The 55,048-nt window shown below is 54.7% G+C and carries 44 protein-coding genes and 2 pseudogenes (1 of these 46 running past the window's edge); 7 read left to right on the forward strand and 39 right to left on the reverse strand.

Annotation, left to right across the window (positions count from 1 at the left end):
• Window positions 1-316 carry the start of an HPP family protein gene (locus R2940_07150; protein ID MEZ4599550.1) on the reverse strand. The gene continues 650 nt to the left of window position 1, outside the view, so only the first 316 of its 966 coding nucleotides appear in the window; its start codon is at window positions 314-316; its stop codon lies off the left edge, out of view.
• A gap of 441 nt (window positions 317-757) precedes the next feature.
• Between R2940_07150 and R2940_07155 the strand changes: the two genes are divergently transcribed.
• Entirely contained in the window at window positions 758-1,030 is a 273-nt protein-coding gene (locus tag R2940_07155; GenBank protein ID MEZ4599551.1) for a hypothetical protein, read from the forward strand.
• A 10-nt stretch (window positions 1,031-1,040) separates the two neighbouring features.
• On the opposite strand, the gene R2940_07160 is transcribed toward R2940_07155, so the two are convergent.
• The 26 genes and pseudogenes from R2940_07160 to R2940_07285 all read right to left on the reverse strand — a co-directional run bounded on the left by R2940_07160 (window position 1,041) and on the right by R2940_07285 (window position 35,564).
• Window positions 1,041-1,511: a hypothetical protein gene (locus R2940_07160; protein ID MEZ4599552.1), complete on the reverse strand. Its 471-nt coding sequence runs from the start codon at window positions 1,509-1,511 to the stop codon at window positions 1,041-1,043.
• Window positions 1,512-1,589: 78 nt separating this feature from the next.
• Complete coding sequence (locus R2940_07165) at window positions 1,590-1,922, reverse strand: putative quinol monooxygenase (protein MEZ4599553.1); 333 nt, start codon at window positions 1,920-1,922, stop codon at window positions 1,590-1,592.
• Between the two features lie 171 nt (window positions 1,923-2,093).
• Complete coding sequence (locus tag R2940_07170) at window positions 2,094-2,723, reverse strand: hypothetical protein (GenBank protein ID MEZ4599554.1); 630 nt, start codon at window positions 2,721-2,723, stop codon at window positions 2,094-2,096.
• Between the two features lie 193 nt (window positions 2,724-2,916).
• Window positions 2,917-3,966 (reverse strand): DUF4203 domain-containing protein, encoded by a 1,050-nt coding sequence (locus tag R2940_07175; protein MEZ4599555.1) that lies wholly within the window; start codon window positions 3,964-3,966, stop codon window positions 2,917-2,919.
• Between the two features lie 388 nt (window positions 3,967-4,354).
• Window positions 4,355-4,813, reverse strand: coding sequence for a transposase (locus R2940_07180; protein MEZ4599556.1), 459 nt, complete (start codon window positions 4,811-4,813; stop codon window positions 4,355-4,357).
• 424 nt (window positions 4,814-5,237) lie between these two features.
• The gene (locus R2940_07185; GenBank protein ID MEZ4599557.1) at window positions 5,238-6,242 is read right to left on the reverse strand and encodes a reverse transcriptase/maturase family protein; all 1,005 of its coding nucleotides are present in this window, start codon (window positions 6,240-6,242) and stop codon (window positions 5,238-5,240) included.
• Complete coding sequence (locus tag R2940_07190; GenBank protein MEZ4599558.1) at window positions 6,205-6,696, reverse strand: HRDC domain-containing protein; 492 nt, start codon at window positions 6,694-6,696, stop codon at window positions 6,205-6,207. The genes R2940_07185 and R2940_07190 overlap by 38 nt, the downstream gene beginning before the upstream one ends.
• Before the next feature lie 117 nt (window positions 6,697-6,813).
• Window positions 6,814-8,919: an SUMF1/EgtB/PvdO family nonheme iron enzyme gene (locus tag R2940_07195; protein MEZ4599559.1), complete on the reverse strand. Its 2,106-nt coding sequence runs from the start codon at window positions 8,917-8,919 to the stop codon at window positions 6,814-6,816.
• Between the two features lie 297 nt (window positions 8,920-9,216).
• Window positions 9,217-9,480, reverse strand: coding sequence for a hypothetical protein (locus R2940_07200; protein MEZ4599560.1), 264 nt, complete (start codon window positions 9,478-9,480; stop codon window positions 9,217-9,219).
• A gap of 355 nt (window positions 9,481-9,835) precedes the next feature.
• The gene (locus R2940_07205) at window positions 9,836-11,539 is read right to left on the reverse strand and encodes a formylglycine-generating enzyme family protein (GenBank protein MEZ4599561.1); all 1,704 of its coding nucleotides are present in this window, start codon (window positions 11,537-11,539) and stop codon (window positions 9,836-9,838) included.
• 598 nt (window positions 11,540-12,137) lie between these two features.
• Window positions 12,138-12,797 (reverse strand): annotated as a pseudogene (locus R2940_07210) (SUMF1/EgtB/PvdO family nonheme iron enzyme).
• Between the two features lie 42 nt (window positions 12,798-12,839).
• Complete coding sequence (locus R2940_07215) at window positions 12,840-14,528, reverse strand: serine/threonine-protein kinase (GenBank protein MEZ4599562.1); 1,689 nt, start codon at window positions 14,526-14,528, stop codon at window positions 12,840-12,842.
• Between the two features lie 801 nt (window positions 14,529-15,329).
• Window positions 15,330-16,517, reverse strand: a complete 1,188-nt coding sequence (locus tag R2940_07220) for a glycoside hydrolase family 3 N-terminal domain-containing protein (GenBank protein MEZ4599563.1) — start codon at window positions 16,515-16,517, stop codon at window positions 15,330-15,332.
• Between the two features lie 55 nt (window positions 16,518-16,572).
• On the reverse strand, window positions 16,573-18,549 hold the full coding sequence (locus R2940_07225) for an SUMF1/EgtB/PvdO family nonheme iron enzyme (GenBank protein MEZ4599564.1): 1,977 nt from the start codon (window positions 18,547-18,549) through the stop codon (window positions 16,573-16,575).
• A 161-nt stretch (window positions 18,550-18,710) separates the two neighbouring features.
• The gene (locus R2940_07230; GenBank protein ID MEZ4599565.1) at window positions 18,711-19,532 is read right to left on the reverse strand and encodes a serine protease; all 822 of its coding nucleotides are present in this window, start codon (window positions 19,530-19,532) and stop codon (window positions 18,711-18,713) included.
• Window positions 19,533-19,635: 103 nt separating this feature from the next.
• Window positions 19,636-20,301: a YMGG-like glycine zipper-containing protein gene (locus R2940_07235; protein ID MEZ4599566.1), complete on the reverse strand. Its 666-nt coding sequence runs from the start codon at window positions 20,299-20,301 to the stop codon at window positions 19,636-19,638.
• 87 nt (window positions 20,302-20,388) lie between these two features.
• Complete coding sequence (locus R2940_07240; protein ID MEZ4599567.1) at window positions 20,389-22,383, reverse strand: serine/threonine-protein kinase; 1,995 nt, start codon at window positions 22,381-22,383, stop codon at window positions 20,389-20,391.
• 35 nt (window positions 22,384-22,418) lie between these two features.
• Complete coding sequence (locus R2940_07245; protein ID MEZ4599568.1) at window positions 22,419-23,180, reverse strand: hypothetical protein; 762 nt, start codon at window positions 23,178-23,180, stop codon at window positions 22,419-22,421.
• Between the two features lie 34 nt (window positions 23,181-23,214).
• Window positions 23,215-24,273 carry a hypothetical protein gene (locus tag R2940_07250; GenBank protein ID MEZ4599569.1) on the reverse strand — a complete coding sequence of 353 codons (1,059 nt, stop codon included), beginning with the start codon at window positions 24,271-24,273 and terminating at the stop codon, window positions 23,215-23,217.
• A gap of 239 nt (window positions 24,274-24,512) precedes the next feature.
• On the reverse strand, window positions 24,513-27,278 hold the full coding sequence (locus tag R2940_07255) for an SUMF1/EgtB/PvdO family nonheme iron enzyme (protein ID MEZ4599570.1): 2,766 nt from the start codon (window positions 27,276-27,278) through the stop codon (window positions 24,513-24,515).
• Window positions 27,279-27,313: 35 nt separating this feature from the next.
• The gene (locus R2940_07260) at window positions 27,314-29,164 is read right to left on the reverse strand and encodes a PEGA domain-containing protein (GenBank protein ID MEZ4599571.1); all 1,851 of its coding nucleotides are present in this window, start codon (window positions 29,162-29,164) and stop codon (window positions 27,314-27,316) included.
• A 19-nt stretch (window positions 29,165-29,183) separates the two neighbouring features.
• Entirely contained in the window at window positions 29,184-31,634 is a 2,451-nt protein-coding gene (locus R2940_07265; GenBank protein MEZ4599572.1) for an FHA domain-containing protein, read from the reverse strand.
• Window positions 31,635-31,760: 126 nt separating this feature from the next.
• The gene (locus tag R2940_07270) at window positions 31,761-32,396 is read right to left on the reverse strand and encodes a superinfection immunity protein (GenBank protein ID MEZ4599573.1); all 636 of its coding nucleotides are present in this window, start codon (window positions 32,394-32,396) and stop codon (window positions 31,761-31,763) included.
• Between the two features lie 55 nt (window positions 32,397-32,451).
• Entirely contained in the window at window positions 32,452-33,552 is a 1,101-nt protein-coding gene (locus R2940_07275; protein MEZ4599574.1) for a Stp1/IreP family PP2C-type Ser/Thr phosphatase, read from the reverse strand.
• A 58-nt stretch (window positions 33,553-33,610) separates the two neighbouring features.
• A complete protein-coding gene (locus R2940_07280; protein ID MEZ4599575.1) occupies window positions 33,611-34,996 on the reverse strand; it encodes an FHA domain-containing protein in 1,386 nt (461 codons plus the stop codon).
• A 52-nt stretch (window positions 34,997-35,048) separates the two neighbouring features.
• Window positions 35,049-35,564 carry an FHA domain-containing protein gene (locus R2940_07285; protein ID MEZ4599576.1) on the reverse strand — a complete coding sequence of 172 codons (516 nt, stop codon included), beginning with the start codon at window positions 35,562-35,564 and terminating at the stop codon, window positions 35,049-35,051.
• 466 nt (window positions 35,565-36,030) lie between these two features.
• On the opposite strand from R2940_07285, the gene R2940_07290 reads away from it, so the two are divergent.
• Entirely contained in the window at window positions 36,031-37,155 is a 1,125-nt protein-coding gene (locus tag R2940_07290; GenBank protein MEZ4599577.1) for a Vps62-related protein, read from the forward strand.
• 101 nt (window positions 37,156-37,256) lie between these two features.
• Here R2940_07290 and R2940_07295 read toward each other — a convergent pair whose 3' ends face one another.
• A complete protein-coding gene (locus R2940_07295) occupies window positions 37,257-37,619 on the reverse strand; it encodes a hypothetical protein (protein ID MEZ4599578.1) in 363 nt (120 codons plus the stop codon).
• A 39-nt stretch (window positions 37,620-37,658) separates the two neighbouring features.
• Window positions 37,659-38,915 (reverse strand): RICIN domain-containing protein, encoded by a 1,257-nt coding sequence (locus R2940_07300; protein MEZ4599579.1) that lies wholly within the window; start codon window positions 38,913-38,915, stop codon window positions 37,659-37,661.
• A gap of 674 nt (window positions 38,916-39,589) precedes the next feature.
• Here R2940_07300 and R2940_07305 point away from each other — a divergent pair.
• Window positions 39,590-40,057, forward strand: coding sequence for a hypothetical protein (locus tag R2940_07305; protein ID MEZ4599580.1), 468 nt, complete (start codon window positions 39,590-39,592; stop codon window positions 40,055-40,057).
• A gap of 98 nt (window positions 40,058-40,155) precedes the next feature.
• Window positions 40,156-40,791, forward strand: a complete 636-nt coding sequence (locus R2940_07310) for a flavodoxin family protein (GenBank protein MEZ4599581.1) — start codon at window positions 40,156-40,158, stop codon at window positions 40,789-40,791.
• 112 nt (window positions 40,792-40,903) lie between these two features.
• Here the strand turns inward: R2940_07310 and R2940_07315 are convergent.
• A pseudogene (locus R2940_07315) lies at window positions 40,904-41,134 on the reverse strand (type II toxin-antitoxin system RelE/ParE family toxin).
• Window positions 41,135-41,538: 404 nt separating this feature from the next.
• Here R2940_07315 and R2940_07320 point away from each other — a divergent pair.
• Window positions 41,539-43,905 carry an arylsulfatase gene (locus R2940_07320; protein MEZ4599582.1) on the forward strand — a complete coding sequence of 789 codons (2,367 nt, stop codon included), beginning with the start codon at window positions 41,539-41,541 and terminating at the stop codon, window positions 43,903-43,905.
• A 176-nt stretch (window positions 43,906-44,081) separates the two neighbouring features.
• Here R2940_07320 and R2940_07325 read toward each other — a convergent pair whose 3' ends face one another.
• The 3 genes from R2940_07325 to R2940_07335 all read right to left on the reverse strand — a co-directional run bounded on the left by R2940_07325 (window position 44,082) and on the right by R2940_07335 (window position 47,842).
• Complete coding sequence (locus tag R2940_07325) at window positions 44,082-44,630, reverse strand: DUF3617 domain-containing protein (protein MEZ4599583.1); 549 nt, start codon at window positions 44,628-44,630, stop codon at window positions 44,082-44,084.
• A 168-nt stretch (window positions 44,631-44,798) separates the two neighbouring features.
• Window positions 44,799-46,202: a group II intron reverse transcriptase/maturase gene (gene ltrA / locus R2940_07330; GenBank protein ID MEZ4599584.1), complete on the reverse strand. Its 1,404-nt coding sequence runs from the start codon at window positions 46,200-46,202 to the stop codon at window positions 44,799-44,801.
• Between the two features lie 509 nt (window positions 46,203-46,711).
• Window positions 46,712-47,842 (reverse strand): hypothetical protein, encoded by a 1,131-nt coding sequence (locus R2940_07335; GenBank protein ID MEZ4599585.1) that lies wholly within the window; start codon window positions 47,840-47,842, stop codon window positions 46,712-46,714.
• Window positions 47,843-47,905: 63 nt separating this feature from the next.
• On the opposite strand from R2940_07335, the gene R2940_07340 reads away from it, so the two are divergent.
• A complete protein-coding gene (locus R2940_07340; protein MEZ4599586.1) occupies window positions 47,906-48,208 on the forward strand; it encodes a hypothetical protein in 303 nt (100 codons plus the stop codon).
• 926 nt (window positions 48,209-49,134) lie between these two features.
• Here the strand turns inward: R2940_07340 and R2940_07345 are convergent.
• The 3 genes from R2940_07345 to R2940_07355 form a co-directional block, all read right to left on the reverse strand.
• Entirely contained in the window at window positions 49,135-49,695 is a 561-nt protein-coding gene (locus tag R2940_07345; protein ID MEZ4599587.1) for a hypothetical protein, read from the reverse strand.
• A 15-nt stretch (window positions 49,696-49,710) separates the two neighbouring features.
• Window positions 49,711-50,562: a hypothetical protein gene (locus R2940_07350; protein ID MEZ4599588.1), complete on the reverse strand. Its 852-nt coding sequence runs from the start codon at window positions 50,560-50,562 to the stop codon at window positions 49,711-49,713.
• 762 nt (window positions 50,563-51,324) lie between these two features.
• The gene (locus R2940_07355) at window positions 51,325-51,780 is read right to left on the reverse strand and encodes a hypothetical protein (GenBank protein MEZ4599589.1); all 456 of its coding nucleotides are present in this window, start codon (window positions 51,778-51,780) and stop codon (window positions 51,325-51,327) included.
• Between the two features lie 218 nt (window positions 51,781-51,998).
• Here R2940_07355 and R2940_07360 point away from each other — a divergent pair, with 218 nt between their 5' ends.
• Window positions 51,999-52,745 carry a hypothetical protein gene (locus R2940_07360; GenBank protein ID MEZ4599590.1) on the forward strand — a complete coding sequence of 249 codons (747 nt, stop codon included), beginning with the start codon at window positions 51,999-52,001 and terminating at the stop codon, window positions 52,743-52,745.
• Window positions 52,746-52,789: 44 nt separating this feature from the next.
• Here the strand turns inward: R2940_07360 and R2940_07365 are convergent, their stop codons facing one another.
• From R2940_07365 to R2940_07375, 3 genes are all read right to left on the reverse strand, one after another.
• Window positions 52,790-53,443, reverse strand: a complete 654-nt coding sequence (locus R2940_07365) for an HNH endonuclease (protein MEZ4599591.1) — start codon at window positions 53,441-53,443, stop codon at window positions 52,790-52,792.
• A gap of 177 nt (window positions 53,444-53,620) precedes the next feature.
• Window positions 53,621-54,421 carry a DUF2726 domain-containing protein gene (locus R2940_07370; GenBank protein ID MEZ4599592.1) on the reverse strand — a complete coding sequence of 267 codons (801 nt, stop codon included), beginning with the start codon at window positions 54,419-54,421 and terminating at the stop codon, window positions 53,621-53,623.
• Window positions 54,422-54,818: 397 nt separating this feature from the next.
• Window positions 54,819-55,048: HEPN domain-containing protein (locus R2940_07375; GenBank protein ID MEZ4599593.1), on the reverse strand; the 230-nt coding region annotated here is incomplete at its 5' end.

The raw sequence follows: 55,048 nt of genomic DNA on the forward strand, positions 1-55,048 counted from the left end.
ATATGGACGGAAATACCTCGGAACGCAACACCTTCAGCTGCAGAACCACAAGGATAAAGGCGATCGCAACAAGGGAAAAGGTCGGAACAAAAACATATCGCAGCAGTAAAACTCCGGTCAAAGCGGCCAATGTCGGCGAGGCCCAGACAGCCAGCCATCCGGCTTGCCATGGCGGTTTCTCAAAGATCCAGAACCCCAGGGCAAGGGCTGCAATTTCCGGAAAAAGTATTTCCTTTTCCCCAAAAATATCCACCATGGCAAAGAGAAACATGATCAGCATCATGGTGGCAATCTGCATCAAAACCTTCAGCCTCATTCCCGATGTCCCTTCTTTCTGATTCGGCCCGGGTCGGCCGCAAATCCGGTTTTTGCTACCACCTCACAGACAATTTCTCATAGCCTTGCGAGATCTTCCATTCCAGGTACGGCTGAACCCATTCCTGCCTGGCTTTGGTCACCGTCAAAATCTGCCTCGAGCTGAACAGACCATAACACAGTCGGGCTGCAACTTTCATTATCTTCATTGCAGTCCTGTCATGGAATGGTACGCCAGTGCTTTTTTGGCCTTCTCTCAGTTTTTGCTGACTCTGCTCTTTTTGGTTTTTCCCAATAACGGTCCCAATGATATGCAATCCCGTTCGAGTCCCGCAACTTTTTGCAGTCACTGTTGCTTTTTTGAGTGCAGCCGGTTTAGAGTGAAATCATGACCTACGCGGTAATAAAAGAGGAGCCGTTTTCATACTTTTCGGAGGCTGTTATGAACGGAAGTGAAATGCTTCACAGGATCGAGATGCTGATCGACCAAGGCAACCTGGTTTGGGAGAGCCCCGGGAGCAATGCGGCCAAGGACATTGAACGGTTTTGCGATGCGGTCACGGAACTGGTTCAGGTCATCTACGGTCCCGGCCATCCGTATGTCGAAAAACATTCGGCCGCGAACAAGGACTCACAGCGCGATTTTGCCGAAGGGATGTCATTGCTGCAATCGATCCATAAAGAGGTGGAGTACTCTTCGCGTTTGGGACATTGAGCCAGAAGAGTTACAGGGAGACAAATTCCGAACCGTAATTCCTGAAGCGCGCTTCATCCCGGGCATCTACCGAAGGCCCTTTCCACAGACTGAGAGGTGCTCCCGCCTTGGCCACCGGACCGGGGCGGAAGTCCTCGCAACCCTGCTTGAAAAGAAGTTTTTGCAGGTGCCTGATGGTAGTCTCTCCCCCTGTGTTGGAGTGAACCGAAATTCCACCGCAACGCTTGCCCCGCAGGGAATCGGCCTGCAGCCCCTTCAAAGCGCGCAGAAGCGGCAACGCCACGCCCCACGGACTGACGCTGCCCGACCAGCAAGGGCTCGCAAGGATAAATCCTTCGTAAGAGGCAACCGCAGCGGGATCGAAATCGTTCACTTCGACAATGTCCGCCTCCGAACCTGCAGCCCTGATCCCTTCGGCCGTTGCTTGAACGGCCTCCAGCGTATGGCCTGTTTTTGAAAAATAGAGAATAAGTATTTTCATTTAAATATCCATCACACCTGGTGCACCAGTAAAAAGACTCTCCGGAGGGTATCCGGAGAGTCTTGATTTTCATCTCGCTTACATCTCGGGAGCGGGACGTTTCGCCCAGCTGTTCGGCGGAGGGTAGATCATGTTGCAGGGCATGATTTCGAGGGGTGCGGCAAGCCAGTCCTTGGTTGTTTCCAGCCACTTCAGGAAATGCGGGGTGTTCTTATGAACCTCTACCGCGTCGGCATCTTTGTATACTTCGAACAGGTAGAGGGTGTTGGGATCAGCGGCGTCGTTGACGATGTTGAACATCAGACAACCCGGCTCAACCTTTTCCGAACCGATGGCATCGGCCAACATCTCTTTGATGAACTGATCGCGTAATTCGGCTTTCATCTGAATCTTCACCACAAGCGCAACCATAAGGTCCCTCCTTTAGAGTATGGGTGTTTTTCCCGGCCACCTAAGCTAACATCTCTCCGTCTTTTATAACACCGAGACAAGCAAAAGAAAATCCCGCATTTCATCCTAATGGAATCTTTTGTTCAGGCAACCAGGCAGCGACCCGGCGTTACCCCTGCGCAATAGCAAACCCTAAATTTCAACTTTCCCAACATATTCCACCGGTACTTGAGAATCGTATATCTCCATAGCGCCATTCAATTCTATTTTCAGTCTTCCGCCGTTGTTCAGGCGCGGCAGGGGCAGCTCCACTTCACTATCCTTTACCTGAAAAGAAACAGCCCTCTCCTCGAAAACCATCCCGGTTTCGATATCGGAAATTTTCAGCCTTCCCTCAACCCTGGTGCCGTCCTCGATGGGGATCGGGCAATCGGTCTTCACCACATCGTCGATTGTTTCTTCGCGTTTCTCTTTTTTCGGTCCGAAAATGTCGACAACTACACCGATAGGCACCAGGGTTAGAGCCAGGACACCGGAAACGAGGTTATTTTGAGAAAAAGCGGTTTCAAATCCATCGGCCATATGCCCCAGGTAGACCTTGTCTTCGTACACATGCACTCGTTCATAAGGCAGATCGCCCCGCAGAGACAACTTCAGGCACAGGTTCTCTCCCGACAACTCTGCTCGTGAAATTCGATTCGCGGCTAAAGCCGCTCCCACAAGGCAAGACAACCCGTGAAAAGTTTTTGTGGGAGCGGCGTTAGCCGCGAATGGGGGTTTGCATGGTCGAACCAAAACCTTCGCGGCTGAAGCCGCTCCCACAAAATCCCCCCACAACCGCAATCTTGCTTCGCCCTGCCTGGCCCTGCCCCTGTGGGAGCGGCTTTAGCCGCGAATCGGTGTTTGCAAAGCCGGACCCAAACCCTTCGCGGCTGAAGCCGCTCCTACTGAAACCGGGTTTTTGCCTTTTATCCTGCCTCGATCCCAGTAAATTCAGGGTCTGGTTTTGCCCTCTCTACCCTCGCTGAAACACCACCTGCGCCCTGCCCATCTGGTACCAGGTGCCGCATTCGGGTGTGTCCTCCGTAATGAGCTGCTGCCCCAGCTTCCAGGTACCGTTGGCGGAGCCGAGGTCCTGCAGCTGGACCTCCCCTTGTTCCGAAACGGTAATCTCCAGATGCCGCCGGGAAACCGCATCATCCTCGACCCGGAAATGCGCCTCATCATCACGCCCCAGACAGTAGATTCCCGTATCCAGTTGGTAGGTCGCAATGTGGCTGCCGTCCTGAAAAACCGCAAGGTTCCAGGCTGGAACGGGCAACCGGGCCGGATCCGCTTTCTGAAGGGGTGGTGGCGTCACTTCTTTTTTCGCTACGACAGACGTGCCCTCGTCCTCGGACCCGATCTTTAATCGGAACACACGCGCCACCCCGAACTGGATGCCGATGCCCAGCAGGGTCAGGGCGATCCAGATGATGGGGTTGACCAGTTGGCCGGCACCGTAGGCGATCAGGAGCGCACCGATGAAGGAGGATTTGACGATAATAAAAGCCTTGGCGAGGTATAAAAGCAGACCCCCGCCGAGCAACGCGCCGATAAGGATAATCAGTTCGTCAGGCGTGGTGTTCCAAACCGTTTCGGAGACGGCAATAACAATGATTCCCCCGCCGACGGCGCCCAGAATAAAGATAGCCAACTGATGCAGGCCCCAGGCGAGCCCTGCGCCGAAACACGCGCCCACCAAGGCCACCAGCACACCAGCGATTTCGCCCCATTGCATTGCGCCCAATACGAAGCCGGCAAGGCCGCCGAGCAAAAAGCCCGGAAGCATGACGACAAACTGGTAGATCCGAAAACCGTAGACCAGGCAGAGCCCGCCGGCGATATAAGCCCCGATGGTAACGGGCATCGGTGGCCGCCGAAGGATATGGATCGCCTCGCCCCAGAGCCGGGCCAGGTCATGGCCGCCAAACCGGCCGAGAGCGCAGGCCTGCTCGGGAACAAGTTGCAGCAGCAGCATGGCTCCGCAAAAAAAGCCGAAGAAACGCAGTGCCTGAAGTTTCATGATCGTCCTCCCTGGAACGATGAAATTACAAAAACCCCGATCCCGATCAGCTATCTCTCTGTGGGAGCGGGCTCCCGAACCACCGACCAATGTGGGAGCGGCTTCAGCCGCGAATCAGTTTAGCAAGGGTCGACCGAAACCCTTCGCGGCTAAAGCCGCTCCCACAAAAATCCCCCACAACCGCAACCTTGCTCTGCCCCGCCCGGCCCTGCCCTGCCCCTGTGGGAGCGGCTTTAGCCGCGAATGGGGTTCCAATAGGCCGAGCTAAATCCTTCGCGGCTAAAGCCGCTCCCACAAATCCCCCCCACAACCGCAACCTTGCTCTGCCCCGCCTGGCCCTGCCCTGCCTCTGTGGGAGCGGCTTTAGCCGCGAAGCCTTTAAAGCCTTTCACTCCACCCAAACCGCATCCCAATGGGGATAGGCCCAGACCGACTCTACCAGCCCGGCCCTGACCGGATTGGCCACGACATACCGGGCTATCTCCCTGAGATCCTCATCCGACCGCAGGGCGTGGTCGTGATAGCCCGATTGCCAGAGCGGCCCCGTGCTTCCGGTTTGCCGGTTGATGGTCCTGGCGACATACCCCTTCACCAAGCGCATCACATCCGCCAGGTTTCCGCTGCGCAATTCAACCAGCCAGTGCAGATGATCCGGCATCACCACAAAAGCCAGGGAATTCACACGGCCGGCTTCCTGCTGGTGGCGCAAAGCCCGGATGCAACAGCGGGCGGCCTGAAGGTCGCGGAATACCGGGCGCCGGTTATGGGTCTTGGCCGTTAGGAGATAATGGTTGCCCGGTTGGGATATCCGGCCCTTGCGCAGGTTTCTGCTTTGGAAGTTGCGCATGGTTGCTCCTCTCCCTTCGTGGCAGATATTAAAATCCCCACCATTACCCTGTCCTGCCCTGCCCTGCCCCTGTGGGAGCGGCTTCAGCCGCGAATGGGGTTCCAACCTTCACACCAAAAACCTTCGCGGCTGAAGCCGCTCCCACAAGAATTTCATCAAACCCTGCGCCGCCACCTTCGCTCCGCCCTCCGGGCGGGCTACCAGCCCCGGCACAGTCCTGCTGTTTTTGCCCCGCAGTGCGGGGACGGGATGCCGTTCGGGTCAGCGGGCCGGCCTCCACCAAGGCCCGATGAGCTGAGCGCAAAACCAGGCGGAAGCCGAGGTTGTTGTTGCGATTGCCCGGCTCGTTCCTGTTGCGATTGGCCGAACGGCAGTTCCTGGCGTTGTTGTTCCAGCTGCCGCCGCGGTTGACGCGGTTGGAGCCTTAGAACGGCACCCCATATTGTTCCAGAACGTGTCTTCTGAATCCTGTTGCCCTGCCGGCCCGGGTAAATTCCACCAACGGCGTCATATGGCGCGCCAGGGTGGATTCATCCCAGACACCTTCATTCCACAAGCCTTCGTAATGGCAAAATTTTTCCACAAACCGCCTGCGGCTGCGCGGCGCCAGCCGAATACTCCCCGGCAAAACCCGAAACCCCAGAAATGGCAACCCCCGGCGGCAGCGGTTAAGTTGCACATTGTCCTTCAGCGCGAGTTGCAGCCGTTCCTCCAAAAAGCGCCGGATCTGGGCCAATTCCTGGAGCAGGCGTTGTTTTTCATCGGCGAACAGCACAAAATCGTCCATGTAACGCACATAGCCGGGCACTCGGCGCTCTTCTTTAAGCCAATGGTCGAGATATCCCAAATAGAAGTTGGCCATGTGTTGTGAAACCAGGTTGCCGATGGGCAGCCCCTTGCCGGGGCATGTTTCGTAACTATCGAAAATTCGCTCTAACAGCGCCAACAACCTCCTGTCCTTGAAACGGCGTCTGAGCAGACCGAGCAGCACCGCATGATCGATGCTGTCGAAATAGCGGCGGATGTCGAGTTTCAAGTACCAGCCGTAACGCCCGGTGAAATACCGTGCCCGCTCCAAGGCTCGTTGGCTGCCCTTGCCCTTGCGACAGGCGTAGGAATCATCCAGCGCATAGGCGTCGAGCACCGGTTCGCAAACGTTCATGACGGCATGGTGCAGAACCCGTTCCGGGAAGGCCGCCGCACAGATCAAACGCTGCTTCGGGTCGTGCACGGTAAAGAAGCGGTAGTCGCCAACGGCAACTCGCTCCTCGATCAGCTGCCGATGTAATTCAGCCAGGTTTTCATCCAGCCTGCGCTGAAAACGGATCACCTCGTTCCGGCTTCGTTTGCCGCGCACGGCCTTGTTAAAGGCCAGTCGCAGGTTGTCCGGCTCAGCGATCTTCGGATAGAGGTTGCCTGTCCTCTTCATCCAATCCCTCTTGCATCAAAGACAAAATGCCCTTGCCGTATTTCTCCAGCCGCCCCGGACCGATCCCGGCAATGGCCGCCAGTTGCTTCAGGGTCCGGCAAGCGTTGCGGGCAATCTCGGCCAGCTGTTCGTTGGTCAGGATGGTATAAACCGGTACGGCCTCCTCCTGCGCTACAGTTTTACGCCACTCGCGCAACTTAGCAAAACGTACAAACTCTTGCTGAGACAACAATTCCCGGTAATCGACCCGCTGTTTCCGTTTGGTTTCGCGTGTACCGGCGGAGCCCTTTTCGCCGGGCAGATATTCAACAGCCAAGGCCCAATAGGAGCTTTCACCCTGCGCGACAAACTCCCGGTGCACGGCCAACACCCGTTGACCGCGTAAAAACCGATTGAATTCTTCCTCGGCCGAGTCGCAGTTATTTACCGGGATCCTGTAGAATTTCCATTGCATTCTTTACCACCCTGCCTTATGAAAGCGCCGCTAACGGCGCTGTGACGGCCGTGTCCTTCCGGTAGCCTCCTCCGCGGGCTCCGCACCGCTCCTCCGGCACCTCCAGGAGCACGCCCGTCACTGACCTGAGCGCAAAACCAGGCGGAAGCCGAGGCCGCCGTAGCGAAGGCCCGGCTCGTACCTGCCGCGAAAGGCCGAACGGCAGTACCAGGCGATGCTGCGCCAGCCGCCGCCGCGGTAGACGCGGTCGGAGCCCGACGTAGGCCCCTGAGGATTGTTGCGCGGACTATTGCGGTAATAACTGCTGTCGAACCAGTCGTGACACCATTCCCACACATTGCCGCTCATGTCGTACAGACCCAGGCCATTGGACCGCTTCTGTGCCACCGGGTGGGTCTTGCCGCCGCTGTTGTCGTCGTACCACGCCACCGCATCGAGGTTGCTTCCACCGGCATACTTCTCGGCTTTTCCACCACTGCGCGCCGCATATTCCCACTCTGCCTCGGTCGGCAGGCGGAAAGTCTTGCCGCTGCGCGACCCGAGTTTACGAATATAATCCCGGGCGTCGTTCCAACTGACCTGTTCAACGGGATAGTTATCACCGTTTTTGAAACGGGACGGATTGCTGCCCATGATCTTCCCCCACTGCCCCTGGGTCACCTCGGTCTTGCCCATCCAGAAGCCATCCAAGCACACCTCGTGCACCGGTTTTTCGTCCGAGTCACCATCGGTCGAACCCATTTGAAAACACCCCCCAGGCACCCAGACGAACTCCATGCCGGTCACCGGTTCGGTCCAGGTCTGGCCCTTGCGGGGCGTCTGCCGGGCCCGGGCCAGCGCCGCCTGGCGCTGCTGCTCGGCCTGCCTCTCGGCCGCAGCCAACCGCTGCCGGGCTGCGCTCAAACCACCGGCCCCCGGCAGAATCGAATCAGCCTTGTCCAAATAAGTCCCTGCCCTGCCGAATTTCCCCTGCCCGATCGCCTCCTCGCACAACTCCAGATACTTCTCGACAATCCGCTCCAATCCTTGCCTGGCCTGCCGGTTCCCGCCATCGAGCGCGAGCACCCTGCGATAGCGCTCCAGGGCGTTGTTGCCTTCCGGACTGCTCAACCGCAGGGCCTCCAGATCCTGCCGCGCTTCGGCCAGCAAACGGTCGATCTCCCTTTGCCGTTGCTGGTCAGCGGTGTCCTGCCGGGACGCGGAAACCGTCGATGACGGAGCCGTCGCTCCGGAAGGCCGCTGGGCCAACCAGATGCCGCCAAGCAAAAGTAACGCCGCCAGCGCTCCGCCGATGCCCCAGGCGAGACCGCTGTTCGATCCGCCCCGTTGAGGGCTGCCTTCGCCGGTATTCCGTGCGGGCGGATCGTTGCTGACACTGGCTATGATCTCGGTTCGAGGCGCGGAACGTTCCAAAACCTCCCCGCCCAACACCCGATCGATGGCCGCCATCAACTCCGCGGCATCGGCGAAACGCCCCTCCGGACTCTTGGCCAGCAAACGGTCAATAAGGCCCTGATAGTTCAGCAGATGGCCAGGCAGCTCCGGCACCGGATCACTGATATGCATCAGCCCCACGGCATAGGTATCCTCGGCGTCATAGGGCACCTTGCCGGTGAGCATCTCGAACAGCACCACGCCCAGACTGTAGAGGTCGCTGCGGCCGTCCACCTCCTTACCCCGGGCCTGCTCGGGGCTCATGTAGTGGGGCGTGCCGATGCTCATGCCGGTTTTGGTCATGCGGGTGCCGCTGCCGAGCGCCCGGGCGATGCCGAGATCGGTGAGCACCGGCCGGTCCTGAGCATCGAAGAGGATGTTTTCGGGCTTGATGTCGCGGTGGACGAAACCCTGCTGGTGGGCGTAGCCGAGGGCATCGGCCAGGGAAAGGAGAATCGTCAGGGCCTGTTTGGGATCGAGGCCCTGACGGATGCGCTGCTTGAGATCGCCGCCGGGCAGCAGGGCCATGGTGTAATAGGGACTGCTGCCTTCATGGCCCACGTCGAACAGGGTGACGATGTTGGGATGATGCAGGGCGGCGCTGGCGCGCACCTCTTTTTCGAAACGGGCGATACGCTCGGGATCGCGGGCCAGTTCGGGCGGCAGCACCTTGAGCGCCACCTGGCGGCCGAGGGTGGTGTCCTCGGCCAGAAAGACGTCGGCCATCCCCCCGGCGCCGAGTTTTTGCATTATGCGGTATCGACCGAGTTGGAAGCCCGGTTGCAGCATTTTTCCCTCCTGGTTAACAAATCAGCAAATAAATCTTCGAATTCACAACCTTCGCGGCTGAAGCCGCTCCCACAAAAATCACAACCTTGCTCTGCCCTGCATGACCCTGCCCTGCCTCTGTGGGAGCGGCTTTAGCCGCGAATCGGGGTTTGCAGGGTTGAACCAAAACCCTTCGCGGCTGAAGCCGCTCCCACAGAGAGTCTCAACCGAAGTCACAAACAAAACTTCAATCCTGTTCCCCTCTGCCCTTGTGGGAGCGGTCTTTCGACCGAAGGGATATTGATGGTTTTTTCCCTGTCAAAAACCACTCAACTCGGATTGCAGATGAACAAAAAGCCCGATATACAAAATGGTAAACAGAACACTCAGTACTGCCCCGCCTATCGCCAGGATCTTCCATGTCTTCGGGACAAAGGGTTTGATCTCCTTGCCGCAATATCCCGGAGAGGCCAGTTCGGCAAGTGTCTCATCGAGCCGGTTCCTTGCCTTCATGCCAAAAAAGATGGACGAAAGACCCAGTAAGGGGATGTTGAAAAGAATGACCGAAGCGATGCTGAACATGACGCCGGTTTTGAATGATTTGGGGACCTCTGCCGTACACGTGTCTGGACTGCTTCCATTTTTTCCTCCTGTTGTTGGTTGTTTTTCACCTGCCGATCCGAAATAAGATTTGAATCATTTTTGTTTTCAGGGGCTTCGCGGCTAAAGCCGCTCCTACAAAAGCCGCAACATTGCTCTGCCATGCATGACCCTGCCCTGCCCCTGTGGGAGCGGCTTTAGCCGCGAATGGGGGTTGCAGGGTCGAACCAAAAACCTTCGCGGCTAAAGCCGCTCCCACAAAAACCATCCCCCCGGTCCAAATTCGTCGACGCTTCCGGCCGGGCGGCCCCTGCGGGCGCTTCCGCTCTCTGCTGGCTCACTGACCTGCGGACAGGACCAGCCGGAAACCCAGATCGTATCCGTGAATGCGGGGCCTGATCCCGTTGCGACTGGCAGAGCGGCAGATCTTGGCGTTGATGTCCCAACTGCCGCCGCGTATGACACGGCTGGAGCCTGATGCGGGTCCTTGCGGATTGCTGCGCGGACTGTTGCGGTAGTAGTCTTCGCCGTATCGATCCTGGCACCATTCCCAAACGTTGCCGTGCATATCGTGCAAACCAAAGACGTTGGCCTTAAAAGATCCGACCGGCGTGGTCTTTTTCCGGTAAAGCCCCTTGGGCGCATTGCCATAAGGATACTTGCCGTCGTAGTTGACTTGATCCGGGGTGATAGTGCGGCCAAATGCAAAGGGCGTCGTGGTACCGGCCCGAGCTGCATACTCCCACTCGGCCTCGGTCGGCAGGCGGAAAGACTTGCCACTGCGCAAGCCGAGTTTGCGGATGTAATCCTGCGCATCATCCCAACTGACCCGCTCCACGGGATAGTTATCGCCGTTTTTGAAACACGAAGGGTTGCTGCCCATGATCTCCCACCACTGACCCTGGGTGACCTCGTATTTCCCTATCAAGAAACCGTCCACACACACCTCGTGCTGCGCCTCTTCGATATAACGGCTTTCTTCACTAGCCGGACTCCCCATCTGAAAACACCCCCCCGGCACCCAAACGAACTCCATGCCCGTGACCGGCTCGGTCCAACTCCTGGCCGGAGTTGGGGTCTGCCTGGACTGGGGCTGCTCTGCCTGGCGTGGTTCCTCCTTGAGCCCGCTGCATGCGATCACCTGCTCCCGATAAATCGCGATATCGGTTTCAAAGGGATTGCCGAATCCGGTATTGATGGCGCGGTCGAAAGCCTTGAGAGCCTGAACCGAAAGGATGGCGCCTTCCCCCACGGATCCCATCGAGTCCATGGTGCTGAGCACATCGCCATAACCGCCCGGAGTCGCCGCGTAATAGGTATTTCGAAGAAAGCTGGAAAAGGTGTCCCAACCGTCGCGGTAGGTGACCTTTGTCATCAATGCCCCGGCGGGGGCGGACAGGCGCAAAGCTTTATGGGCATGCCCGGCGGCCTCCTTGAGTTCCGAGAGGGGGATGGATTTCGTCTGGCTCCACCCCACGGGCGACTGAATAAAGTACCGGTTCTGAAAGTCGGCCGCTTTTTTGGCGGAGATCTCGGCCACCTTTCCGAAATACAGCCCTACGCCCAAGGCCTCCGCTCGTCCCATCTCGCTGCCTGCCGCGGCAGTGGTGGCGATGGCCCCGGTGACGATATTGACGGAAGCGGTGGGGTCCCCGGCCGCGGTTCGCAGAGCGGTGCCGATGTAACTGCCGGCCACATTGGTCAGCGCCTGATCGAACTGGTTCAGCCCCTGTTTGTACTGGGAAGCGGTCATCAATTTACTCAAGGACCGGGAAAGATCCTGATGAGGATAAAGGTCCGGCGCCAGGGTCTGTTTGTAGCCATCCCGCGCCTGCGACAGCAGCGCCAGGATGCCGATGTCCTGAACCGGGCACCAGGCCGAGCCGCAATGCCGCTTGAAATCCCATCCTTCAAGGGGTATTTCGTAAACCTGCCCCTGGTCGCTGACCCGGATGGTTTTCAGCTCGGCTGCCATGCCGGTACCCGACAGGAGCAGGAGTTGGCTGACAACTGTCAGCAAAACAATATTGAAAGATTTCATTTCTTGCCTCCCGAAAAAACCATACTTGTTTGCTGCTTTCAGATTCCGACTCGAAATGACCCCCATGCTTGCAGAGGCTTCGCGGCTGAAGCCGCTCCTACAAAAATCACAACCTTGCTCTGCCATGCATGACCCTGCCCTGCCTCTGTGGGAGTGGCTTCAGCCACGAATGGGGCTTGCATTAGCCGACCAAAACCTTCGCGGCTAAAGCCGCTCCCACAAATCCCTCACAACCGCAACCTTGCTCTGCCATGCATGACCCTGCCCTGCCTCTGTGGGAGTGGCTTCAGCCACGAATCGGGGTTTGCATTAGCCGACCAAAACCTTCGCGGCTGAAGCCGCTCCCACAAATCCCTCACAACCGCAATCTTGCTCTGCCATGCCTGGCCCTGCCCTGCCTCACCCCTGTGGGAGCGGCTTCAGCCGCGAATCGGGATTTGCAGGGTCGAACCAAAACCTTCGCGGCTGAAGCCGCTCCCACACAAGTCAACTCCCCGGTCAAAACCGCCGCCGCTCCAGCGCGCCTTCGGGGTCGCGCAGGGCCGGGCTTCGCTTCCGGCCAAGCGGACCCCTCCGGGCGCTTCCGCTCCTGCCTGGCTCATCGAACTGGGGGCAAGACAAGCCGGAACCCCAGGTCGTCGCTGTAGTCGCCTTGGAGCCTGAGGCGAGAGGCCGAACGGCAATCCCAGTCGGTGTAGAAGCTGCCGCCGCGTAAGACACGGTACGAGCCCCCGGATGGGCCCTTGGGGTTGTCCTTCGGGCTCTTGTCGTAGTAACTGCCGTCGTACCAGTCCTACACCCACTCCCAGACGTTGCCGCTCATGTCGTAGAGCCCCAGGCCGTTGGGTTGTTTCCTCCTAACCGGTTGCGTTTGCCTGCCGCTGTTGCCACTATGCCAGGCGACGGCGTCGAGGTTGTCGCCGCCGCAGTAGCGCTCCCGATTGCCGCCGCTGCGGCAGGCGTACTCCCACTCGGCCTCGGTGGGCAGGCGGTAGGCTTTGCCGCTCTGGCCGTTGAGGAAGCGAAGGTAGTCCTGGGTGTCATCCCAGCTCACACTCTCCACCGGCCGGTCGGCCCCCTTGAAGTGGCTGGGATTGCTGTTCATGATCTTCTGCCATTGCGCCTGTGTGACCACGTATTTGCCCATGTAGAAGTCATCGACACAGACCTCGTGCACGGGACGCTCGTTCAATCTTCCATCACCGAAGACGTCGCCCATCTGGAACCCCCCCCCCCCCTTGACCAGCACGAATTCCATGCCGGTGACCGGCTCGGTCCAAATCTTGCCCTTGCGGGGAGCCTACTGAGCACTCTCCTTAATTGTTGCCAAACCTTCACGATCTCGTCGCAAATCGACACTTATCTTGCTGCGCATTTCTTTGAGCGTTTCGGTCCCGATAGCTTTTTGAATATTTGGTAAATCCATTAGTTTTGTAAAGAAAGCCTCTTTATCATTAATTTCGCGCCGTGCCCGGTCGAACTGTCCAACCTTTGCAAACGCTCCCCAACCGTCAGTGAAACATCCTTCACTCATTGAGTGTCGGACTTTAAACCAAGCATTAAAACTACGGGCATCAGAAAAACTAGAGTATTTCATTCGCATCAAAACTACTTCACGGAAAGATCCACAAAACTCTACAGCTCCTACCTGGTTATGTCGGTCCAATTCCCGTTGGCCCAAGGTTTCATATGCATCTGCAATACGATCCAAGCCTCCAATCGCTTGCTGATTGCCGGGATCCAGGCGCAAAATTTCTTCATACTTTTCAAAAGCGCAATTCCCAACAGGCTTAGTCAACCGTTGCTTTTGCAAATCGATTTGAGCCTTTTCCAACAATATTCCGACACGCCTTCGTTTTTGCTCAGCATGGGACTCTTGATCTGTCAAAAGGGGAGTCTTATCTTCTAAAGGGGAAGTTTGAGGATTTATTTCAGTGTCAGAATTCGCAGATACTCGTGAAGTAACACCAACCGAACCATCCACCCCTAGGGAAGGGGACGTCCGCTGAGCCAGCCAGATGCCCCCGACCAGCAGCAAAGCCAGCAAGGCCCCGGCAATGCCCCATTGAAGACCCCTGTTTTTACCCGCGCCTCTGTCCGAGGGTGCAACGGAAGATTCCCCAACTTCCTCGATGACCACCTGCGGCAGGATCTCGGTCTTAGGCGAAGGTCGTTCCGGCATCTGGCCTGTCTGCACTTGCCCGACAGCAACCATCAACGCCCCGGCATCACCAAAACGCTGCTCGGGACTTTTCGCCAGCAGCCCATCGATCAGCCCTTGATAAGCCTCCAGATGCTGCGGCAGCCGAGGCACCGGCTCATTGATATGGGCATAGGCCACGGCAAAGCTGTCCTGGGCGTCGAAGGGCACCCGACCGGTGAGCATCTCGTAGAGCACCACCCCAAGGCTGTAGAGATCCGAGCGCCCATCCACCGCCTGACCCCTTGCCTGCTCGGGGCTCATGTAGTGGGGCGTGCCGATGCTCATGCCGGTCTTGGTCATCTGGGTGCCGCTGCCGAGGGCCTTGGCGATGCCGAGGTCGGTGAGGATCGGCCGATCCCGTTCGTCGAAGAGGATGTTTTCGGGCTTGATGTCGCGGTGGACGAAGCCCTTGACATGGGCGTAGTCGAGGGCGTCGGCGAGTTGGCGGAGGATTTCGAGGGCCTGTTCGGGGTGCAAGCCGGCGCGGATCTTCTGCTTGAGATCGCCGCCGGACAGCAGGGCCATGGCGTAATAGGGGCTGCTGCCTGTATGGCCGACCTCGAACAGGGTCACGATGTTGGGATGATGCAGAGCGGCGCTGGCGCGCACCTCTTTTTCGAAGCGCGCGATCCGCTCGGGATCGCGGGCCAGCTCCGGCGGCAGCACCTTGAGGGCCACCTGGCGGCCGAGGGTGGTATCCTCGGCCAAAAATACGTCGGCCATCCCGCCGGCGCCAAGTTTTTGCAGTATGCGGTAACGCCCGAGTTGAGGCCCCGGTTGCAGCATTTTTTTCCCTCCTGGTTGCTTCAGGAAAAAGGGCTCAGTTCAAACCCCGATTCGCGGCTAAAGCCGCTCCCACAACAATCGAAACCTTGCTCTGCCCCGCCTGGCCCTGCCCTGCCCCTGCGGGAGCGGCTTCAGCCGCGAATCGGGGTTTGCAGGGTCGAACCAAAACCCTTCGCGGCTGAAGCCGCTCCCACAGAAAAGCCAAACGATCCTCGACTGCTGCGATTGTGCCGCCCTACCCCTTTGGAAGTGGTCTCCAGGACTTGAATTGGTGTTGACTGAACCGGGCCGGCAATCTTCGCGGCTGAAGCCGCTCCCACAGGAGAACTTCACACCCACAAGAATTCGAATATTCTTGGTTGCTCTTGTGGGAGCGGGGCTTTAAACCCCAAAAGGATATTGATGGTTTTTTCCCTGTCACCAACAACTCTTGCAAGGCCGCCCAAAACCCTTCGCGGCTGAAGCCGCTCCTACAAAAACCGCAACCTTGCTCTGCCATGTCTGGCCCTGCCCTGCCTCACCCCTGTGGGAGCGGCTTTAGCCGCGAATCGGGGTTTGCAGGGTCGAACCAAAACCGTTCGCGGCTGAAGCCGCTCCTACAAAAACCTTCAACCCTGGCATGCCCCACCGACATGTGGGAGCGGCTTCAGCCGCGAATTGTATGTTTGCATGGCCGATCAAGATCCTTCGCGGCTGACGCCGCTCCTGTTCAAATCCACAACCTGGGCCGCCCTGTCCTGTGAAAGCGGCCTCCCGACCGCGAACCTGAGCAAAGGTACATTCCCCAGGGAAAAAAGCCGTTCATAGATAGCAGTCCGGTTCCCTCCCAGCCTTGGCGTCCACTTTCCGCAACGCCTCAACCCTCATCTCCCCAAGCCTCTGCTTCAAAGCCCTTATCCGCGCACTGGATTCTTCAATGCGCGAAACCTCTATGCGCCCCTCGACCACCATGCGCTGAATCGTTTCCACCGTATGCGGCACAAGATTTTTCGGACCGCCGGACACCAGCAGGATATCGACACCCGCATTGATGGCCTTTGCCAGGGAATCTTCGTAGGAATAGTTTTTCCCGATAGCCCCCATCATCAGGTCATCGGAAATAATGACCCCCTGAAAATTGAGTTGGCGCCGCAACAATCCGGTCAGGGTATCGCGGGACAAGGTGGCGGGATTGTTTTTATCCAGACGGGCATTGAATATATGCGCGGTCATGATGATGTCGGCTTGTCTTGCTTCAATCAGGCGGGTGAATGGGACGAGTTCCTGTCGTTGCCAAATTTGTGTGACATCGACGAATCCCAGATGGCTGTCGGCGCCGGCACTGCCGTGACCGGGGAAATGTTTCAGGCTGCACAGAACCCCGTACTCACGGTGCACTTCGATTATTTTTCCAGCATGCCTGACAACCTTTTCCGGATCAGGGGAATAACTGCGATCCAAACGACCGATTACAGGATTGGAGGGGTTCAGATTCAGATCAACCACAGGGGCGAAGTTGAGATTGATTCCGGCTGCCGCCAGCATGGCGGCACAGATTTGCGCCTGCCGGGCGGTCAACTCCACATCGTCCTTTTTGCCCAAGTCAGCTGCAGACAACAGGGAGGGAAAACCATTGGCCGGCTTGAGGCGGCTGATGCGCCCCCCTTCCTGGTCGACGGCGACGAACAGCGGCTCGACTGCCAGGTTTTGCAGGGAATCGATCAGGCTTTTAAGTTGCTGTGGAGATTGAATATTGCTGCTGCCATCGGCTCCACCGTAATTCAGCAGCAACACGCCACCCAGATTCCAGTCACGAACTGCACGGACAATAGCCGTATCGGCCCCGATATTTCCACCCTGGAAACCGACCATCAACATCTGGCCGATCTTCGTTTTGAGATCAGGAGGAAGAGAATTATCTTTTTTAGCAAATGTCGGGTTTAATCCTCCCAGGCCCAAAACCAGAAGTCCCCCCAAGCCAAGCAAAATCAACCAGGCGCGCCGCATCATTCCTCCCTATCAGAATTACAAAACCGAGAAGCCGGTTCCTATTCCAGCAACTGACTTAAAGTTCACGAACCAGACGGAACCCGACACCGTTGGCCGGTTTTTCGGATTCGCAGCGCCCCCGGATGGAAGAGCGGACATTGCGAGCCACATCGTTCCAGGCACCGCCTCGTAAAATGCGCCGCGGCTCTCCGCCTTCCTCCCAGACCGCACCGTCATCAGGTGCTCCAACATAACCGGCATGCCCGGGATCCTGGCACCACTCCCAGACATTACCCACGGTATCGAACAAACCGAAGGCATTGGCGGTAAAGGAACCCACCGGGGCAGGATTCAGATTGTCCCACTGGCTGCCGCATTCCGCACAATTGGCACGACCTTGGCCAATGGCATCGCCCCACCAGTAGGAGCCCGCATTGCCTGCCCGGGCACCATATTCCCATTCCGCTTCCGTAGGCAGACGATAGTGATGCCCGGTTTGTTCGCTGAGCCAAGCCGCATAGGCTACGGCGTCGTGCCAGGAGACATTGATCACCGGCTGCCGCCCCCGGCCCCAACCCTCATCGCTGACCAAAGGGCGTCCGACAGCGTGACAGAAATGATCGTAATCATCGAAAGTGATCTCGAATCGGCCCATTCCGACAGGTTTTTCAATAGTCACCCGATGCACCGGCCGCTCATTGCGGTACCCGGCACCCGATACATCTCCCATGAGAAACGATCCGGCTGGAATTACAACCATCTCCGGCCCGTTGGAACCGTCCTGCAATCGATCGCGGATGACTTCCCCTGCCTTGTTCAGCTGCTGAGCCATTTCCAACCCCTGGCGGGCTCGAGCATCGTCGGGGGAAAGGGCCAGGGCCTCCCCAAAACGGGCAACGGCTCTATCCTTGTCCTCTTCCCGCAAGGCCTCTTCACCAGCAGACAGCAAACGAATCATGCGGTTGCGAATCTGCTCCTTTTCTTCATCAGGAGAAGAGGTTCGCCCCTGCTCCGGCTGGATGTTTTCAACAGAGGAAGGACTTTCCCAGGAGCGACTATCCTGGTGCCTTCCAGACTGCATAAACAGAAACAGCGCCAAGACTGCAGCCACACCGGCCCCGCCGATAAAAGCCCAGAGGCCGAAGGTCTTTCCGCCGGATTGTCGACCATGCAGGCGACCTGCGTCCCCAGCAGTTCCTTGCGCATCAGGCATTGCAGAAAGGATCTGGGTTGGTGCGGTGCATGCAGCCCCTGCAGGCCCTGCCCAATTCCCCTTTTCCAAAACTGATATCAAATCCTGCGCATCGGCAAAGCGCTGATCAGGACGTTTGGCCATCAACATGTCCAGCAAGGGCTGATACCCGGCAAGGTGCGCAGGGAGTTGGGGCAAGGGACTCTGCAGGTGCTGCAGAGCGATATTGACGGTGTTGTCCCCATCGAAAGGAACCTGCCCGACAAGCATCTCGTACAACACCACCCCGAGGCTGTAAAGATCGGCCCGGCCGTCGACGCTGGTCCCGCCGGCCTGTTCCGGACTCATGTAGTGGGCTGTGCCGATAGTCATTCCGGTGCCGGTCATCTTGCTCCCGCTGCCCACCGCCTTGGCGATGCCGAAATCCGAGAGCACCGCCGTGCCGTCCTCGCGAAACAGTATGTTTTCCGGTTTGACGTCGCGATGGACGAAGCCCTTTCGGTGGGCGTACCCCAGAGCCGATGCGATTTGCTTTAGGATCGCCAACGCCTTTTCCGGCACCAGAGCCCCCCGACGGATAACCTGCTTCAAATCTCCACAAGGCACATATTCCATGGCAAGGTAGTAGCTATGGCCTGTGGAACCGATGTCATACACCGCCAGGATGTTGGGGTGGGTCAGTTGGGCTACGGTGCGCGCCTCGCGCAGAAACCGCTCGCCGAAGCTGCGATCGGCGGCCAGCGCCGGCGCCATGACCTTGAGGGCCACCTTGCGGTGCAGGGATTGCTGTTCGGCGAGATAGACGGTGGACATGCCGCCGTGGCCGAGTTCACGCTCGATGGTGTAACCGGGGATGTTCATGCTGTTTCCTCATGATGAAATCAGAACCATTCACGGCTTGGTAGCCGCTCCCACAAAAAGCCCCTCATCCGATTCCGTTTACCTCTGCAGGAGCGGTCTCCAAACCGCGAACCGGCGTCTCGGTTCGAACATTCGCGTAATATTCGCTCCCACGGATACCGCTAGCGGGGAAACTCGTCGGCGGCGATGGCGAAGTTGAGGGACTGTGCCCCCTGGAGCAGAAAAGTGGTAATGCCCACCAGTCGTCCCTGCTGATCGAAAAGGCCTCCTCCCGAAGACCCAGGTGATATCGGAGCGCTGGTCTGGACGATATTGACCCCTTCCAGAGCCCGCTTGCCGGAAATCAATCCTTCTCCCAACGTATGTTCAAGCCCATAGGGAGCACCGACCGTAAAGACTTTTTCCCCAACCTTCAGTGACGTATAGGTCCGGATGCCGGCGACCGGCCGCAGGCGCAGGTCCTTCACCTCCAGGATGCAGCGGTCGGTTTCCGGATCACTCCAGACCATTCGGGCGGGATACCATTTATCCCCCTGGAAAATGACCAGCAGCATTTGTCCGTCGACAACGTGGTAGTTGGTCAGCAGACGGGAAACCGAGATCGCAACGGCAGATCCTTGAGAAACCTTTTTCAGTTCAAGATCACGATGATTTCTGGCACCCAACACGACAAAAACGGATGGCTTTACCTGCTCGAACAATTCGGCGGCCGAAAGGACTCGGCTCCCCAAACCGTTAAAGACAGGATTCAACAATCCGGATTGATCTGAATTTTCTGCAGGGGTGGCCCCCTTCCCGGGTTGCTGACCCACCGGTTCCGGTTGGTGTGCCGGGAACGGCACATCCCCTTCCTGGTCCTCCAGACAGTCTCTATAGGCGGCTTCCCCTCCCAAGACACGCTGCAACTCACAGAGGTCGACCGCGTGCGCCGAAGCACCGCTTAAAAGAATCAGAAGCGGGAATATGAAGATTTTGATTGCCAAGGCTTTAAACACCTTTTCTCCGCAGCCAGGGATCAGGTGCTTCCCAGATTACCTTCTCAATAAGATGCGGACTTCGGACTCGTCACTGTTCAAGATCTCGCCATCAGTAAGGCGTCACCTGGGCAAGATGAATTTGTCCCCGGTCATTCCGGGCATAGATCACCCGGAAAGATCTGGCCACCGAATCGGATTGGTTGATGTCGTCGGAAGACACCCTGGCGGTAACCCGATACTCACCTTCGTCGGCACCTTTTGGGATTTCCAGTGGGAAGGTCGCTTTATAACCGCCGGTCGCGACCGATTGCTTGTTTTCGTTGGAGGCAAGAAGTTTGTCTCCCTGATAGATTTCAATCGCTTGATTGACAGTGTTTTTCTTGTCCAGATCATCAGGATTGATAACAACGTATTTCATTTCCAGTTGCCCGGTTTCTCCATTCTGAAAAATATTTTTGGATAAATTTATGTCTTCTACCGCAACCTTGTTTACACGACCATACTGTTGTACGACTTCAGGCGCTTTTTTGTATTGGACATGGTCAATGATCCCGCCGATTATTCCTCCGGCAACAGCTCCTACAGCCGCACCGATTAGAGCACCTTCAATTCCATTATCGAGAAAACCGATGGCCGCACCGCCAATGGCACCTACTATACCCCCCTTCTTGGCGTTGCCCCACCGATCATTCGTGGTCGCACACCCGCTCAGTGCCGAGGCAACCAGAAGGAACACCAGCAACAGGGCGATTGGTTTCAATTTTCGAGATTTCATTAGGGACCCTCCTATAGGAATAATGTTTCCAGCTGTCACCAAATGACTGAGCAAGAACAGCAAAATTTCCCCCATTTCATCAGAAACTTACTTAAATTTTTCAACCATGATTTCTTTCTGGTTTTGAACCTGCCACTGGTTTGCCAAGGCCTTTTTCTCACGCCGTGCGGCATCGCAGACATAGTTCTCGGAAATCTCCCCATATATCTCCCTGTCCACTTCTTCGCAATAACCGATGGCCTGTGAATAGCGACCCTTTTCGTAAGCTGCTCTGGCTTTGGCGATCATTTCTTCAGCTTGACGGCGCCGGTCTTTGATGGCGAAATCAAGAGCCTTTTGTAAACCGGAAAGATCACCGGAGTCCGCTCCCAGAACTTTTGCCTCATGAACCAATTCCCGGGCCTGCCAAGGACTGGCCCTGTCGAGCAACTCCCAGGCCTGGTCGATTTTGGCTTTGGCGAGCAGTCTTTTCCGGTCAACCTGTTTCTGCTGTTCTGTCAGCCGTTTTTCAAATTCGGCTATTCTGGTTTCAAGAGCGGGAATGTCGGCCTCGGCGAGAAACATCGAAGATTGTCGGGCATTCATGCCTGCCAGTTCTTTTGCCGCATTGACATAACCCCTGGCTTTTTCCGCGATCCCATTCTGCAGTTCCGATTCGGCAAGAGCCTTGTAACGGGCGACCCCCCGCCGCAACACGTTGTCGACCCGATTGGCATCTTTTGCATAGGTTTGCCAGTAGTGCAGAAGACTTGCTGCACAACCATCCTTCGGGGACAGAATCTGATCACTTTCTACAAACCTGAGGGCTGCGGATCCGAACAGGTCATCGGCCTGCCTTCGAACTTCATCAAAACGCATTTCGGCTACAGGATTGCCGGATACAGAATTTCGCATTCTGCCGAATTCCCGGGCTGCCGCGACCGGATCGCGAACCGCCAGGACTTTCAGCTCCTGCCACTTGAGCTCCAATTCATCCCGCTGAATATCATGCGAATCTGCGCCGTCCGCCTGCCCGGTGCTGGTGGGGATGGAAGCCGGTCTTTCCACAGAGGCATCTCTGATGATTCCTCCCCCGCCGCCTGCAAGAACTGGTCGGCGCAGGCTATGGCTGAACACCCTGTAGGCAGCGAAAGAACCGATGCCCGCAAGCAATACTCCCAGCGTCAGCCAGACCAGCTTGGTCCGGTTTCTTTTGGATTCAGCACCAGCACTGGGCGCAGCCATGATCTGCGTTTGGCCGGCAAAACCGGGAGGCGGCTCTTCCTTTGGAAATGACGGTGTTTCGCCTGCAAGAACCTTTTCGAAATCGGCTTGCAACTGGTTGACTCTGGAATAACGTCGGGCAGGATCCTTGGCGAGAGCTCTGTCGATAACCGGCTGCAGAGCATACACATCCAGGGGAAGAGGCGCGGCCGCCTCCTGGATATGCTTGATGGCGATGGCAAAGGAATCCTTGCCGTCAAAGGGCACCCGCCCTGCCAGGGCTTCGTACAGCAGGATTCCCAGGGCATAGATATCGGTGCGCTGATCGGTCGGCTCGCCGCGGGCTTGTTCCGGGCTCATATAGTGAGGTGTGCCGATCGCCATGCCAGCTTCGGTGAAACGGGTATTCCGATCCGCCTCCTTGGTGATGCCGAAATCCATCAGCACTGCACCCCTGTCACGGCATAGAAAAATGTTTTCCGGTTTGACATCCCGATGGATGAAACGTTTTTCGTGTACGTAGGCAAGGGCTGAAAATATCGGCAAAAGCAGATGGTAGGCCTCCTGGGGATCCAATTTTCCCCTTGTGGCCAGGAAATCCTTGAAAGTTTCCCCCTCAAGATATTCCATTGTGAAGAATGGCCGTCCATCCTCCAGTTGTCCGACTTCATAAATGCGGATGATTTGAGGATGTTTAAAACCTGCATGGGTACGCCCTTCACGCATAAACCGCTCGACCAGAGAACGGTCACCGATCAGGTTTGCGTGCATAACCTTCACCGCCACCAGCTGCTGCGACTGGTCATGGCGGGCAAGATATACTGCCGCCATACCGCCCTGCCCTATCTCTCTCACTATCTGGTATTCAGGGATTTTCATGGTCTTCCTTGGCGGGTGCCCGTTTTTCGTTGATCCTAGAACATTCCGACAACGCCGACCGAATAGGCGCGGTTCTGCCCGACTCCGTTCAGAGATTCCGGATTGATACGGTCACCCAAAACCAGTTTCCTGGAAGAGAAAAGGGTCTTTCCCGTTCCCCGGTCGTAAGGAACCCCGACCGGCCCCTCAAACGCGTACCCGACCAGGTCCCCCTTCTCGACAGCGACATCGGAGTCGAAGTCGAAGGCTTTTGCTCCAGGATCAGCAATCTGGAATATAGGAGATTCCCAAACGACAAAGGATGAATCGTTAAGGGGGCGCAGGATGACCAGCTTGACCTTGCAGGGAGAAGTAAACAGTCCTCGCAGGCCTACGAGAGAACCTGGTCCCGGCATGGGGTTTTTCAGATCGACCAGGGTCAGGCCTTCATCGGAAATTTCGGGGCGTTGCAACAGTTCTCCACCAATGTAATCAAGCAATTCCTCCCTCTTTGTGAAGTCGCGCAAGGCGAGGATCTGTTTTTTCATGAAATCCCTGATTTCCTGGCGAATGTCCCCCGCTTCCTTGGTACGGACATCCTTCTCTTTTTCCAAAGCCCGGGAGACTCTTCGGCATTCATCCAGTTCCTCGGAAAGCCTGTTCTTATCCATATTCAACCGGGCGATATTATCCTTGGCCGTGGACAGGTCCTGGGACAGGAGCGTGTTGCTGTGCTCCAGCGCCTTGATCCGTTCGGAAGTGGTAACACAGCCGGAAAGCATTAAAACAGACAACACAACTCCACAGGTTTTCTTCATGACAGATCCTCCTTGATTCACTTTGAGTCAATAGTTAATTGCTGATGCTGAATTCAATCGTTTTCAGAACGGTTCCTTCCCAACTGATGGTCACCTGATACCTGCCGACCGCCCATCCGTCATTGGGTTGACGAATCGTGAAACGGCTCCTTCCCGCCGTCGTCGGGATCAGCATCGGAACCTCTCCAAATTGAATATTGCGGCCGGCATCCAGCCAGGAAGCCTTTAAAATCGCCGGCGGCTGCAGATTGGCGAACTCGTACAGGACAAATATTTCACCGGTATCAAGGGGAAAGGTTTCCAGAGTGATCAGTTCTCCAGTGTTTTCAACAGTCTCCTTTTCTTTAAGAAGATAGATTCTTTCCACCCGGGGCAGGGTTTTTGCGGGAACAGCCGGACCTGGCAGAAGTTTCAGTCCGATGGTGGCGGAATGTTCTCCATCTCGGGTAACAAATTGAATCTCCCGATCCTGAGGAAAACGATCGACTCCAAAACCAGTGATGGAGGCAGGGAAAAACCGGAGTTCGGCTTGTCCCGCGTCGTCGGTACTGATTGTGGTGCGAGTTTGGCCGGCCTGCCCGAGAAAATCCGGTTCTCCACCCCGTTCCACCAATGAAACCACATACTCCGCATTGGGAACTGCATATCCGTTCGGAGTGGAAACTTTCATTTTTAAATCCACCTGCTGCCCCGGATTAACGGTAATGGAGCTTTCACCGACCATTTCCAGTCGAAAGGCTCCCGGAGGGGTTTGGTAAAAAAGCTTTTCCTCGACCCCCTGGATAGCACCATCGGGCATCAGGACAAAATGAACCAGCAACTGGTCTCCCTCGGCAAGCACAGAGGGGAAAAGGACATCCTGCACCCCCTCTCCGTAACCCACCGGGTAGACATGGCTGAAAATGTTTTGGTTCCCGGCCACCGCTCGAACCTGAATATTTCCTGTAGGAGTCGAGGTCAGTTCGTAGGCAACCCGAGCCTTTATCTGCAGCGACTCACCGGCCTTGACCAGGCTCCCACTGTCAGGCTGAGCGGATTCAATCCAGAGGCGATCCGTTTCCATGCCGCCGGCGGCGAAGCATGAGCCTGACATTAAAAACGCTCCTATCAGGAGCCCAAGTATTCGATTAGCCATTTTTGAGCACCGTTGCATGATTATCCCCAAACAAATCAAGTGTCCCGTGCGGTTAATCCTGCCTTCAAATTCCGGCCCTTTTGGCCGCTGTCTGCGTTGCGCCTTCTCGGCTTAACTCAGGCTAGGCCTGCGGCGGCGCGCCTTGACAGCAACCAAAATGCCTCATAATTTTTTGACACGACCAACCGCAAGGGACACTAGTCCAGCTCCCTGACCAACCTGAAACCGACATTTTCCCGGGAAAGAGTGCTTTTGAGGGCCAATCGCTCGGCCGATCTGCTGGTCTTGGGATCGCTGGACCAGGATCCTCCCCGGACCACTTTGAAAGGGCTGTCAGGAGCAGTCCAGGCACGCCCGTCACCAGGAGCCTGATGGTAGTCAGCGTGCCAGCTGTCCCGGCACCACTCGCCGACATTACCCAGCATGTCGTATAAGCCGAACCCGTTGGCTTTGAAGGAGCCCACAGGGGCAGCATAGATCTGGTTATCCCGGCAAGATGCAGAATCAAGCCTGCCCAGGACATCTTTGGCCGCCTGGTCCAGAATATTTTCATGACTGCAGCTCCGGTCCCCGTTTTCCCCCCACCAGAAGAGGGTTCCGGTTCCGGCTCGCGCCACATATTCCCATTCAGCCTCCGTGGGAAGGCGGTAGCGATGTCCGGTCATTTTTGTCAACCAGGCGGTATAGGCCATGGCATCTTCCCAGGAAACATTGGCCACCGGATGCCGGTCTCTGCCCCTGCCCCGGTCATCGGGCAGTGTGCGGCCGGTTGCGCGGCAGAAACGATCGTACTCGGCAAAACTCACTTCGTATTGGCCCACCGCGAAGGATCGGGAAAACTTCACCTGGTGAACCGGCTTTTCATCCCCTGTCCCCCTGCCGCCAAGATCGCCCATTCGAAACGATCCGGCAGCGACCACCACCAGCGCCGGCCCCATGCTGCCGTCTTCGAATTTGTCACGAAAGGTTTCCCCCGGTGCCATTATCTGCGATGCCTGCCGTTTCAGCTTGGTCGCCTGGATATGCCCGGGATAGAGCCCCAGGGCCTTATTGATCGAAGCCAGTGCCGATGACTTGGCTCCCGCCGCCATGGCATCTTTCGCCTCGGCAAGTATCTTCAAAACCTTTTGTTCCCGCTCCTGCTGCTCCGAGAGCAGATCCTGCCTGACCTGGCTCAGCTGCGGCAACCCGGCATCGATGGTCTCGACCTTTTCCAGATATTCCCGGGATTCATCAAATTTTCCGGCCGATCCGGCTGTTTGTGCCATTTGCAGGTATTTTTCGGCAATCCGCCTCATCTCGGCTTTGGCCGGAACATTCCGGGGATCGAGAGCGATAATTTTTCCCAGTTTTTCGTAGGCGTTATCTTCGGGTGGCACCATATACTTCTGCACTTCGATATTCTTCCGTGCTTTATCCAGCAGAGTTCCAACTTTTTTTACTTTTGCTGCTTCAAGGGTCTGCCATAAACTGGCGACCACCGGATTTTTTTCTGCCAAAATCCGCAACTTTTCCAGCGCCTCACTCACTTTTTTGCAACTTTCCTGGTTTTCCGCCTTGTCCAGCATCTTCAGCAACGTTTCGCCGATGATGCGAAGACCATTCTGTCCTTCCCTGTTTTCAGGATCTTTCGTCAGCACCATGAGATATTGGTGGAAGGCATTCTCCCCATCCTCGGACAAAAAACGGTTTTCTTCCAGGTAGTGTCTGGCCTTGGCAAGCCCATCATCGAGCTGATTTGGATCGTTATTTCCCAAAACCCGTTCCCCTGTATGGTTTTCCGCCCGGGAAGCGTTTTCAGCCGTTGACAAGGATTTACCAGCTGTGATTGGAGGCGAAGCGTCACCGTCCCGGGAGTGTGAGGTTGCCTCCCTGAAAGGTTCGACGGGGGCGGGCACGGGCGCTTCGCCTGCGACAGGTGCCAGAGGCCCTTTGGACCTGTGGACGGTCTCTGTCCTGTTTGTATTGGCGAGTGCTCCTCCGCCGCCTCCGCCTCGGAATTTTCGCGGTGAAGACCCGTGTTGCAGAAACCAGACGGATCCGATGACCATTACAGCCAGAAGGCCTCCCCAACCGACCCACTGCAGATTTTGGAGAAGATGTTTCTTTCCGCTAATGGAATTGATTTTTGTATGGGGAACTGGAATCACAGGTTTATTGTTTCGATTTTCGTCCTGTTGCAGAGTATCGATGGCGGAAATCACCTCTTCGGCGTTCTTAAACCGGCCTTCCGGATCCTTGGCAAGAAGCCGGTCCAGAAAAGTCTGAAGCCAGGAGAACTGATCAGGCAGAGAGGGCAAAGGTGCGTTGATATGCATCATCCCAATGGCAAAGCTATCTGTTGCCTGATAAGGAACTTCACCGAACAGCATCTCGTAGAACAGAATTCCTAAACTGTAGAGATCGCTTCGTCCATCAAGCTCATGGCTCCGCACCTGCTCAGGGCTCATATAGGGAGGAGTGCCGACACTCATGTTGATCGCGGTCATCTGGGATCCGCCGCCAATGGCTTTGGCAATGCCGAAATCCGAGAGAACAACCGTTCCGTCTTCTCGGAACAACACATTTTCCGGTTTGACGTCCCGGTGTACAAAACCTTTCCCGTGTGCGTATCCCAAAGCCCCGGCCACCTGTTTCAGGATAGAAAAGGCTTCATTCACCGGCAGGGTCCCTTTTTCAAGGCGCTGTTTGAGATCTCCTCCCGGCAGATATTCCATTGCCAGATAGTAACTCGGCCCGACTGCTCCAAAATCGTACGCCGCCAGAATATGGGGATGAATCAACTGACCAACAGTCCGCGCCTCCTGCAGAAATCGAGCGCCGAAGGTTCGATCAGCGGCCAGGGCCGGCACCATGACTTTCAGGGCCACCTGGCGTCCCATCGATTCCTGCCTCGCCAAAAAGACGGTCGACATGCCGCCTTGGCCGAGTTCCCTTTCGATGCTGTATCCTGGAATATCCATAAATGTTTCCGTCATGCCCGGTTCCCCCAGTGTGCCTACCCGCCGCTTAAGCCGTCCCGGCGAAAAAATCTGTCGCTGCGATTGTCTTTCAGCTGGTCGATGACTTGGTAGGAAGCTTCGACCTGGCGCTGGCTTGATCCTCCTTCGAGCGAATAGATGACCAGCCAGAGTCTGCGATAAGCACCGGAGCGCTCGTGGGGCCCGATCTCGTCGCGACTTAGATCCAGTTGATCGGCAAAGGGTCCGCTGGTTGTGAATTCCTGGCGTTTCCAACCTTGGTAGTCGGGTCCGGTGGTCCAACGAACCAAACGCCCGACTTTTACTTGGCTGGCAATCGGCAGAATCCGCTTTTCATTGATCTGCAGATCCTCCAGGGCAGAAGGCAGTGAAAAGGGGGCATCAGCATCACTGATCGCCAGAACCCGCTTAGGCGAAACCTGCCACTGCAACTGCAACTGGCCTTTGCCCGCAGGGATGCGCGCCAGGGAGAGGCCCTCTCCTGGTTTGGCTACTTTCCCTGGCAAAACCAGGTCATCGCCTCCAAGAACAAGCAGGGTGATTTCGCCATCACCCGGATTGCGCTGCAGAGTCTCGCCGCGCGCCCCGATCTGCCCCCCGGCAAGGTGCAGCAGTGGCAAAACCGTTCGCGCCTCATGCAGGCCGAAGGCAAGGGCGGGTAAAACATCTGACCCGATTTTGATCACACTGCTCCTGACTTCCTTTTCCTTTTTCCATGGCATTTGAACCGGACGGCCACTTTGCAAAGCTCCGACGAGCAATTTAAAATCGGGCGTTAACTCGGGGCTGCGCTTCCAGATATTCCACTTGCCGCCATTTCCTTCTATCAGCAGCCGATCACCCACCCGCATCATTTCGTGAAGAAACCTGTCGGCATCCTGCTTCTCGCGTAACATCTGCAAAGCTTCAGGGGTCAAACGAGCATGAAGTGTCACGGGGTTGGCAACCTTGTGTGCCCGGTAATGTGCGTCCTCTTGGGCCAAGGCCTCGCTTTCGGCCATCCAGCGCCCTTTAAAAAGCCGCTCCCTGACAGTCAACTGCAGCTGCAACAGATGGTTTTCTGCTTCGCTAATCGTCAAACCTGCCTCGGCAACTAGTCTGGTAACGGCATCAAGATGGAGAGTCGCCTGGACCCGGTGTGAACCGAAGGGAACCGCCGGAAGGTCCGCCCTTCCCTTGCCGACCAGCTTTCCATCAACAAAGATACTCGCTCCCGCCATACTGGTCTGGATCTGGACCCGGCCATGGGTGGGGATTTTCTTCAGGTCGAAATGAAAGGTTCGGCTTTCACCTGGACCGACAGTGAAAGGCATCTTCTCCTGCTGGTAGGAGGGCACGGTCACCGACAGCAGATGGTCGCCCTCTTCAACTTCGGTCTTCAGCGGTGTCCTGCCCCGCGGCACTCCATCTATCGTCACCTCCCCCTCCGAAGGGGAGGAGGTGAGCAGCAGCGGTGCATAGCCTTTTCCAAGATGAATCAGGATTGTTTCATCCGTAGCCTCACGGACATCGATTGTGACCTCTTTGGGACGATAGCCTTCCTTCATCGGTCGCAGTCTATAGCGGCCGGCTGGCAAGCTTACCCGACCGCCATCCTCGACCAATCGATTGGTCTCGACAATCAGTACCTGCCCCCCGGAAGGCTCGGTATGAAGATCAAAAGTGGAAAGCTCTTTCGCACCAACCTGGCTTTGATTCGACTTTTCCAGGTTGGATGCCCGCGGGTTACGATCCGAAGTTGGATTCAGCTCGATTTGTCCAGCAACGGTCGGATTGCTCGACTCGCCTTCAGCAACAGAAACCGAACAGGCGGTGATCACCCCCAGCAAAAAAAGCAGAATGCCTGGAAGTATCCGGTCAAATTTCATGACGAGCGGTCTCCTCCGGCTATTGAATACCATGCTGGTCATTACCAAGAAACTGAGGCCAGGGTGAGCTCGAACGTTCCGTTACGCGATTGATCCAGTAGCTGACAATAGTCCCGTTCTGACCGGCGGCCACAATGTCCACCAATTCATCATTGTTGACATCCCCCAGCACGGGTGATGCGATGAAGGCATCGACTCCGGAAGCCGGAAGCTGCAGCAACGCCCGTCCGCGGTTCATATCCACCAGATGGAGGCCGCCGCTCCCGTCCAGTATGATCAGATCGAGCATTTTGTCGTTGTTGACATCGAACAGGGCCGGCGAAGCCTGCACGGTGATACCGAGCGCGGTACTCCAGATCTCTTCCCCATTCAAGCTGTCCAGAACGTGAATGTCGCCATTTTCGGCCACTGCCACCACATCCGGCACGTCATCTCCGTTGGCATCGGCCGCCACCGGGCTGGCGAAAAACCGCTTGTTCACCTTGGCGCTCCAGGCCATACGGCCGTTGCCGGCGTTGAGAGCAACGATTCCTGCGCCGTCCGACGCAACAATGACAAGAGCCTGCTCCCCGACTTCTATGAATACCGGCGATGCGCAGTAGACGGGAGGAACTTCGCCCTCCCAGATCTGCCAGACCTTATCACCCTGACCGGTGACCGCCAGAACCTGACCGGAATCGGTTACGCCGATGAAATCAGGGATCTTATCGCCGTTGACATCCGCCCGGACCGGAGAGGTGATCATCTTTCCCCGAGTCATTTCGGCGGTATCCCACATCTTCCAGCCCCTGGAACCGTCCAGAGCCACCAGCCCCATTTGGGACGTGGGCAGAATAACATCGGGAACCTTGTCGCCGTTCAGATCCTGCAGAACCGGGCGATTGAGAATCTCGCCCAGATCAAGGTCGCCGGAGGATTTCCACAGAGTCTGACCCTTACCGTTAAGTGCGACCACCAAGCCGGAATTGCTGGCAACGATCAGATCATCAATTTGATCTCCGTTGAGATCTGCGGTGACCGGTGGCGCAAGGATGCGGTCGGATACAGCAGCCTCGAAAATTTTTTTGCCCTCCTGCCCGTCAAGGGCAAGCACATATCCGCTGGCGTCGGCGACAATGACATCGAGGAACTTGTCGCCATTGATATCAGCCAGCAGGGGAGTCGCAGGTCCAAGGCGACCTCCGGAAAGGGTTTGTTCCCAAACCTTGCCGGCTTGCAGTTTGGCAGTTATCTGCGGCGGGGAGCTCTTCCAGAACCAGATACCGGCTATTACGGCTACCAGGGCAAAACCGACCAGACCGTAAACCCAGGCCGGAAGAGATTTCTTGGCGGCAGACATCACGGCCGTCTTTCCATTGCCGCCGATGGCCCCCATCATTTGTGTACCGCCGGCAGCAGCCATCGCAGCTTCAAATTTCAACTCGACCTTCCCCAGTTGAATTTTGTCGCCGTCTTTCAATATCTGACTCTGGATTTTCTTGCCGTTGACCAGAGTGCCGTTGCTGGAACCGGCATCCTCGATTTTCCATCCGCTGCCCTCGGGGAGAAGCCTGGCATGCTTGCTGGAAACCGTTGGATCGGAGATGACAATGTCGTTGTCGGCAGTACGACCGATGCTTGACGGACGTGCGGCCAAAGGAAAGGTTTTGCCGGCCGCCGCTCCGTCGGCACCTATCAGCCTGGCCTTGGCGCCACCTGTTCCGGTAGTCGTCGAGGCCGGATCTGCCGGAGCCGCCCCAACGGCAGGACGCATCTGAGTGGATTGACCATCAATGGCGGCCCGGACAGAGGTTTTGGCCGCATCACCGGGCCCTGCGACCTTGAAGGAAACCTGGTCGAACCGGATTTCGTCCCCGGCCTTTAAAGCGATTTCCGTGACCCTGTTGCCGTTGACAAATGTTCCGTTGGCGCTTCCGAGATCGCGGATTTTCAGCATCCCGCCGATCACTTCGATCTCTGCATGCTGACGGGAAACCATCTGCTCATCGATTTGCAGGCCGCAACCGGCCTCGCGGCCGACGATCAACTTGCCGGCCACGGCAAAAGATTTGCCGGCAACCACCCCGGAAGTGCCCATGAGGGTGAAGGAACTCACCCCTGCCCGCACTTGGGTGCTGTCGGCGGGAACGGAAGTCTGCAGATCGGCCTCGCTGATCGCCCGGTTGACCATGGTCGGACGGCGCTTTTCCGTATCCACGATTTCCGCCTCTACCTTTTCGAACCTCAGCGTATCCCAGAGTTTGATTTCCTGCCGACCGGAGATCTTGCTCCCGTTGACGAAAGTACCGTTGGTACTGCCTAGATCGACAACGTATACCTTTCCGTCACCGATCTGGATCTCGGCATGGAATCCTGAAACGCCCGTTTCATTCAGCACCACATCGTTGCCTGAATCCCTTCCGATCATTACGCGTTTACGGATCAGACTGACCGGTTTGTATAAATCCCCCTTGAATTTCAACTGCAGCATGACATGTCTCCTTTTTGGCGAAAATTTTGGTTCATCTCACAATCGAACTCGAAATTGATTCATTCGCGGCTTAAGCCGCTTTCACAAAAACCTCACCCCTGATCCCTGCTTCCAATCCCTGCAGTTTTAAACCCGCCGGAAACCAAGCTGAACCGAGCCCACCTGATACCAGTCTCCCTCTTGAGCCAAGTCCCATTCGGTACGGGTTTGCCCATGTTTCCAGGTGCCGTTGGAGGAATTCAGGTCCTTGAGCTCCACTCCGTTGTCGGTCGCTTGAATCTGCCAGTGGCGACCCGATACCTGTCCGTCATCGATTTGAATATCGGCATCATTGCTTCTGCCGATAATCAGCGATCGAGTAGACACGGGAAACTGACGCTGCAGTGCGCCGTCTCTGTAAAGAAATCCCTGCCAGGTGCAGGGTGTGACAAGGGATGGCGGAGATACGACTCGGGTCTGCGATTGCGGCTGTTGAGAAAAAGATCCAACAGAATGGGGTTGCTGGAAGGAATTATGGTTGGCGTTTAGAGAAACTTGAACTTGAGCGGGAGCGCTTTTCTGAAAAGACCACACAAGGGATATGACCCAGCCAAGGAAACTCCAGCCCAAAAGGAAATTGACAATTATCACTCCGACCTTGTTGTTATGCTGCTTGTTGCAAACCACTATGATAGTGGGCAAAAAATAGAGAACCCCAAAAACAAGAATTAATAGCAGTATCCCAAACAATGCAACGAATTCCTCACCCCCGCTGTTATACATGGCATTCTCCGTTTGCTGAAGTAGCGGTTTTCAATAAGGTCGTAATTCACCCTGATTATTGTTTTCGGAATTGTTTTCCTGCGGGTTCTCCCGGCATCTTCTGTTCCGGAAGTTCTTCCGCCATTTCACGATTGTTGTCGAGCTCAAATTTGAGCTCAGGGGCGACGGTCTCAGGCAGATCCGGGTTTGCTGGCTTCGGCTTCAGGTCCTGTTCGAGACTGCCCGCTGGGAGCACCGGTCCTCCAGCCGGAATCGTCCCGCCGTTGCCCATGGGTCGCGTTTTTTTGGAAAAATGGGACCATCCAAACCAGAAAAGAGCCAGCGCCAGAAAAATGAAAAAGAACAGCAAAACTTTTCTGGAAATACTTGAAATCCCCCATCGCTTTTTCTGCTCAGGCAGTTCAATGGCTTTCATGGGCAGCGTATCGCCTTTGCCCCTGAATTGAGATGCATTGGCAGGAGCTTCCACCAGGACTACGGTAATATTGTCGGAACCGCCGTTGTTGTTGGCGGTGCGGATCAGGTCTTCCACTGCCTGCATGGGGCTTTCAGCTCCCTGCAGAAGTTGTGCGATCTGCCCGTCCTCCACCTCGCTGGTAAGCCCGTCGGAGCAGAGCAAAATCTGTTCGCCCCGACACAGGGTGCCCTGCACCGTATCGACCCGAACCGTTTTCAGATCAGAAGCGCCCAGGGCTTGGGTAATTACGCTGCGCTGAGGATGCACTCTTGCTTCTTCTTCGCTGATGGCTCCCGAATCGATGAGTTGCTGAACGAAGGAGTGATCGCGGGTCAATGGACGCAGGACGCCGTTCCATAGATAAGCCCGGCTGTCACCGACCCAGGCGATCTCATAATCGCATCCGGACATTTGTAGGGCCACGATGGTGCAGCCCATGCCAGGAGTTCCCTCCCCATTTCGGCCGGCCTTTATGATGGCTTGATGGGCGGCCTCGATCGCCATGGCCAGGGACATCTTTTCCCCGACTTTGCCGGTGATGCACTTAACGGCGATGGCACTGGCAACTTCCCCCGCCGCATGACCGCCCATGCCATCGGCGACCAGCCAAAGCCCCTTTTCGGGCAGAACAATATAGTTGTCCTCATTGTGGTCGCGAACGCGCCCCACATCGGTGGCGTGACCAGTGATGTAATCCATTGGAATTAAATCCTGTATTTTCTGGTTTTTTATAACGGAAATTTCTATTCGGAATTACCTACTTAGGTGGCGACCCGAACCGGTTTGACCCCGATGTTCCAGGCACGAAAAGCAGCATGATGCTCGCCACTAAATTAGCAATCGGCAACAACAACAGCCACATGAAATGCCCGGAGCGGTCCTGATCGTGAAATCGTTTGATACCCAGAGCGATGCTGGGCCAGAGGTTTAAAAGGAGGACAACCAAACTTCCCGCTATATAACCTTCAAAACTGAACTGGCGAAAGAAAAGCAGTTGCACCAGCAAGTTGACGCCAATACCGAAAGCCATCAGAGACAAGGAGGCCAGAAAGTAGCTCATCCTCCCGATACGGCCGCGGTTGGAAAAAAAGAGCCAGGAAAAGCCGCTTTCCACTAACGGGTTGGTTGTTTGCCCGGAAGAATTTGCGGGACCGGACATCACCGGAGGCTTTACAGTCTGTGGCATCTCTGGAGCATTCATCCGGGGTGGAGGGGCAGAGGAGTTCGAGACACCATTGGACGGCGATCCAGGCATGCCAGGGTCGCGCTGAAGTGCTGGCTCGATACGGGTGGGAAAATCGCTTGCGGCAGGGGTTGCGGAAAGGCCGGAATCCCCTGAGCGTGTAGGAATATCCACCTGGATATCCCGGTCCATACCTGGCAGGATGCCGGGCATGTCATTTCTAATAGCAGGGTTGACGGCAGTAAAACCTGGCTGAAAGGCCGCGGCCGTATTGACCGTAGTCTTTGCTTCTACGGGTTGCAGAATATCAAGCCGGTATTCCACCTCGTCAAAACGGATAAGGTCGCCGTTTTGCAAAACCTGCCGTCCGATTTTCCGGCCGTTGACGAAGGTGCCGTTGGTGGAACCGAGATCGACCAGTTCCAAAGCACCATCACTTACCAAAATTTCAGCATGCTTCGAGGAGATTGTGGAGGTGTTCAATACCAGGTTGTTGCCGGGCGCCCTGCCTACGCTGATTCGTTCATGGATTTCCATGCAGGAGGGGGCGGTGTTTCCAGGAGACACGGACTTGAGCATGGCTATTGGCTGTTTTGATAAGGACGAGGGGGTTTGGATCACGCTTTCGACTTTATCAGCACTAACCGCAGGCATGACCGAAGTGGGTCGTCGATCAGCCGGATCGAGGACTTCCATCTCTGTTTTGCCGAAGCGAACCGTATCCCAGGACCTCAGCTCTATACGGCCAGTCACTCGGTTGCCGTTGACAAAGGTGCCGTTGGTACTGCCCAGATCAACCAATTCCACCCGACCGTTTTCACAAAAAATCCCGGCATGAAAACCCGAAATAGCCGAATCATCAAGGACCAGATCGTTACCGAGGTCCCGCCCGACATTGAGCCGTGGCTTATCTAGTTCAACAGAAACATCCCCTCCGTTTTTCGATTGCAACCGCAACATTTAAACCTCCCTGAAAATACGCATCCCATTTTGCAATAAAAGTCAATCTCCCTTACCCCAGAAGCACCAGACGTGATTTCCCAAATTCCAAAGAAACCCCATATTCCATTCTCACCGATGGTATCCGGTTATCATATAGCCTGATGCCGTTTTTGCTTCCTAAATCCACCGCCCACCACCTATCTCCGTCAAAAGCGAGCATGAAGTGTTTCCTGGAAACTTCAGGATCATCCACCACAATATCGTTGGAGGCGGTTCGTCCGACAAACAACCTGAAACCTCGGGTGCAAACTTCACGTTCCCCGCTTGGAGTGCGCAACAGCCACCAGGCCTCCATTCGGTGCCCCTTTGCCTGCATCGATTCATCCCGAAGCAGATTGACGAGCGCTTCTCGAACCGCTGCAGAACGATTTGGCGCATCCCGGACCTCGCTGAGAAGCCGGCGCATGTATTCCTGCCAAGGAAGGCCCATGCGGTCCGCCCGCCGATCGATTTCGTCCCAGAAAATGGGTTCCATACTGATGGAGGTCACTCCACCATCAATGATGATGCTGCGCTTTTTAATCATAATTCATGGTTTGTACCAAATTTCGACCAACTTAGCAACATATTACTATCGAGCGAAGATTTTGCTAATCAAATTGGAAAAAATAACAAAATTTCAATATTTTGAAGAAATATTAAAATTTTTCACAATATGAATTATTGGAAACATTGCTTTGGATGGAATTTTCCGGCTGAACAATCAAGCGTCAAAAAATCATTAACCTGTCAAAATATAGACAAAGATCAGGCAAGATGGGGACGGTGGGCGGGAGTGGAATCATGAATTGAGGAAGGGAAAGCCACGGTGCCGCAGGGGTGTGACAGCCTGCAAATAGATCTCCTGCGCGCCACATTTTTCGGCTAGATGGCCGTTTTTGCTTTATCTTTCATTAAATCCTGATACAGTTTCTTTGTAATTGTTCTACAAGAATGGGGCCTGATCGTGGCACTATGCCCTGGATGCAATTTTAATTGAAAGGAGTTGCCAAATGAGAAAGAAGGCAAAAAATCTCGCTATTTCAATAACTTTCTTGGCGTTATTCATGTTTCTGACGAACCCTTCCTTCTCTGGCGATCGCTCTCCCCTATCAATTGAAGAAGACGATTTAATCGAGATGATAGAGCGCTCCGGCCCACTGATTTTTCTGCATTCACAAGAAAAATTTTTTATGGATGATCCAGAATACGTTTTGGATAAAGGTTCTTCTTTGCAATGGGGCATTGTTGAGAATGACCGAAACTACAACTCTTTTGAAACAAAAAGAGTAATGACGATGCCCACCTCTTCGAAAACACTTCTAGAAGATGTACGCATTATAGAGGAAGCTATTCAGGCCTCACCTGATATGGAAAATTACAAATATTGGATTCATATTGACGAAAACACCATGAAACCAGGGAGCCAGTCTCGCGCCAAGGCTTTCATCAGGGCCTTGCCGGCAACCCCGGTAACCACAGAAATACAATTCTGGTTTTTTTATCCTTTTAACGGCCCGGGGAGAGTTGAAGTTTGTGCAGCGAGCACTATGTGCGACGACAATTGGCTAAGCCAGACTGGAAGGCATTTCGGAGACTGGGAGCATGTCAGCTTGCTGTTTTCCAACATCACGAAAGAACTCACTTCCGTTTACATGTCGAGACATGATGGCAGTGAGACGTTCGATCGCGACCAGAATGGGGTTTTCAGATCCTCTTCGAATCCCAAGAGGGTTCTCCAATTTGAAGGCTCACACCCAGTCATTTACTCGGCGGTCTCTTCTCACGCGCACTACCCGAAACAGGGAAACAAGCACAAGTACAAACGAGTATTCAGCAAAAAATGGGGCCTAGGAACCGCTTCTGCCGATCTTTTTGACTGCACCGCTCCCTCTATTCCGTTTAAAACTTTCGAACCGGGTTCTTATAAACTTGTTTCTTCAGCCTTTCCGAATATTCATGTTGAGGAACCAGGTTGGTTGGATTTCAAGGGACGTTGGGGTCAGTATGAAAAACTTCTGGATAAGATCAAGTTCGCTCATCCCAAACTGAAAGTCTATACTTATACGGACATTGGCAAAGGGCCTTCCGGCCCTAAACAAAAAAAGTCATGGGAAGGCGATTTCCAACCCAGGTAACATTTGACAGAAATTTATTTATCTTCTATGGCCCAAATGGTCTTGCTGAGAAAAGGGGACTGGCTATTTTTAAAATCAAAAAAGTGGCCTGTCCCTTTGCCTCATTTGTTCCGGCCGTAAAAATCCAGTGTGAATCCCAGCGTCGGGTCATCGGTTACCCGCCAGATATTCGCATATCCTTCATCATGGAGTCCCAGGACGTACGCCTTCCCTCCCTGTTCAAAAGTTATCATGTTTTGATATCTGGCTGATATCGGCACGGCTTTGGGCGTAATTTTTCTGATTGATGGTTTTCGGGGGTCGCCTGCTATTTCCCAGATAACCATATAGCCTCTTCGAGGGCCGTAAATTCTCCAATCCTCCAAAACCAAGCTCTTGACAGCTTCTAATCCCAGTTCATAGACGTCTGTGGGAATTCTTGATTCCTCTAGGGTTGCAGCAAAGATATAGGGACGACCATTCATGTGGAAGGTCTTCACAAAGTTATAGTAAAAGTAATGATTTCAATCATGGTGAGGAAATGTTTTATCACCATCCAAAACAAGCTCCAACCCCTGTGAGGGATCGTCCTGGACGCGCCAGATGTTGGCACCTACACCTTTACCAGATCCAGTATGCACTCCAAAGATATAAGGGTGACCGTCCATATAGAAAACTTCGAGATGTTCATGGTTCGAAGACATTTTGGCTTTATACTTCACCAGTTCCATCGTCAATCCCTTGGCTCCCTCCTTGATGCGCCAGATGTTCGCTCCCAAATCCCAGTGCAGGCCGAGAATATAGGGCTCTCCCTTGAGCTGGAAGGACACAACATGTCTGTAGTGAGCAGACATCTTCCCCCCGGCCAGAACAAGCTGAAAGCCCGTTGAAGGATCGTCGTTGATGCGCCAGATATTGGCACCTACACTCGATTCCTTGCCCCTGTGGAGGCCGAAGATGTAGGCATGATCATTGAGGGTAAAAGATGCAAGCTCAACATAGGCCGATGACATTTTGTCCCTTTGTACAATGGGCCTGACCCCGGTCTTCGGGTCGTCGTTGACAACCCACCAGTTTGCAGCATTGTCTGAAACTATTTCGCCAACCAAAGGGATATTCGTGCCGTAATAAGGGATATCTTTGGAACTCCCCAATCCAAAAAGGTAGGTTTTGCCATTTTGATAGAAGGGCATGAGGTGTTTTTCAAAGTCGATTATTTTCACGCGTCCGGCTATCTGGGAGGAGTCGTTTGACGGCGGTTCCACCAACTGCCAGGTTGTTTTTGGGCGATGCGGGGTGCAGCCATATTGCTTGATTTCAGTACCAGTGACCAGCGCCAGGCATTTGTTGCTGTTGCTGTTGCTGATAACAATCGTCTTCCCATAGTCAACCGGCAGAGTCAGCGGATTCCGCTGACTCGGGGCGGGGGCCGCGTTTCCCACCATCCAGAGCGTGTCCGGCCGGTTACAGGGGCTGACTTGAGTCACCCGCATGCCATCTTTCTTGCTCTGGTGCTCAACACCCAGACACAGTCCGCTGTTCTGGTTTACTATCCGATATCCCGGCCCTTCGGGGCGCATCTCCCAGATCATGTTGATTCCAGAGCCGCACTCCCTGTGAATCAGGGCCGCCCCGTGCTTCACACTCCCATCCTTTACGGTCAGGCACTTCCCGCTGTACTGGTTCTTCAACTCGACAATGGGACTGGAAGTCTCCAAAGCCGATACAGTATTGGAAAATAAAAACAGTGACACGATCAGCAACAAAGATATCCGAAACATGATCTCCTCCATTCGACAACCAGCTGTTTAGAAAATGAACGCCCAGGCTTCTCGGCACAGACATAACCGACCAGCTTGAAAAAACGGTCTGCAAAGGTGGTCGAAGACGACAGGACGATCAACCCGATTGCGATCAACCACTTCATGGTATCCTCCTCGAAAGCGAACAACAAACAAGAGTGCGCGGACTCATCTTCATGGTTGGCCCATATTTTATTTTGCCAATTTCTGTATATCTACGCTCCCATCCATGGCAGGACGTTCAATACTGCTCCGAAGAGAACTGGGTTCTGTATGTAGACGGGTTCTGTGGATGCAATGGGGGGCAAGGGTATTATTATGGCCGGCAGTAGGGGAATGGAGAGAAATGCAAGGGAAAGGTTTTGCCTGTGAAATCGGGTTGTCCTGATCATTCCAAGCTCCTTTCAGGAAAGTGATCACACGATACACTTCCGCTGACATGGAACCACAGAAAAGACAAGCGAGGCTGATTAGAACTCTTTCGAATCCATGATATATGAAATAAGATGTTGATTGTCAAAGAAAATTGACTCTTACGTCAAAACAGGTATAGATACAAATTATCGGAACGTGGCGAAATTGGAGCCAGTCCATCTCCAGATAGACTCGCAATCTTTTGAGTCAAACTAAAATGCATCCAAAAGGAGGGGGCAATGTTGCGCGCAATCATTGTTTGCTCGATTCTAGCTATAACTTTTCCCGCAAATGGGGCTCTGACGCTGGACTCCGTACATCCCGATGAACCGGCGGACACCACATACAACGAAAGGTTTTCCACCCGACGTTCTCTCGAGAGCCTGGAGGCCCTGACATCCGCTCTCGACAGCTTCAGGAAGCTCACCAAGGCGTCGGCCGGTAAAATCCCCAGGCAGACGCTCGAAAAAATCGGATACACTGGATGGGAGATGCAGAATCTGGGCTTCGAAAACCATGTGGGAACGGTCAAGGGGACTTTGTTGAAGCAGGAATACCTGATCAAGAAGCTGACGTATGAACTCGCGCAGACAAAGGCCAGGCCCGAAGATTTCAGCCAGGAGGGGCTGTCGGCGGCCAAGATGGATTACGAGAAGGCGGAGAAGCAGTTCCAGGACTATTGGGATGCCTTTCGTATTGCAGATTGAGTCGAAACAGCTTTTTTAACGTCCCGTCAGGGTCTACCGCCATACCTGCACCCTGCCCTCTGGTATTTATAGCCGAACCCAGCACTAAGGAGGAAGTCATGAAAGTCGTAGCCTTTAACGGCAGCCCGAACAAGGAAGGAAACACCTGGCATGCGATTAGAATGGTGACAGCCGAGCTTGAAAAGGACGGGATCGAAACCGAGATCATCCATGTCGGCGACAAAACCATCAGAGGATGTATAGCCTGTTACCGCTGCGTAAAGAACAAAAATGAACAATGCGTGCTGCCTGGCGACGAGGTCAATGAATGGATCCAGAAGATGAAGCAGGCGGACGGGATCCTTCTGGGCTCTCCGGTGTATTTCTCCTCCATTGCCGGAACCATGAAATCGTTTCTGGATCGCGCGTTCTTCGTCACCAGTGTCAATGACAGCATGCTCCGCCACAAGGTCGGGGCGGCGGTGGTTGCGGTGCGGCGTTCCGGCGGCTTGCCGGCATTTGATCAGTTGAACAACTTTCTGAACTATGCCGAGATGCTGATTCCGGCTTCAAATTATTGGAACGTGATCCATGGCCGGACTCCGGGAGAAGCGATCCAGGACATCGAGGGAGAGCAGATCATGCGGGTCCTGGCGAAGAACATGGCCTGGCTGATGAAGCTGGTTGAAAATGGCAAAGGGGCCGTGACACCTCCGGAGCGGGAGCCTAAAAAGTTCTTCAGCTTTATTCACTGAGAGATGGTAGCTTTCTGGGAATTCATTTGCCCTGCTGGTATTTATTAAAGAATCGAGAAGGTACCTTGTTCATTTAGGGAGAAGCATAGGAAAGTTTTTGAGAAAGGCGATTCTATGAGAGATGCCGGTTGAAATCCATTTTTTGGTGCAATATCCGCACAACATCGATTCCGTCAGATAGCACCTTGAAGAAAATGACGTGAGAACCGGCGTACACTTTTCTGTATTCCGGTCTCACGTCTTTGATGTCTATGGAAGTGGCGAGATCAGTGGCCAGTTTTTCCAATGCCGCCAACAGCTCACGGACAAAATTTTCCGCCTGGTCCATACCCCATCGGGCAAAGGTGAAGTCCCAGGCAAAATCTTGTCAGTCGTGAATTCTATAAATTTGTCCTGTCGCTGGGCCCGGAGATTCAGATTCTGACCGGGCCGCAGCAGCGCCGAAATCAGATGAAAGGCATAGCCAGCGTCCCTCCCGTCCTCTGCAAAATTATAGGGGCATCCCCGCCGTGATTCGTAGTTTGACAATTGAGTAAATTACGTTAGATGTTGATCATGATTCACCTATCACAAACCGCACTTTCCAACCCTCGCAAAAAAATACCTGATAGCGATTGACGGCCTGACCGGGTTATTGGCTTGAACCTGGTTGGCCTATAGATAGCAGCTGAGCCGGCCCTTTTCCAACAATCTCAAACTAAGTGACTTCGCGTTTAGATGTGGAGAGCGCGAGGGAGGAGGTTTGCAATGCCTGAGAAAAAAACCTTGCCGGAACTGCACACCGAAAAGGTCTTCAAGGGAAAGATTGAACTCGATGTCCGCGACTCGACTCCCGATTGGGAGCCCTATTTACCCCCGATGGCGCCCAAGGATGCGCCGAACGTGCTCTTCATCCTGTACGATGATACAGGGTTGGCGGCGTGGTCGCCCTATGGGGGCCGAATCAATATGCCGGCAGCACAAAAACTCGCGGACCGCGGGCTGATCTACACCCAATGGCACACCTGCGCCTTGTGTGCCCCCACCCGCTCCACCTGCCTGACCGGCCGCAACCACCACGTCAACGGGTTCGCCGAAATTGCTGAGGGATCCAATGGCTTCCCCGGCTATCACGCCCGCATCCCCGATCAGTGCGCCACCATCCCTCACATCCTGCAGGATGCCGGCTGGAGCACCTTCTGGGTGGGCAAGAACCACAATGTACCGGAGCAGGACATGGGCCCGGGCGGATACAAAGGCACGTGGCCCCTGCAAAAGGGCTTCGACCGCTTCTACGGCTTTCTGGGTGGCGAGACCAATCAGTGGTACCCCGACCTTGTTGAAGATAATCGTTACATCGACCAGCCCTACATGCCTTCCGAAGGCTACCACCTCTCCAAGGACCTGGCCGATCAGGCCATCCGCATGATCCGCGACAACAAGGCCAGCAATCCCTCCAAGCCGTGGTACATGTGGTACTGCCCGGGCGCTAATCATGCACCCCACCAGGCTCCTCAGGAATACATCGACAAGTACAAGGGCAGGTTCGACGAAGGTTACGAAGCCTACCGCGAATGGGTGTTGGAGCGCATGATCGAGAAGGGCGTTCTGCCCGAGGATACCAAGCTGACTCCGTTCAATCCCATACCGGAGGACCAGGCCAACCCTCTTGATACCGTCCTGCCGTGGGATACCTTGAGCGATGACCAGAAGAAGCTCTTCTGCCGCATGGCGGAGGTTTTTGCCGGATTCTCTGAATACACCGATGCCCAGATCGGGCGCATCTTGGATTATCTGGAGGAATCAGGGCAGTTCGATAACACGCTCATCCTCTACGCGGCCGACAATGGCACTTCGGGCGAAGGCTCACCCAACGGCTCGGTCAACGAGAATAAATTCTTCAACGGCTTCCCCGATGATCTCCAGGAGAACCTGTCGATGATCGACAAACTCGGCGGGCCGGACTGCTACAATCACATGCCAACCGGCTGGGCGGCCGCCTTTTCGACGCCCTTCAAGATGTTCAAGCGCTACTCGCAGTACTCCGGTGGCACCTGCGATCCCCTGATCATTTCCTGGCCCAAGGGCATGAAGGCGCGCGGCGAGGTGCGACACCAGTATCACCATTCAGCCGATGTCGCGGCAACCATCCTCGATGTCTGTGGATTGGAGATGCCCGAAACCTATCGCGGCGTGGAACAGTATCCGATGAACGGGATTTCGATGCGCTACAGCTTCGATGCCGCCCCGGGCGCGCCCACCCGGAAGAAGCATCAGTACTACGAGATGATGGGCACGCGCGGCATGTGGGAAGACGGCTGGCATGCTGCCGCCATCCATGCGCCGTTGACCGGGAAAGGCCATTTCGACCAGGACGAGTGGGAACTGTACCACGTGGCAGAGGATCGCTCCGAATCCACGAACCTGGCCGAAAAGTACCCGGAGAAGCTCGAACACCTCAAGCAGCTTTGGATGGACGAGGCCCACAAGAATCTGGTGCTGCCCCTCAATGATTTCCCCGCGGTAGACGTTGCCGGCATCGAGCGGCCTTCGACCGAGCCCCCCCGAAATCGGTACATCTACTACCCGGACACCACCGCGGTCCCCGAAGGCGTGGCGGCCAACGTGCGCGGACGCTCGTACAAAATCCTGGCCAACGTCGAGGTCGGTGAAAACTGTTCAGGCGTGATCTTTGCCCACGGTTCACGGTTCGGCGGACACTCGCTCTTCATCAAAGATCACAAGCTGTATTACGTGTACAACTTCCTGGGCATCCCACCGGAACAGAGGTTCGTCTCCGATGAAATTCTCAAGCCCGGCAAATACACGCTGGGTGTGGAGTTTATCCGGGAGAAGGCCGGCGAATACCACGAGTCGCACGGCACGGCCAAGCTGTACATCAATGAGAAGGTGGTGGCCGAAGGTCCGATGCGAACCCAGACCGGCAAGTTTACCCTGTGCGGAGATGGCCTGTGTGTCGGCCGCGATAGTGCGGACGCGGTCGCCAAGGAGTACACGCCGGAAACCCAGGGCAAGTTTACCGGCGGGACCATCCAATACGTCGAGGTGTCGGTGGAACAGAAGCGGTACCGCAACCTCGAAATGGAGATGGCCGCGGCGATGGCGGTCGACTAAGTCCCTTCGATCGTGGATATACCATGGCGGGGTGCCGTCAAAGTCCGCACCCCGCCATGGTTGTATTCATTTCAAGGAAGCCTTTTTGGGCACAAGCTGGCGGAATCGGCTCCTTGCCACCCCTGATCGACAGCACCATCCTGGTTCTCAGACCGGTCAAACGCCAGAATTTATGGTCAGCGTCGTGGAGGTTTGACCTTGCCGCAGTCGTCCGACAGCCACTGGCCGGCCTGTGTCATCTCAATGCGTTCAGGTTTACCCTCGACCTTGGTGTTGATCGTGGCCTTTCCCGTGAAGTTTTTCGGATTGCTCATGGTAATCTCGCCTTCGCCGCTGGTTGGCGGATTGCCGGCGCAATTAAACTTGAATTTCATCCTGTTGCCCGTGCGCCCGACGACCTGCTGCCTGCAGTCCCCATCCTTTTGCGGCACGTAGTCTTGCTCGGACATTTCCTTGGTGATACAGACCTTGACGCTGGTGCCGTTGGGACCAACCCCCACGCCTTGCGCCGCCATCATCTGTTCCACCATCTTGCGTTGTTCAGGCGGCATGCCGGCCAACTCTTTCTGCATCTGGGCCATGGCCTGCTCCATCTCGCCACCCTGTGTCTTGACCGTGAAGCTGTGTTCCCAGAGACCGGGACGCATTTTCATGTCCTCCGCCCACCCCTGACCAGCCAATGGGAAAAGGGCCAGAACGGCAATCAGCGCGATTCCATTTTTCACAGAAACCTCCTTTGAGTTACAGCATGAACGAAAAACACCCTTGGTCGGCATTTTAGGATTAAAATTTCATTGTCGGTCTTTCCCTGATTGTCGCACGATCGGGTAGGAGGCGGGGTCACCCCCGCCGTCCTCCCACACCACCGTGCGTACGGTTCCGTACACGGCGGTTCACAAAGCACTCTGAAAGCGTCTGAGACTGTCTACCAAGCAGATCAGCCCCAGTTTATCGAAGAAGGATTTTCGAAACGCATCGTGCATGTGCGAGGCTCCTGCATTCCACCAGGGGCCTCGCCCGTTTTGAGCCGACCTCCATGCTCTGAGTTCCGACAATCCCCGCCGCATCAAATTCCTGGCCCGCGTAAAAGAGCGCTTCCACTGCCGCCACAGAATGCAGCGTAGTTTCCGCCTGACCCAGCTATCCAGTTCTTCGAAGATGCCTTTGACTTCCGCCAGCCGAAAGTAGGCGATCCATCCCCGCAGTTTCGGGGTGGACTCTTCGATGACCCGTTTGAGGCTGTGTCCCCTTCCCCGACGAAAGAGCTCTCTGAGGTTGGCCTTGAACCGTTTCACAGAGCCTTCAGCCACCTTGAGCCGCGGTTTCTTGTGAAAGGTCATCCTGTAACCCAGAAAGGTTCTCTCCCAGGGGCGGCCAACGGCGCTTTTGACGCGGTTGACCTTGAGTTTCAGCCGCTGTTCGAGAAACTGGATCAGCGAAGCCATGACCCGCTCCGCCGATTGCCGACTGCGCACGTAAATGTTGCAATCATCGGCATAACGGCAGAAGGCGTGGCCGCGCCTCTCCAGTTCCTTGTCGAACTCGTCAAGCAGGATGTTCGACAACAGCGGCGAGAGCGGGCCGCCTTGCGGCGTCCCTTCCACCCGTGGCGAGACGATCCCCCCTTCGAGCACTCCGGCCCTCAGGTATCTGCGGATCAGTCGCAGTACACGGGGGTCTTTGACCTTGCGGGCCACTCGTGCCATAAGCACGTCGTGTCCGACCCGGTCGAAGAACTTCTCCAGGTCGATATCGACCACCCACCGCCGCCCTTCGGCCACATGCCTGCGGGCTGCTTGTACCGCCTGGTGGGCGCTCCGTCCGGGCCGAAACCCGTAGGAGCTATCGGAGAATCCGGTATCGAACAGCCGCATCAGCTCCTGATGCAGCGCCTGCTGAATGAGCCGGTCCAGCACCGTGGGAATGCCGAGCATGCGCACCCCGCCGCCGGGCTTGGGTATCTCGACCTTCCGCACCGGCTGGGGCTGGTAACTTCCGTTCAGCAGTTCCTCCTTGATACGCGGCCATTCCTTGACCAGGTAGCCTTTCAGCTCACCCCCCTGCATCCCGTCGATGCCGGGGGCTCCTTTGTTGCTGACCACCCGATCGTAGGCCGCCATCATGTTGCCGCGACTGACGACCTCTTCCATCAGCCGCGTCTCCGCTTCCGTCCAGGACGGTTCCCGGCATGCCGTGACGTTTGACGCACCTGTGCCGTACTCTTGCGACTTCCGGTCGCTACCCTCGGGCCCGGCCCCTGATCTCTCAATCAGGGCTTCTGCTTCTTCGATCGTCATCGAAATTCGAGTCTCCTGAATGGCGCCTCGTGTTCGGCCCTTCATCGGGATGGTCAACCCCGGCTACTAGGGCCTCTGCTGACTTCTGCCGACCCGTCCCGACGCCTCTCGACGCCGGTAGCACGAGGCAGATCGGCAGATCTCCCAGGGTAATGCGCGTGACCTTCCCATATACCCGCCGCATCTACAGCCCCACCCTCCCGGATGGCTATGGGGCTTTGAAGATTATGGCCTTCTCGCCCGGATGGAACTGCCTCGTATGCGATTTCTGTTCGTCGGGCCGGGAGTTTGCCTGCGGCTTCCTTCAGATTCCACCTCGCGGTGGACACCCTTGCCGTTCGGCTAGTGGTTCCCGCCATCAGGGTCCACAGGGGACTTACACCCCCAAGTCATCCGGTCATCACCACAACAACCGGAACAGCGCCAGTCAAGGCGCTACGCGCCATGCCTGGCGCACCATAGAAAGGGAGGGCCGCCCCTCTCGGGACAGCCCCCCTGAAGTGTCGGCCTTAAGGCAGGTAACGGGCCACAATGAACGCAGAGGTACCCGAACCCTGTCCCCCTGCCACTACGATCCTGTCGCTCGAGTCGATGGCCAGGCCGTAGGCGTACGGGCTGCCGCCAATCTCGGTGTACACGTAGCCATCGGGGCTGCCGAAGGTGGTGTCGAGAATGCCGTTCGCGGTGTAGCGCGCAACGGGCAGCACGGAGTTGGAGCCCACCGTTGCGTTCCCCGCGAGCAGGATCCCGTCATCGCCGACCGCCATGGCGTAGGCTGTGGCGCTGTCGCCGACGGGGGTGGTCACGAAGCCACTGTCACCGAAGGTATTGTCAAGCAAGCCGTCGGAACTGAATCCGAGCATTGCGAACTCAAAGTGCGAACCGACCAGATGCTCGCCGGCGACCACAACCCTGCCGTTCTGTATGACCAGGGCCGTGGGGTCGGAAATGAACGTGCTCAAGATATAACCGGCCCCGCCCCCCCAACCGACAATGTCGAGAGAGCCGTCGGTGTTGTACCGGGCGATGCTTGCAGCGAAATTGGTAAAATCACCGAGATAAGATTGGCCAGCCACCACGATCTTCCCGTCGGCCTGAACGGCAACCGCATTGGCGCGCGAGAAAGCCTGAATGACGGTGGTCACGTACCCTATCTGGCCGGGACCGAACCCGGTAGCGGCATCGGTATCCAGGGCTCCAGCAGTCGTCAGCCGCACCACGGCGAACCTGTCCGCTGTTTCACCGGCCAGCACTATTTTGCCGTCACTCTGAATGGCTACGCCCTGAGCACCGTAGGAACCGTTCGAGGTAAAGGGCGAATAGAAGACGTGTCCGTTGCCCACGGTGCCAAACGAATCATCGAGGCTGCCATCCACATTGAGACGGGCTGCCGCCATTCGGAAGAATCCGCCAGACGACCCGATCCCCGCTACGACAATCTTGCCGTCACCCTGGATGGCCATGTCCCTGATACTCGAAAGCCCTGCCGGCATGTCGGCAATACCGTCGGTGCCGAACGCTAAATCGAGGGTGCCGTCATCGTTGTATCGGACCACGGAAGCGCCGTCGCCGGCAACGAGGATCTTTCCGTCCCCCTGGATGGCCACGTCGTAGGCCATACCGTCACTGGAAGTAGTCACGATGCCTGCGACGCCAAACGCGGTATCGAGGTCGCCTGCGAGACCATTGGAAACCGGTGACCATTGAGCATAGAGCGTCACATCGGCGCTCCCCATCTCGAATTCGGCCCCCTCTGTGTAAGTCGTTCCTCCTCCGTCAGCCTGCGTGTTCCAGCCCGCAAAGGTGAATCCGGTTTTCAAAAGATTGCCGGTATTTCCGAGCACCGTGACGGTCTGGCCTTCTTCGTAATCGGTGTTATCGACCGGGACGTTTCCGCCATTTTCATCGTTACCATCATAGGTTACGTTAAAGGTCGTTGTTCCACTTCCATCAGAGCTTCCACTACCGCCGCATCCAGCCAGGGCCACGGCAAGAATCAGGATTAAAACAAAACCGAAATGCATGTGCTTTTTCATTTCCGCCTCACGAAAGAATAAAATTTGCATTCCATTGGTGCCCCCTAAGCCCATGTTACAATCAGATCGCTCCGCCCCGTCCCCCCCTTCCTGTTGTTTTCCGCCTTGAGAATATTTCAGAGGTCATCGACATTCGGAAAGCCGTTCATTTTCCAGCTGTCTGCACGACGCCCACAACACCGCCAATGCTATCCGTCAAAGCGGTGTTTCCACATGGAGTGCCAAGAAGAAAAAGGGGAAGAAAATAAAGAAAAATGGGGAGTTGTAAAATTATGGAATTGATCAAGCAGGACCCTGAACACCAACCTTGAGGCAGAAAATCGATTGTCCGGGAAAGCATTGGAATCTCCAGGCCGGGATTCGGAATTACTTCATGTTAAGCAGCTTATAGCATGTTCAAAGGTAAAAGAAAATCCTATCTTTCGACCATGCGGTCGGGCCTGGCATCGACGCGAAGACGAGTCGAAGCGCAACAAAACCTTTGTTCCAGGCTGCTTCCAGCATGAAACATCCATCGACGAAACGAGCCCGATCATTGAGGCTAAAAGACCTCGGGCGGGACAAACACGGGCCTCTCACCGGAAAATAAGGCTACAGAGTCAAATTGTTGATATTCCAGGGGGGATAGCGAGAGGGGTCGCGTCTACATTTTCCACGGGATAGCGAGAGGGGTCGCGTCTACATTTTCCACAAACGAAATGTGTAGACGCGACCCCTCTATTGTTCTCGCTCTGTTGTTCTATTTGTTCATTTGAGGGTCGAAATGGCGGTTCTAAGGGCAAAATATGGGATTATTTTTCGAATTCTCTTTTACAAACCAAAGACTTGTCCAGGTCCGACCCCAGGAACGTTCTCGGACCAGGTCGACCGCGATCATCCTTGACACTCCGCCATACTTATAAAGTCTCGGGCCAGTTTTCCGAAAGGGCTTTTATGAAAGCTGAAAGGTTTTCATGAGCGCCTCCCTCGCAAGCTTCACGATATCTAGTATGTGCTAACAGTGCTCTGCTTCCGAATTCCGTTTCAATGGTTTCGCGCCAAATCGCTTTGCCGGATTTTCGGTCCACGAAGATATAGCCTACTTTGAGAGTATTTCGAGTTTCGAGTCGTGAATTGTCCTGAACGGATCGTTGGGAAAGAATAATGGCGCTTACGTCAAGATCAGTCTCGCCCTCTCTTGTTACGGCACTGAAGATTCCCGAGTTTTTGAGACCGGCAAAAAGAGCCGCCTCTAAATCAGCATCCGATAAATTTTCATACCAATTTGGCCATCTTGTATTAATTCCACCTGACCCGCGAACTACTCTCACGGATTTATTGATTACCCGGGCCCCAGGATCTGTGATATTTGGAGTCATATTTCCCAAATTTCCATGAGTCTGACACCCGTTAATGAACGAAGCAAATATTCCTAAAAGGAAAATAAGAAAAATAGATTTTAGTAAAGGGCGCGACATTCGATACCTCCTGTTTTAATTGTTTTTAAAATTGTTCAGCAATAGTCGCACATTATCGCCACGGGCAACAACCTCAGGGTTCATCGGATCACCCTTGGCAAACACTGTGCTCATATTGAGGATCTCTCCATTGCGTAAGTCCAAAATTCCGGCAAACATATTCATTCCATCGCTCGGCACTTTCGGAAACACATATACAGCAACGAGATTCGTACCGAATCCAGTGAGAATCCCTGTGGTTAGCCCTGTCAAGAATTGTGCTGTTCCGTATGCTGCCGCTTTTCCCCCAGATAAACTATTCCCGCCAACCCAGATATAAACGAGTTTTTTGTTGTTGCTTCGGCTGGTCACGATCGAAGAAGCAATTTTTGCTCTTTCGAGACTAATCTGCTTCGATTCGTTTCCAATGGGTTCAGGCAATAGCTTTTCCTGTGTAATGAATCTCACAAGATCCTTTAAAGCTAAAGCATATTCAGTATCTTTCGAAATATTATTGTCAATTACGTATGGGAGCGCAATTTCAGTTACATCATCATCCATTGTATAAGCAACTCTTGCAGGAGTAGCATTTTGAATAGCGCCACAGACAAATGGCACAATTATGTCTTTAATATCAAATCCTACCGCGGTTAAGTGATTCGAAGCTGAAATTGATAATGCTTTTGCCCCATCTTGGGAATTTTTCACTACATAATAATCATCTGTGACCGCGGGCTCTTTCTTTATGCAGACGTCTATTAAAAGGATCGTATTTTGCTCACTATTGGAATATATCGAATCCGTTAACCTCTTGGTTACCGGTGGATTGGCTGCGCCACATCCGGAAATGACTATCGAAACCAAAATACCCAAGATAATCCTGTTCATACTAATTCCTTTTCAGGTTTAACGTGAAAACGCCGGCAACCATCAACCGGCGTTGCTTTTTTCTGGTGGTTGCCGGATCTTCAGGTTTATTTGCTTTCGGGCCTATTCAGTAAAAACCGCCAGGGAGCTTCAGCAGGCAATTTCCTTCCGGGACCTCAAAAGTTCCGAAGTCCCGTAGTAAGTTGTATTTTTCTCTTCTTCGTTTGGAGTGACCTCAATTACCGCCTCTTTCTCGCCCCTTCCCCCTTACAAGACCAACCGTAACAGTGAATTTTGATCACATTGTGCAGCAGGGTCATCAGCTTCCATTGGGCCATCGACCTTGACCTTGCCCCGGCGAGGATGGGCTCTCCTTGTGATCGAACCCACCAATAACTCATGGCCCATTTCCAATTAGTTTTTGCTGCACTAGTAATGCCAAATTCTTAAATGCCTTATTTTAAACCCTTTTTTGGGGAAAGTGTCTGAGTTGTAAATATTTTCGACTTACCAAAAAAGGCGATCTGATTGAGGGTCAGAAGTTGAAAATATCAAATCCATCTATTTTTTCAGTTATATAGTTGGAGATTTTACGTTCAAGCGCGAAGGGAGTCGGAGTTGGAATAATTTACACTTTTCAATGAAACAGCAAGAGGGGTCGCGTCTACACGTTTCATTTATGGAAACAGCAAGAGGGGTCGCGTCTACACGTTTCATTTATGAAAAGTTTAGACGCGATCCCTCTATTCTTACTCGTCTCCAGGAAGGCAAGCCGGATTCGACCTATTCCTGTCCCAACCGAATCGATCTAAAAAGACATTCTCTTGAGGCCCTGGTGTTATTGGCAATGTCGCGACCCAAGGTGAGAGCGGCAGGGATTGCCAGAAGGAGGCCGACAGAGATGGCGTTTGTGAAAGTAATCGCGAGGATCAGGAAGATCCTGTACTGGGTTGAAAAGAAAGGCAGTTGGGTGAGAAAATTCCAGAAATGGATGGCGCCCATGATACAGCCGATTCCGACCAGGGCTGCTGCAAAGAGAAAAAAGTTGATCAGAAATTCGATGAAGGGATAGGATTCCCGGTCGCGAATGACTTCCTTTTCCTGGAAGAAGAACCTCTCATCCACGGGGTCATTTCTCAAAACCTTTTCGATTTTCCTGTTGATGGCTGACTCTCGTGAGAGAGCATTCCGTTCGTCCGCCCGCGCCTGCTCCACCTTGGCGAAGATCACGCCGCACAATTGCCAGCACCCACTGCCAGAGATCCTTAAACTCGTCATTTTGGGGTCAAAATGGGCCTTCTAAGCCTATTTTTGGGGTGATTTTCGAAGATTTTATTGAATAATTAACAACTTACCTTGGTCCGACCCGGGAAACATGTTACTTGCGTCTATAAATTTCGATTTTTAAACTATGTGGGCTTCACCCTATTTCAGGTTTTTCCACCCCCTGCTGAGACATGCTGAGGGGGACAGGCTACTTTTTAGAAGTGCAAAAAGTAGCCTGTCCCCTTTCCCCATTCCCTGTCCCCTTTCCCCCCGGGAAACATATTGACGAGAAAAAACTTAAAAGCTTAAAATACTCCCCGTATAAAGTTATCAAAGGAAGGCATTCCGGCCAAGGGGCTTTTGCTGTCTGCATAACACAGCTGGGAAAAGGCTGCTCAATGTTGTCTTTAGTAAGATTGTGTCTTCTGATGCTGACTCTCTCGCTTGTTAATGCCGGATGCAGTGTAATACCAGTACCGATTGCCCCCTTCACGAAGAGACCGTATCCCCAAGACGTGTTAGAAAATGTGGGAAAGAAAGGGACCGATAAGAAGTTGGTCCTCAAAATATTGGGAAATCCAAAGGCAGTTAGATCTGCAGGTAAATACTGGTTCTATGCTAGCAATAGAGATATGTTAGGTTTTATCGGGTCTGATGTCGTGTTACAAGACTTCGAATGGTTGGCTGTGCATTTTGATGATTTGGGTCAGGTGGATTTTCTTGAAAAAAAGGAATCAGTTGATGGCTGCCTTTCCAATGGAATTTGCAACTATTCCGGACTCATTTATTCAAATCCCTCTTTGGCCGTTCTTAGTGCACCAAAAATTGAAGATGAAAAGTCAAAATTTTATAAAGTATCTGATAGGGAATGTGCCATTTACATTTACATGGAACCCGTTTGGGGCGGCTGTAGGGACGTTCTTGCTTTATTGCATTAGATGCCCTGTTTTATCCGGCCTCGTGAGGTCCGGGGACACCTTACTTACCTCCGAAAAACCCCTTCCCGATGCTCCCGCAAAAACCCCTCATACGGCAAAAACTTTTCCGGCATCTCGATCCTCTTCCCCTCATAATCCAGAAAATTCCGGACCAAAGCCTCATTCGGCAGGTATTCCCGCAGATAAGGGGAAATCACCAGCCGGTAATCCTCGTCGAACGTCACCAATCCTCGATCAAAAGCGGCATCCTGGGTCTGAGCCAGGCACAACCCATTCCTGGGATTGAGGCGATGCTCGGGGAATTTGCCCCATGGCAAAATATGACTGGCAACCAGCAATTCCGGGATGGGATTGCCAGTCAGGCAGCAGCGTTTGTTGTAGGACGCGAGCACACTCTTGCGGAAAAAGCTCTGGCCGAGACGGGCCTTGACCGAGGAAATCACTTCGGTTGGCCCTTCAGGAGCAATTGAGGGAAACTTTACAGTTGTTTTGCCCTTTGTTCCCTTGATCGCTTGCCTACTTGTTTCGGCATCATCGAGAAGCGCCCTCAATTTCTCTTCGCTTTCGACTCCGAGCTGTCCCCAGTCCGAATTGAACTCCTCCCAGATCGCCTTGTCGGCCCTGCTGACACTGCTAAGGCCTTTGATTCCTCGCTCCTGATGGAAAGGGTCAAGAGAGGCAAGGTTGCAAAGCTTCATGGAAAGACTGCTTGGAGACCTGCCGAGTCTCTCCGCAACCTCGACGACCAAAGCGTTCCCATGGCGAAGCTGCCCAAAGGGTAGCTTGCAATAGAGATTCATTGCCACCATGAGCTCGTCACGGCTCCACTTGTTTTCCTCGGGACATTCAGCCTGCTCCCCGAAATTGAAACTTTCCTAGTCGATAGCTTGCACGGTTCGACATTTGGGAAAGGCCGAGCATGCCCAAAACCACGTACCGGCATGAGGCCCTTTTTTGGCCAACCGTTTAACCATGGGGGCGTTGCAAACCGAGCAAATCGGATCGTCCTGGCCCTTCTCGGCCATGCAACCATTCGACGCCGGCGCATACTCTTTCTCCGTGGCTTCCATCCTCAAGCTCTTTTCCACCACCGGGTCCTCTCCAAGCTCATGGAAAGTCTTATCCGGATTCTGGTCTCCCGGGCCCTCCCCCGAAACAATTATCTGAGGTGCTTCATTCGTTTTCTGAAACAAGACCTCATCCAATTTCGCCCGAACCTCATGCACTGAATATCCCTTGCGAGCAGCAAAATGAATGATGGAAATACCAGCGCCGGTAAGCACCTTATCGACAAAGTTGTCCCGTTCGGCCCGATCCTTTCGGCGATGAGACGCATCGTCCAACTCCACCGTTCCGACAACCGCCAGTGAATCAGGCCGACAAAGAACGAAGTCGATATGTTTTTGGTGAATCCGGTTCCAGGCGCCGGTTCGTTGACTCTGAGAGAGCCCTTTGGCCGGTTGAACCAAATCCCCCAGTCTAACCTTTCCGAAAATTCGCAACCGCCCCTCAGATGCTTGTTCCAAAACCCCGAGAAATGATCGTTCAGCAGGACTGAAGAGTTCCCGAGGTTCGTAACTTGTTTCCCTCAATGAGCCCGGTTGCCGGCTCTTCAAGACCGCAACTAGAATCAACAGGACAAAAAGAATTGCCAGTAGAAGAACAAAAGTGCTCATAACTCCTCAAAAACAAAAAAACCGCCCACGCCTCACTGGCGCAGAGCGGTTCTATCGATCGTTTCGGATTCCCCCCGAATCTTCATCCCATCCTCTTGCAATAAAAATTCATACAATAAATGGTTTCAAGTAAACGGTATTAACTTTGCGGGATAATCGGGGTTTAGTCAAGGGATCTAATGTTTAAAATAAGGCAGTCCTGGGTCCTGGGTCCTGGGTCCTGGGTCTGGGTTCCGAATTTTAGACTCGGTACTGCCTTCCTGACCCCGGACTGGGGACCGTTTTTTTGAGACTCGGGACTGCCCTTTAGACTCGGAACCGACCTTGAGACCCGGGACCCTGGACCGGTTTTTAGACTCGGGACCCCCTTCCTGACCCGGGACCGGTGCTCTTAGCCCTAAATCTCAGCCTCTGCCCAATCAACCACTCTTCTGGCCAATTGGATTGCGACTTCGTGTTCATCTTGGCTGACCGGTTCGAAATCCCCGGGATAGCGGGTCATAACGGCATAATCCGTGAGAATGGCGGCTTCATCCACAGAGGCAGGCAGATCGACGACTGTGGCTATGAGATCGAGAAGGATGCGAAGATTGTGAGTTCTTGGGGGAGGAATACTCTTGGATCGGG

The organism is Syntrophotaleaceae bacterium (assembly GCA_041390365.1).
Classification (GTDB): domain Bacteria; phylum Desulfobacterota; class Desulfuromonadia; order Desulfuromonadales; family Syntrophotaleaceae; genus JAWKQB01.

Coding starts and splice junctions, on each gene's coding strand:
- R2940_07155 (MEZ4599551.1), top strand. CDS start 758: ATGAACGGAAGTGAAATGCTTCACAGGATCGAGATGCTGATCGACCAA.
- R2940_07160 (MEZ4599552.1), bottom strand. CDS start 1,511: ATGAAAATACTTATTCTCTATTTTTCAAAAACAGGCCATACGCTGGAG.
- R2940_07165 (MEZ4599553.1), bottom strand. CDS start 1,922: ATGGTTGCGCTTGTGGTGAAGATTCAGATGAAAGCCGAATTACGCGAT.
- R2940_07175 (MEZ4599555.1), bottom strand. CDS start 3,966: ATGAAACTTCAGGCACTGCGTTTCTTCGGCTTTTTTTGCGGAGCCATG.
- R2940_07180 (MEZ4599556.1), bottom strand. CDS start 4,813: ATGCGCAACTTCCAAAGCAGAAACCTGCGCAAGGGCCGGATATCCCAA.
- R2940_07185 (MEZ4599557.1), bottom strand. CDS start 6,242: ATGAAGAGGACAGGCAACCTCTATCCGAAGATCGCTGAGCCGGACAAC.
- R2940_07190 (MEZ4599558.1), bottom strand. CDS start 6,696: ATGCAATGGAAATTCTACAGGATCCCGGTAAATAACTGCGACTCGGCC.
- R2940_07195 (MEZ4599559.1), bottom strand. CDS start 8,919: ATGCTGCAACCGGGCTTCCAACTCGGTCGATACCGCATAATGCAAAAA.
- R2940_07200 (MEZ4599560.1), bottom strand. CDS start 9,480: ATGTTCAGCATCGCTTCGGTCATTCTTTTCAACATCCCCTTACTGGGT.
- R2940_07205 (MEZ4599561.1), bottom strand. CDS start 11,539: ATGAAATCTTTCAATATTGTTTTGCTGACAGTTGTCAGCCAACTCCTG.
- R2940_07215 (MEZ4599562.1), bottom strand. CDS start 14,528: ATGCTGCAACCGGGGCCTCAACTCGGGCGTTACCGCATACTGCAAAAA.
- R2940_07220 (MEZ4599563.1), bottom strand. CDS start 16,517: ATGATGCGGCGCGCCTGGTTGATTTTGCTTGGCTTGGGGGGACTTCTG.
- R2940_07225 (MEZ4599564.1), bottom strand. CDS start 18,549: ATGAACATCCCCGGTTACACCATCGAGCGTGAACTCGGCCACGGCGGC.
- R2940_07235 (MEZ4599566.1), bottom strand. CDS start 20,301: ATGAAATCTCGAAAATTGAAACCAATCGCCCTGTTGCTGGTGTTCCTT.
- R2940_07240 (MEZ4599567.1), bottom strand. CDS start 22,383: ATGAAAATCCCTGAATACCAGATAGTGAGAGAGATAGGGCAGGGCGGT.
- R2940_07245 (MEZ4599568.1), bottom strand. CDS start 23,180: ATGAAGAAAACCTGTGGAGTTGTGTTGTCTGTTTTAATGCTTTCCGGC.
- R2940_07250 (MEZ4599569.1), bottom strand. CDS start 24,273: ATGTCAGGCTCATGCTTCGCCGCCGGCGGCATGGAAACGGATCGCCTC.
- R2940_07255 (MEZ4599570.1), bottom strand. CDS start 27,278: ATGGATATTCCAGGATACAGCATCGAAAGGGAACTCGGCCAAGGCGGC.
- R2940_07260 (MEZ4599571.1), bottom strand. CDS start 29,164: ATGAAATTTGACCGGATACTTCCAGGCATTCTGCTTTTTTTGCTGGGG.
- R2940_07265 (MEZ4599572.1), bottom strand. CDS start 31,634: ATGCTGCAGTTGAAATTCAAGGGGGATTTATACAAACCGGTCAGTCTG.
- R2940_07270 (MEZ4599573.1), bottom strand. CDS start 32,396: ATGTATAACAGCGGGGGTGAGGAATTCGTTGCATTGTTTGGGATACTG.
- R2940_07275 (MEZ4599574.1), bottom strand. CDS start 33,552: ATGGATTACATCACTGGTCACGCCACCGATGTGGGGCGCGTTCGCGAC.
- R2940_07280 (MEZ4599575.1), bottom strand. CDS start 34,996: ATGTTGCGGTTGCAATCGAAAAACGGAGGGGATGTTTCTGTTGAACTA.
- R2940_07285 (MEZ4599576.1), bottom strand. CDS start 35,564: ATGATTAAAAAGCGCAGCATCATCATTGATGGTGGAGTGACCTCCATC.
- R2940_07290 (MEZ4599577.1), top strand. CDS start 36,031: ATGAGAAAGAAGGCAAAAAATCTCGCTATTTCAATAACTTTCTTGGCG.
- R2940_07295 (MEZ4599578.1), bottom strand. CDS start 37,619: ATGAATGGTCGTCCCTATATCTTTGCTGCAACCCTAGAGGAATCAAGA.
- R2940_07300 (MEZ4599579.1), bottom strand. CDS start 38,915: ATGTTTCGGATATCTTTGTTGCTGATCGTGTCACTGTTTTTATTTTCC.
- R2940_07305 (MEZ4599580.1), top strand. CDS start 39,590: ATGTTGCGCGCAATCATTGTTTGCTCGATTCTAGCTATAACTTTTCCC.
- R2940_07310 (MEZ4599581.1), top strand. CDS start 40,156: ATGAAAGTCGTAGCCTTTAACGGCAGCCCGAACAAGGAAGGAAACACC.
- R2940_07320 (MEZ4599582.1), top strand. CDS start 41,539: ATGCCTGAGAAAAAAACCTTGCCGGAACTGCACACCGAAAAGGTCTTC.
- ltrA (MEZ4599584.1), bottom strand. CDS start 46,202: ATGACGATCGAAGAAGCAGAAGCCCTGATTGAGAGATCAGGGGCCGGG.
- R2940_07345 (MEZ4599587.1), bottom strand. CDS start 49,695: ATGTCGCGCCCTTTACTAAAATCTATTTTTCTTATTTTCCTTTTAGGA.
- R2940_07350 (MEZ4599588.1), bottom strand. CDS start 50,562: ATGAACAGGATTATCTTGGGTATTTTGGTTTCGATAGTCATTTCCGGA.
- R2940_07360 (MEZ4599590.1), top strand. CDS start 51,999: ATGCTGAGGGGGACAGGCTACTTTTTAGAAGTGCAAAAAGTAGCCTGT.
- R2940_07365 (MEZ4599591.1), bottom strand. CDS start 53,443: ATGAAGCTTTGCAACCTTGCCTCTCTTGACCCTTTCCATCAGGAGCGA.
- R2940_07370 (MEZ4599592.1), bottom strand. CDS start 54,421: ATGAGCACTTTTGTTCTTCTACTGGCAATTCTTTTTGTCCTGTTGATT.